This is a genomic window from Ruoffia sp. FAM 26254, from assembly GCF_045528545.1.
GTDB lineage: Bacteria > Bacillota > Bacilli > Lactobacillales > Aerococcaceae > Ruoffia > Ruoffia halotolerans.
Genome location: NZ_JBGQQY010000002.1, coordinates 1 through 57,671, shown reverse-complemented (window position 1 = coordinate 57,671; position 57,671 = coordinate 1). Strand labels below are relative to the sequence as shown.

The window sequence follows — 57,671 nt, the reverse complement described above, 5'->3', positions numbered from 1 at the left end:
TGATTAGTCACTTTAAGTATTTAGCGAATATGGATGTAGGTGAGAAGCGAAGACCGCAATCTGGCTCCACCGCCATTGAACTTGATGCTGAATCGGTAGAATTAAGGTTTTCAACCATTACAAATGTCTTATTACTTGAGTCAATGGTTATTCGAGTTTTACAAACTCAGAAGTTTGATCATGATCAAGTTGTGACTTACTTTCCACAAGACATTGATGAGCTTCGGAAACTCACAAAAAGAAAGAGTGGGATGATTTTATTCTCAGGACCGGTGGGTTCGGGTAAGACGACGACTATTTATCAATTACTGCGTGAGCTGATTCAACATGAGGCTTTACAAATTATAACGATGGAAGACCCAGTGGAGATATTTGAAGAGCGATTCTTGCAAACGGAAGTGAATGAAAAAGCCGGAATAACTTACGATTTGCTAATCAAATCTTCTCTAAGACACCATCCTGATGTCTTGATGATAGGAGAAATTCGTGATCAAGAGACTGCGCGCATGTCGATCCGAGGAGCGTTAACGGGGCATTTAATGATTGCGACCATCCATGCTAAGAATGCCCGAGGAGTTATCGCAAGACTACAGGAGTTAAGTATTAGCGATGAACAACTCAGACAAACCTTAATTGGTGTTATTTCTCAAAGACTTGTGCCGTCCGCAATACAAAAGGATACGCACTATTCACGAGCAGCAATCTTTGAGATATTGGCTAAAGAAGCATTAAACGGCGTATTACATAATAATCATACATTAAGTCAGCACGATACGTTGAATAATAAATTACGAAAGGCTTGGGCGTATGGTTACATTGATGAAGCAACGTATACAAAATTCGAAATTATCTAAGGATATAAAAATACCTAAGAACTTGCAAGCCTACTTATTGCAAACTTTAAGTGAGTTATTGTTAGAAGGCTTCTCTATTCATCAAAGTTTAGTTTTTATGCGTGTTCTGATGAGGAAACAAACAACGGCGATTGACTATATCATTAGGCAGTTGGAGTCGGGTATTTCCTTTGAAATGTCTTTACGTGCTTTAGGTTATTCAAATTCACTCATTGCTCAATTATTCTACGCCCAACGTCAAGGAAGATTTACTGAGTCATTAGCTGATGCGAGTAAGCAATTAAAAGAGGCCCATCATTATAAGCAGAAACTTGTAAAAACCTTAGTCTACCCATTATTTTTAGCGGTGGGATTAGTTGGGATGTTATTTGCTATGAGACAATTTCTTCTACCGCAAGTCGCTAGCTTTATTTCGCAAGAAGTGTATGATGAGCAGTATTTGGTACGAGTTTTAGTTTATTTCTTTACTTATTTGCCACAGATTTTTGGAATATTACTAGCCTTCGTGATAATTATCTATGGCGGCGTTGACATGTATTTGCTGAAACAAAGTGAAATGAGACGCTACCAAATATTAACTCGAATTCCATTAGTCGAAAAATGGGTAAGAAGTTACAGTTCCTATAAAGTATCAAAAGAAATTGGGCATTTCTTTTCTGGAGGGTATTCCATTCAACAAACGCTGACAGTAATCGTCGATTATCCGATTGATTCATTCTTAAGTGAACTAGCCATTGAAATACAAGAAAGAATGTTAAAGGGTGAAGACTTAGCTGTCATTCTAGATGAGTTAGATATCTTTACAAAGGAATTACCATTAGTAATTTACCAAGGTGAGTTAACGAGTCAAACAGCACAAAAATGTTATTTGTATTCAAGGAAAGTCTATTCAGATTTGATGAACGATATTCAAGCGAAACTTACTTTAGTCCAGCCAATATTGTTCGTCCTAATCGGAATTTTAGTCATGTCGATGTATTTATTGATGATGTTACCGATGTTAACGATGCAAGGTATATGAAAGGATATGAAACATTATGAAAAAATTCAAAAAATTAAATAAAAAGGCGTTTACTTTAATCGAAATGCTTATTGTGTTGGTCGTAGTAAGTCTGCTTATGGCAATTATTATTCCAAACGTCGCAGGACAAAGAGAGCGTATTAATGAACAGGCACGTACAAATATCGAAGAAGTAATTGAAACACAGTCAAGTACGTATCAAATGGTGAATGGGTCTGAGGCACCAGATTTACAAACATTATTTGATGAAGGATACATTACTGAACGACAACTCCAAGAAGCTCAAAATTTATTAACGAATGATACTGGTAACTAATATGTATGAGTAAAAAAGGCTATACGCTCATGGAGTCCCTGGTAGTACTCGTCCTACTTTCAGCCATGAGTTTGCTACTAATGTTTCGTCCCAATATCAACTTAAGTAAGCAAATTGAAAGTCGAATCTTCTTTGATGAAGTCATGAGTCACTTAAAGCAAGCTCAACAAATAGCAATCTTACAAAAGCGACTAATTTCAGTTGAGTTTCACGCCAGTTTAAATCAGTTAAGAATTAGAGATGCTTATAGTCAAGAAAGGATTGCGACGTTGGACGCTCCTGAACATATACAGTTTCAAACACCTTATATGTTTATGTATTTGCAAGGTGGGGGTGTGGATCAATTTAGAACGATTAGTTTTTATGACTATGATCGTAATCAACGAATTTATTTAGTCTTTCAGTTAGGGAATGGTCAATTTGAATTACAAACATAAAGCCGGATTTTCAATGATAGAAACGGTGATTGGTTTTTTCTTATTTAGTTCGATGATGCTCCTCTACTTGCCGGCTTATTATAATGAATTGAGGCGGATAGAGGATGCGGCACAGACGAGTCAAGTCTGGCGCTTATTCTCTGAATTAGTGGATGTCGAATTGGATGAGCAGATAGAAGATGAGGCGAAAGCACTTGTAAGCGAACAATTAATTCTAAATTGGGAAGCGTTAAATGAAGATAACGTGAGTGAATTCGCATGTGATTTAAATTATTGTTACATATCGTTAGAAGGCGGGAGTGAATTGTATGTCGAAATTCAAGACCTCAACTTTTAAAAAAGGATTTACTTTGTTAGAAGTAATAATCAGTCTATTCGTATTGAGTTTATTCATGCATTCTCTTATGACAATCTACAATAGTTACAACACAATTGAAACAGAAATTCGCACAGATCGCAGTGCGGATTTCTTACACTTTATGACGCTGCTTGAATTAGAATTGGAAAAATATACGGTGACTGGGGTCGATTCTAACATTATTCGCATTGAAAGTACTGAAACAAAGAGAAGTAGTCGCATCATCAACCAGAACAATAAAATTTATATCGCACCCGGTCATCAACCTTTATTGTACGACGTATATTCCTGGCAAGTATTTCAAGTTGCTAACAAAGTAACTGTGACGGTAACCTTTAATAATGGACAAGTCTTTTCAGGCTTCATTTCAGTGAAACTTAATAGCTAGTTAGAGGAGTATAATGATGCGAAATAACAAACAAGGAATGGTAATGGTTTACGTTATTGTCTTTTTACTCGTTAGCCAACTCATCTATTGGGGCTTACTGAGACTGAATCAAATCAACTTAAGTCGGTATTTGAATTTTAATGATTATTACACAGCAAATATTCAAGAAGAACTTGTGATGAATTTATTGCCACTGATTGAACAGATGGACGCACAAAACTTAGAAGAAGCCATTAAGATGCGCTTTAATGAGCAGGCTATAGCTTATATGCCGAAACAAGTCTTAGATCACATTGATTCACACAAGCAATTTGGTGTCTTACAATTAACAGCTAACCAACAATACGAGCAACTATATGTCTATACTCAAGAGGTATTTCTGCAAGATGCAGCACTAGACTATTGTGATGCATTCAATGCCATCGTTTGTAGTGGCGTGATTACACGACCAGGTCAAGTTGAAGGAACCAATCCAGAACTTGAAGCTTTATGGAAGGCGACAGAGGCATCTATATTAGACCAAGGTTTCCGTTTGAGTAAAGTTGATGACTTCCTACGAACATATGATTGGACTCCAGATGATATTAGACAGTTACAAATACAAACTAATCATGGTATCACAAGCTACTCCCGAACAAATGGGGTTGAAATGCGGTCAACGGAATTAATGCCACGGAAATTTAGTCGACGAGAACAAAGTGAACAAATGCGATATAACTACTCTGTTCGTTGGAGGGGCTACCTTTTTGAGAGAGAGTTCACTGAAGATATTTAAGCCATCCCTTCATTTAAATTAATAACAGCAACAAGTTTAACATCTATGTTTTATTTGATATAATACAACTATTGATTTAGAAAGAGGGCAAAGTATGAATAATAGAATAACTGAATTAAGATTAGAAATGAAAAAACAAAACTTAGACGCATTTTTAGTAACAGCGCCTAAAAATGTACGCTACTTATCAAGCTTCACAGGATCAGCGGGATTAATAGTCATTACACCTGAACATGAATACTTTATTACAGACTTCCGATATACTGACCAAGCCAAAGAGCAAGCGAAAGGGTTTGATGTCATTATCCATCAAGGAAAAATATATGAAGAAATTAGCGAACTTCTTAACGCAGAAGACGTTAGAGCTATGGGAATTGAAGCTGATGATATGAATGTATCAACTTATTCTCGTTTAAGTGACTTATTCGAACCAATGTTAGTTCAAACATCTGGCGTCATTGAAACGATTCGTGAAGTTAAAAGCGAAGACGAAATTGAAACGATTCGCGAAGCTTGTGACATTACTGACCAAGCCTTTGAACATATCTTAACGTTTATCAAACCAGGTGTTACCGAAATTGAAGTGGCGAATGAATTAGACCGCTTCTTAAAAGGTAAAGGGGCATCAGGCATGTCGTTTGATACAATTGTTGCCAGTGGCGTAAGATCATCAATGCCTCACGGTGTTGCCAGTGATAAAGTAATTGAACACGGTGATTTAGTAACACTTGACTTTGGTTGCTACTACAAAGGTTATACTTCAGATATGACTCGTACAATTGCTGTAGGTGAAGTAGATCCGAAATTAGAAGAGATTTACAATATCGTCCTAGAAGCACATAACCGTGTAATTGCTGGAACTAAAGCAGGGATGACTGGTAAAGAAGTCGATGCCCTTGCACGTGATTACATTACCGAGAAAGGTTATGGACCAAACTTTGGTCATACAACAGGTCATGGGATTGGTTTAGATGTTCATGAAGGACCAGCGGTTGCTAGCCGAAATGAAAAACCATTAGTTGAAAACAATATCATTACCAATGAACCTGGTATTTATGTCTCTGGTTTAGGTGGCGTTCGTATTGAAGATGACTTAATTGTTAAAACAGACGGGGTAGAAAGTTTAAACCGTAGTCCTAAAAAATTAATAATTGTATAGCACTTTCTTAGAAATTCCGCTACAATAAGGAAAATGCGAACATAGATGAGTAAAGTATATAAAGGAGGGCTATTATGGCTAAAATAACCGAAGTACCATTTGAAACTCAAGCGAAAGAAAATTTAGGTGAAATTAAAATTACCACAGGTGTCCTAGAATCAATTGCCGCTCAAGCAGCAAGCGAAATCGAAGGTGTTGCCTCTAAAGTAACAGGCTTCCAAAAAGAAGTAGGAAACTTCTTAGGGATGGACCGTGACCGTATTAATACAAAAATCAAAACTGAAAACAATTCAATCGTTGTCGACGTTGAAATCCGTGTTCTTTATGGTTACTCAGTACCTGAAATTGCTATCGCAATCCAAGATAAAGTGAAAGAACAAATTCTATTCATGACTGACTTAGCAGTGACAGAAGTGAATGTTCACGTTATAGCAGTTGAAACTGAAGCTTCAGAATCAGACGCAAGTATTGTTGAAGAAGCTGTTGAAACAATTGGTGAAGCTTTTGAGTAAGAAAGTAGTGAAACGACGTGAAGTGCGTCAAGTTGTTGTCCAAACACTTTATCAGATGATTTCAGCTCACAAAGATTTAGATATCAATGAAGCTGTGGCTTATGCATTGGAAGCAGGCGTATTTCCTGAAGAAGGCTATGAAGGTATCGATAATGAATACTTTTATGAGCTCATCGAAGGGGTTCGTTCAAAAGAAACCGAAATTGATAAACTCATTGAACCTTATTTAACAGGTTGGAGTTTAGATCGAATCGCACGCATTGATTTAATTATTTTACGCGTTGCATTCTATGAAATCTTTTTCGTCTCAAAAGAAGAAGTTCCAAATAATGTAGCAGCTGACGAAGCGATTGAATTAAGTAAATTCTTTAGTGACGACAAATCACGTCAATTCGTGAGTGGTGTTGTTGCAAAAGTTTTAGATGATACAAAAGCCGAAGCAGATAACGAATAAGCACAAAACGCGATCCATTCAGTTGGATGGCGTTTTTTGCTATCTAATACTAAATATTATTCACATTTACGAAAAATGTATGAATAATATTTGCAGAAATGTCTCAAAGTAAAATAAAGAAATGTTCTGTGATATAATAAGGGTACATAAAAATTATAAATGGGGTATATAAATGAAAAAGAGATTACTATTATCAGCAATGATTGCCTTAGTCGGTGCACCATTAGCTCAACCAGTATTAAACTTTAATACAGATGGTATTCAACACGTTCAAGCACAAGAATTACAATTAGTTGCCTTAGGTGGATCATTAGATCAAAACCAAGCACAAAAAACATTACAATTGTTAGGTGCAAACGCTGTTGATTCAAGCAACATTATCTATGTTGATGGAACGATGATTAACCAATACTTACAAGACGGTTCAGGTCCAGGAACAGTAGTATACTCAAGTGCATACATCCAAGGTATGAACGAAGGCTACGGTGTTCAAGTTCAAATCGTCACACCGCAAAACATTACTGGCGTATCAGCAACAACTTACCAAAATGCTGCAATTACTGCCGGTGCACGTAACGCTCAAATCCGTATCGCAACAGTATCTCCTGTAACAGGTGAAGGAGCTTTAGCGGGTGTTTATGCGTTACTAGAGCAACAAGGTGTTGCATTAAATCCTGAAGATGTTCAAGTAGCTCAAAATGAAATTTCGTTAGTAAATGAAATTATTGATAGCGAAGGAGCAACGATTTCTGATTCACAAGTCAACCAAATGATTTCAGAAATCAAACAAGAAATTGTAAATACTAATATTAATGCTGAAAACTCAGACGTCAATGTTGATAACAGTGAAGAAACTAACACAAATATCAATAATATCGTCAACAACATTACAAACAATTACGGCGTATCTGATGAAGAATTACAACTTGCTTTAGAACAATTCGCACAAGAGTTTGCTAAAACTGAAGCGGCACAATCTGAAGATACAATTGGCCAACTTGAACAAAGTATCCAAGAAGATTGGACAGATGTGTTAGCTGGCTTAGAAGGTTCAGTTCCAGCTGAGGAATTATTAGCTGCTGAACGTGTGGACTTCTCGGACACTGAAACTTATCACCCAATCTTACAAGCATTCTCGGATGAACTATATCGAGTGATTGAAGCTGGTGAAGTTGTTGACCGTGTTTATAGCGATACATTTATCTTTGAAGCAATGTCTCCAGATTTAACATCTGAAGAAAAATCTGCTTTAAACCACTTAAGAACAGTAATGTATCAATACGCTGCGAACCAAGATGAATTTATTGCATCTGGTGAGTATCAACCTGGTTTTACAAGCATTAAAGAAAACTGGACAAACAAATTAAACGCTTTTGAAGGCTTAAAAGCATCAGATCCAGTTCAAGCAGAAATTATTTCACGCTTAGCGATTGCTACTGGTCGCGCACCGCAAGTGTATAACTATGTGAATCCAACTCAAGAAGGAACTGTTATTTCATTAGAAAACATGTGGGATAATCCAGCGGGCAACCAAGCTGATTTCACAATATATTCATTTGACGTTGCGACCGACGAGATGAGTGAATTAGATGTTGTAACGAATGAGATGGTTCCATTACAAGCTGCTTACGACTTTAACGCTATCTACGGAGTTTCTGTAGAGAACTTATACCAATCACAAGTTGAAATTCCAACAGACTACACTCTTCCTGGTTATGTTCCAGAAGAATCAGAAGTAGAAGAAACAAGTTCAGAAGAAGAGACAAGTGAAGATGAAGTTTCATCTGAAGAGTCACTTCCAGAAGACGTTCCTTCTGAGGAAGTTCCAGTTGAAGAAGAGCCAGGTGAAGACTTATCAGAAAGTGAAGCAACTGAAACGGAAGAACAATCTGTAGAGGAATTAACTGATACTGTTGAATAATCAACCAGTTAGATTCTCAATCACAATTCAATAAATAAGCATCGAACTTTAAATATTATTAACTCAGCTAATTTGCTGAATATAATATTTAAAGTTCATTTTTGTGATTAAAACGTATGTCCTAAACAATTCGAACGATATGGGCAGTTACTTACTTTAAATGTCGACTAAGATTGTTAGATTTTACGAATTCAGTTATACTGAGTCTACGAATTAAAGTGACCGATGGGTTTTATAGATATCGGTTAATCTAGAATTTAAATTGCAGAAAGAAGGCGATACAATGTCTAAAACTCTAGTCTTAGATGGAAAGCAATTATCGTTACAACTACGTGAAGAATATAAACATGCGGTAGAAAAGCTGAAGGGAAAGCATATCATCCCGAAATTAGTCGTAATTACTGTTGGTGAAGATCCAGCAAGTAAAATTTATGTTGGGCAAAAAGAAAAAACGGCTCAATATATTGGCTTTGATTTTGAGTGGCTCACTTTAGAAGATTCGATTACTCAAGCTGAATTACATGAAACGATTGAAGGGTTAAATGATGACCCAACAGTCACTGGGATGATTGTTCAATTCCCACTACCAAAACATTTAAGTCAAGTGGCAGTCACAGAAGTTATTCGACCAGATAAAGACGTTGATGGCTTTCATCCTTATAATATGGGGAAAATTGTCGAAGGCACTGGCGATTTATATCCTTGTACACCAAGAGGAATTTTACGTTTACTTGACCGTTACAATATCGATATTAAAGGGAAAGACGTTACTGTTGTAGGTTACAGCCAAATTGTTGGAAAACCATTGTCGATTTTATTAGCTAATAAAGGCAGTACTGTCACAATTACACATCTCTTAACGCGAGAATTGCATCAACATTTAATTCATGCCGATGTTGTCATGGTCGCTGCCGGTTCACCGCATCTGGTGAAAGAAGAGGATTTAAAAGAGGGCGCGATTGTCATTGACGTTGGGATTAATCGTTTAGATGATGGGAAACTCGTCGGGGATGTTGAATATGAAGGGGTATTTGATAAAGTGAGTGCCATTACTCCAGTACCTGGTGGCGTTGGTCCAATGACGGTAGCGATGTTAATGGAACAAACGATTCTATGTGCCTGCATTCAACATGGATTAAATAGCGAGGACTATATAGACGGAGTTAGTTTATGAGTGAAAAAAACCAAGAGTACTTAACAGTACAGGCGTTAACCAAATATATTAAAAGAAAATTTGATGTCGATCCACATTTACAACGAGTGTTTGTTGTAGGAGAGGTTTCAAATTTTCGCTTGAGACCCAATTCTCATCAATATTTTAGCTTGAAAGATGAAGGAGCAAGAATTAGTGCAGTGATGTATCGTTCGGCTTTTCAACGCGTCAAGTTTAATATTGAAGAAGGAATGAAAGTATTCGTTACCGGAAAGATTACTTTATATGAACCCTCTGGCGCATATCAAATCGTGATTGATAGTATTCAACCAGATGGTATTGGTGCTTTATATCAACAACTTGAACAATTAAAAGAAAAATTCAACAAAGCCGGTCTATTTGATCGATCTAAATTACCAATTCCACGCTTTCCTAAGAAAATTGCAGTTATAACGAGTCCAAGTGGAGCAGTAATTAGAGACATTATTACGACCATCAATCGTCGCTATCCCATCGTTGAAATCACTGTCATTCCAACCAGAGTACAAGGGAAAGAAGCCGCTGGAGAAATCGTGACAGCCTTCAATAAAGTGAAAGATAGACAAGACGAATTTGACACAGTCATTGTTGCACGTGGTGGAGGTTCTATTGAGGACCTTTGGTGCTTTAATGACGAGCAAGTCGCGATGGCTATTCTAAATTGCCCGATTCCAGTAATATCTTCAATTGGTCACGAAACAGATACAACCTTGTCTGATCTTGTGGCTGACATTCGAGTTGCAACCCCAACTGCTGCGGCTGAAATTGCTGTACCAGTCTTACAAGAAGTATTAACTTACTTAACTCAGATAGATGAGCGCGTATTTTATTCAATGAATCAACGCATTCAATATTTGCGAAAGTATTATGAGCGCTTTGCCCAATCTTATGTTATGACTCAACCTGAGAGATTATATCAACCATACATGCAACAGCTAGACTTAGCGGTCGAAAGATTGAATAATAACAAAGATATTTACTTTACAGAGCAAAAAAATCAAGTAAATGTGTTGAAACAACGACTGTCCTTACAACAACCGCAAGGGCTTATTAATCAATATCAAAAAGATTTAACGGCTTTTACGAAACAATTAAATCGTAATATGGAACAATTTCAATACAATAAGAAAGTTGTCTTTGGCAATCTCATGCAATTGCTTGATGCATATAGCCCATTAAAGAGCGTTCAAAGGGGTTATGCTGTCGTGACATCAAAAGATAACATTGTAAAACATATCACTGAAGTTGAAAAAGATGATATGATTAAGGTGAATTTAAGTGATGGACAAATCGAAGCGCAAGTAACAAAAACATCCACAGACAATATATTTCAACAGCTTTCTGATACAGAGAAGGAGTAAACAATGGCAAAAACAAAACAACCAGAAAATTTCGAAGAAGCATTACAAGAATTAGAACAAATTGTATCTCAACTTGAAAAAGGCGATTTACCTTTAGAAAAAGCGTTAGAATCTTTCCAACGCGGTGTAGAATTAAGCCAATATTGCCAAAAATCTTTAACTGATGCAGAAAGCACAGTCGCTAAGATGATGACAGACAAAGGCGATGTTGAATTAGATAGAGAGGTTATGAATGATTAAGCAAGATTTAAACGATTTAAGAAATGTATTTGAAACTGAATTAGACAAACATATTCGCCTTCTTCAAACTCCGATTGAAATGTTAAAACCAATGATTTATTCATTAAAAGGTGGCGGCAAACGACTACGTCCGTTACTATTACTGGCTATCTTAAACGCAGAATCAGAGAAACATATGAAAAAAGGAGCAACTACAGCGGTTGCTTTAGAATTTATTCATACGTATTCTTTAATTCATGATGATTTACCAGCGATGGACAATGATGACTTGAGACGGGGTCAACCAACCGCTCATATTAAATTTGATGAAGCGACAGCTATCCTAGCAGGGGATGCATTATTAACGGATGCATTCAGTTTAATTAGCGACGATTCAAAATTAAAGAGCAAGCAAAAAGTAAAAATTATTTCTTTACTGAGTTCTTCCGCAGGTTCACACGGGATGGTCGCAGGTCAACTAGGGGACATGCAAGCGGAGAATAAAGAAATTACGTTAGAAGAATTAAATCAAATTCATGAATTTAAAACGGGGAAATTATTTACCTTTGCGACACAAGCCGCAGCCATTATTGGAGAATTCAGTCCTGAAGTTGAAGAGTTATTAGTAAACTTTGGTGAAACTTTTGGCGTTTTATACCAAATTCACAATGATTTACTTGACGTGATTGATGACAGTACGTTATCTGGAAAAGGACATTCAAGTGATGAATTTAACAAGAAATCAACCTATCCAAACTTACTTGGTTTAGAAGAATCAAAAGAAGTTTTAGGTCAAGAACGCGAAAAAGCTGAAAAAATTATTGAAAAAATTACTAAGTTGAGTGGAACGGATTACAGTATTTTAAATAAATTTCTCTCATTTACAGATATAGACTAAGGAGTCATATGAAAAAAGAACGATTAGATAAATTAGTGGTTCAATCTGGACTAACAGACACACGTGAGCAAGCGAAACGCTTGATTATGGCAGGGCAAATTTATGATGCGAATAACCAGCGCTATGATAAACCAGGTGAGAAGATTGATATTACAAAAGAGTTGCATATTAAAGGAAAGACCATCCCATATGTGAGTCGCGGAGGCTTAAAATTAGAAAAAGCGATTAAACATTTTGGTATCGATATGACTGATCATATCTTACTTGATATAGGTTCTTCTACCGGTGGTTTTACGGATGCAGCCTTACAAAACGGTGCAAAGTTAAGTTATGCCTTGGATGTAGGCTATAATCAATTAGCTTATAAATTACGTCAAGATGAACGAGTGGTAGTGATGGAGCGTCAAAACTTCCGTCATTCAGTGCCTGAGGATTTCACGGAAGGAACGCCAACAATCGCGAGTATTGATGTCTCGTTTATTTCACTCGGATTAATTTTACCACCACTTATTCCAATCTTAGAACAAGACGGATCGGTATTAGTGCTTATTAAACCACAATTTGAAGCAGGACCAGAGCGTGTCGGTAAAAAAGGGATTATTAAGGATATGACTGTTCATAAAGATGTCTTACATGAAGTCATCGATATGATGTGCCGTATCGGCTATACCATCGAGAATTTAACTTATTCACCAATTACTGGTGGCGAAGGAAACATTGAATTTCTCGCCCATATTAAAAACTCAAAAGAATTGAACAATGATAGTAAAGCAAACATAAATATTGAAGAGATAGTGCAAACAGCACACGATAATTTATAAAAACCAATGGGGTGAAGTTATGCTACAAAGTTTAACAATTGAGAATTTTGCGATTATTGAAGCAGTGAATATTGATTTTACCGAAGGGATGACGGTTCTTTCAGGTGAGACAGGAGCCGGGAAATCAATTATTATTGATGCCCTAGGTATTCTTTGTGGTGGTCGTGGGTCAAGTGGTTATATTCGACACGGAGACGATAAATTATTAATTGAAGGCTTATTTACTTTTGAGCAAATACCTGAAGACTTAGAAGATGTCCTAGTCGAATTTGGATTAGAGGTTAATATAGCCATGGATGGTTTGATTATTCGACGAGAAATTAATAAATCAGGGAAAAATACCATTCGAATTAATGGTCAATTAGCTAACGTCACCTTACTCAAAGAAATAGGGAACTATCTCGTAGATATTCATGGACAAAATGAACATCAAGAATTGTTAGACCGTACAAAGCATTTATCTTTATTGGATAATTATGGCAATAAAAGAATTAAAAAAGAGTTGGAGAACTATCAGAAAGCTTATATGACTTATAGCCAACTTCGTAAAGAGTGGCTAGATGCTCAGCAATCTGATACGAATGACCGCCAACGAGTAAACTTCCTTGAATTTCAAATTAATGAGATCGAAGAAGCGCAAATAGTTATTGGTGAAGATGAGGAACTCGAAGAGATGAGTAAACAATTGCAACACGCTCAACAAATTAATCAAAATATGAGCACTATTAATAGTTTACTTAGCGAATCAGATCAAAGTGTCATCACGCAATTAGATCAAATCTTGTTACTATTAGAAGAGATTAAAGATTATCAACCCCAACTCTCAAACATCCATGACAGACTCTCGTCATCTAAATATGATTTAGAAGAATACAGTCATCAATTGGCCGCACTTGATAATGACTTCGATGAAGAAAATCAAACCATTGATCAAGTTGAAGACCGATTAGGCGAATTAAGTCGCTTAAAGCGAAAGTATGGGATGGAATTAAGTGAGATATTAGATTATTTCAACCAAATATCTGAAGAAGTTTATCAAATTATTCATCGGGAAAGTTATCTTGCTGAACTTGAAGCTCAATTGAGTGAAGCTTATCAAAGTGCGTTAGATAAAGCTAAACAACTTAATGACAAAAGACAATCCATTGCCCAAGATTTAATTTCAGCTATTGAAGCAGAATTAAAAGACTTGTATATGGAGAATAGCCGCTTTACAGTTCGATTTAGTGAACCTAGTATTGATACTGCTTTAAGCATGGTTAACATCGATGAAAATGTGAGATTAACACCAGCTGGATTTAATAGTGTGGAGTTTTATGTCGCAACTAACCTGGGAGAAGATCAAAAACCATTAGTTCAAGTCGCTAGTGGGGGAGAGTTATCGCGTTTTATGTTGGCATTGAAGACCGTATTTAGTCGCGAAACATCACCCAAAGTGATGGTATTCGATGAGATAGATACTGGAGTCTCTGGCCGAGTTGGACAAGCCATCGCTGAAAAGATTCGCGAAGTATCCCAATACCATCAAGTATTTTGTATTACACATCTCCCACAAGTAGCAGCGATTTCGAATAAACAATTGTATATCTTTAAGCAAGTCGAAGATCAAAAGACAGTCACAAATGTGAAGCAATTATCACCGAATGAACGCATTGAAGCCATAGCACTCATGCTCTCAGGAAGAGATATGACTCAAACATCACTTCGTATGGCTAAAGAATTATTAAAAGAATATCACCCAATGAAAAAGTAAGTATAAAGGATAATGTACATGGATTTAAAATCAATATCGATACTCGTCATAGCAGGACCTACAGGTGTAGGAAAGACGCAACTGAGTATTAATTTAGCGAAAGAATTTAATGGTGAGATTATCAATGGCGATAGTCTGCAAGTGTATAAGCACTTAGATATCGGAACAGGAAAAATTACGCCTTCTGAAATGGACAGCGTTCCCCATCATATGCTTGATATTCTTGAAGTTTCAGAACCTTATAACGCAAGTGAATTTAAACATGAAGCTACAAAATTAATCAAAGAAATTCATCAAAGAGGGAAACTACCAATAATTGTCGGTGGAACAGGACTCTATTTAGAAGGCTTGTTATACGACTTAGAATTTGGGAGAGACGATAGCCAAGATGAGGTAGTTCGAAAAGAGTTAGAAGAACAAGCGTCAGAATTAGGTGATTTAGCCATGTGGAACCGATTGAACGAACTCGATCCAGAAGCAGCCAGGAAAATCCCATACCAAAACGTTCGTAGAACCATTCGCGCGCTTGAGGTTATTCAAGTAACGGGAAGGTCTTTTTCCAGTCAAACAGGACACGACACAAAAGAATCGGTATTTAATGAATGCTTATTAGTATTAAATCGCGAACGAGAAGCATTATATGATAGAATAAATTTAAGAGTGCATGAAATGGTCAAAGCCGGCTTAGAAAACGAGGCAAAATGGTTATATGATCAGGCAGAAGGTGCCGATTGGCAAAGTGTGAAAGGTATCGGCTATAAAGAATGGTGGCCTTACTTCAATAATCAAATGGATAAAGAAGAAGTCATTGAAACAATTCAACAAAACTCCAGACGTTATGCCAAACGACAATTAACGTGGTTTAGAAACCGTATGAAGCACCCACAATGGATCGATATGACGAATGAAGAACGCGCAATAAACGAAGCTTCACGTATAGTGAAAGAACATATAGAGAATAATTGAAAGGTTGATAAAAAAATATGATAGAGACTGAAAATCACCCCGAGAGGGTACTTATAGTCGGAGTACAAACAGAAAACATTTCAGATTTAAAATTTGAAACGATCATGAAAGAAATGAAGGCACTAACTGAGACAGCTAATGGTCTACCGGTTGGAGAAATCACTCAAAAATTAAGACGCATCGATCAGAAATCCGTCGTAGGTAGTGGAAAACTAATGGATGTTCGTGATTTTGTCATTAACTCTGATATTGATTTAGTTATCTTTTTAAATAGATTATCACCAAACACAAATATGTATTTAGAAGAACAACTTGACGTAAAAGTCATTGACCGTGTACAATTGATTCTTGATATATTTGCTCAAAGAGCGCGAAGCCAAGCAGGGAAACTTCAAGTTGAACTAGCTCAATACCAATATTTACTTCCAAGAGTCATCGGACAAGGGACATCATTATCTCGACTAGCCGGTGGGATTGGAACTAGAGGACCCGGTGAGACTAAACTAGAACAAGATCGTCGTGTCATTCGAGGTCGCATTCATACGATTGAGAAAGACTTGAAACAATTGGAAGAACACCGTGAAAGAACGCGTATTAGAAGACAGTCAGGGCGAGAATTTAATATTGGTCTAGCAGGTTATACAAACGCAGGGAAATCAACCTTGTTACGCGAATTAACTGAAAGTGAGACGTATGTTCAAGACCAATTATTCGCAACCTTAGACCCTTTAACGCGTAAGTTAGAAATTAACGGTCATGATGCCTTCACTATTACAGATACGGTAGGTTTTATTGATGAACTACCTACAGAATTAATTCATGCATTTAATTCAACATTGGAAGAGATTCGCTTTGTGGATTTATTAATCCACGTCGTAGATGCCTCTCATCCAGCAAGCAATATGCATGAAGATACCGTCGTAGAGTTGTTAAAAGAGTTAGATATGTATCATATCCCAGTCTTAACTGTCTACAACAAGATAGATAAAGCAGATTCAGGTTTCGAACCGACATTGCAACCAAACGTAACTATCTCTGCACTGGACAAAAAAGGTATTGAAACTTTAAAACAAGCGATTTGGGATATCTGTATATCGAATGCAGAAGAATTCCAAGTAGAAATTCAACCTGAAGAAGCAGAATTATTAGCGCTATACCGACAAAAAACTTTAATAAAAGACATTGAATTTAATGAAGAATATCAGTATTATATACTATCGGGATATCGACGACGTCTAACTGATATAAGAAATGAGGAATAATATGATAACAATGAAAGATTTTGTTCCTGAAAAAGAACCAATCTTAAGAGAAAAAGCTAAGCCAGTAGAGTTTCCAATCAATGAAGAATTGAAAGAGACAGCTGTGGCTATGAGACAATTCTTAATAAACAGCCAAGATTCAGAAACGGCTGAAAAATATAACTTGCGTCCAGGCGTAGGAGTAGCAGCACCACAAATTGGTATCGACCAACAAATATTTGCTGTATATCTAATGGATTATGATGAAGAGGGAAATGAAACTGAACCTCTGATTGATGAAATCTTTGTTAATCCAAAAATCATAAGCCATGCGGTTCAAAAAGTAGCGTTGAAAGAGGGCGAAGGCTGTCTCTCAGTTCCTCGCGAAGTACCAGGAATCGTTCCAAGACCTAAACGTGTAACGGTTAAATATAATGATTTAGAAGGTAACGAAAAGAAAATTCGTTTAAGAGATTATGAAGCGGTGGTTGTACAGCACGAAATTGATCACATAAAAGGAATCTTATTCTACGATCATATTGACGAAAAAACACCTTGGGAACCAGATGAAGATACAACATTGATTTAGTGAAAAATATCGACAACTCTTTTAATATTGTTATTGACAATTCAGTCAATCATGGGCTATACTATAAGAGTTGTCAGTATTGATTTGGTCTAGTAGCTCAGCTGGATAGAGCATTCGCCTTCTAAGCGAACGGTCGCAGGTTCGAATCCTGCCTAGATCGTACAGAAACATTGATATGACGCGCATTGTATCATGACGTTCTAACTGGGGGTAAGTTGTTTTATGAAACCCCCCCTAAAAGTCGGCTATTATAAGCTTGTCGTATCATGCTGAAATAGGATTATATTGTTGACTGAATAAACCTCTTACTTACTAAAGTAGGAGGTTTTTTTGCTTTTAAAAAATTTTAGATAGAACATCTATCTGAGAATAGTAACATTTTCCCGAAAGGTGTATAGTAGTAATTATCAAAAAAGGTAGGTGATCGGCATGGAATATAAACTCATAACTAAAGACGAAGAAGCAGCATTGAATTTACCGAATGAGCCGGTTGAATTATATGGCAAGTTAGTTGTTTCATTAAATAAGAAACAATGGACTTATAAAGAAGAATTGTTCGAGCAAGATGAAGAACAAACTTTTCCTGAAGAGAACTATATATATGAAGAGATTGTTGTAAAAGGATTTGCGATTGGAGCTTTTCAAGATTCAAAATGTGTCGGCTTAGCTGTCTTTGAACATCAATGGAATAAGTATATGTACTTAGCTGATTTAAAAGTAACAAAAGAATATCGCCGATTTGGACATGGTCAAGAGTTAATTAAACAGGGCTTCATAGAAGCTCAAAGTCTAGGTTATAAAGGCTTATTCACTATTGGACAAGATAATAATTTAGGCGCTTGTAAATTTTATTTAAATCAAGGTTTTGAGATAGGTGGCTTTAATAATCGCGATTATGATTTTACTCAGCAAGAGGGAAAATCAGATATATATTTCTATTTAAATGAGATGAGAAATTAGAGACCTTTATTAAAATATTTTCATAAAAGACAAAGCTGTGTTATAATGACTTATACGAAAAGAGGAGTGACACATAATGACAAATAATTATATGACGCGTGTTTATGACAAATTATCAAAAACTTTTGAGCATGAAACAGAATTTTTACAAGCTGTGAAAGATTTTCTTGATGCAATTGAACCAGTGATTGAAAAACATCCTGAATATGAAGATTTGGCAATACTTGAACGAATCACTGTGCCAGAAAGAATTATATCTTTCCGTGTTCCTTGGGTAGATGACCGAGGGAAAGTTCAAGTGAATCGTGGTTACCGTGTGCAATTTAATTCCTTAAATGGACCTTATAAAGGTGGTATTCGCTTCCATCCATCAGTAAACCAAAGTATCATGAAGTTTCTTGCTTTTGAGCAAATCTTCAAAAATTATTTAACAGGTCTACCAATCGGTGGAGGTAAAGGTGGTGCTGATTTTGATCCTAAAGGGAAATCAGACAATGAAGTGATGAACTTTACTCAAAGTTTTATGACTGAATTACAAAAATACATTGGTGCTGACGAAGATGTGCCTGCCGGTGATATTGGTGTAGGTGCACGAGAAATTGGGTACATGTTTGGACAATACAAACGCTTAAACGCTAAGACTCCGGGTGTATTAACTGGGAAACCTATTCCAGCTGGAGGGAGTCAAGGACGTGCTGAAGCAACGGGTTACGGATTAATTTACTTCTTATTAGAAATGTTGACTGAAGTGAATGAAACACTAGAAGGTAAACGAGTGATTATTTCTGGTTCTGGGAATGTTGCTTATTATGCTGCGAAGAAAGCCATGGAACTTGGTGGTGTAGTTGTTTCTTTTAGTGATTCAGATGGGGCAATTTATGCTGAAAATGGTATCGATTTAGATACGGTAAAACAAATTAAAATTGATAACCGTGGAAGAATTAAAGAATATATTGATGCTCATTCAGATGCTGAGTATTTTGAAGGTTCACTTTGGGATCATGATATTAAAGCAGATATTGCCTTACCATGTGCAACTCAAAATGAAATTAACGAAGAACAAGCCCAACGTTTAGTTGATAATGGAATTAAATTTGTCGCTGAAGGGGCAAATATGCCAAGCCATACAAATGCAGTAAAAGTATATAAAGAAAACAAATTATACTATGGGCCTGGTAAAGCCGCTAACGCTGGTGGGGTTGCGGTATCTGCGCTTGAGATGAGTCAAAACTCACAACGACTAAGATGGACAACGGAAGAAGTTGACGAGAAACTTAAAGTCATCATGAAAGATATCTTCAAACAAGCATTAGATGCAAGTAATGCTTATGACTTAGATCATGATTATGCTGCCGGAGCAGATATTGCATCATTTGAAAGTATTGCTAAATTAATGATTATGAATGGTGTCGTATAAGACACACGAAATAATAAGCTATTGGGTGAATTTTTCATCTGATAGCTTATTTTATTTTCAAAAATCTCAGGGACATTTTTCATATTTCCACACTTTAAATACGACCCAACACATATCTTCAACAAAATAAAGCTATAATAATACTTAAAACGATTACACAATATAACAATAATGATTTGAATAATCGCCATTCCTAATAGTTTCTATCGGCTTAAAAAAACTTTAAACTTTTATAGTTTGACAACCAAACTAATTTCATTTATTATTTGACTATCAAATAGTTTGAATATCAAACGAAGTTGATGAGAGGTGATAATGAGTGGATAATGGGACCGTTACAAAAATTAACGATTATTTGGTCCAAATATTTAATGAAGTACTATTAATTGAAGAAAATTCGCTTAGACAAAGTGAGTTTTCAGATCTAACTATTAAAGAGATGCATACTATTGAAGCAATTGGTCTTAAAGGAAATTTAAGTTCATCACAAGTAGCAGAGAAATTATCTGTCACTAAAGGTACTTTGTCTGTGTCCATACAAAATCTTGTGACAAAAGGCTATGTTGAACGGGTGCGTTTAGAAGAAGATCGTCGAGTTGTTAGACTTAAGTTGTCTAAAAAAGGAAAACTACTCTTTCGCTTGCACCGCAAATTCCATCTAGATATGGTAAGAGATACAATCGCAGGTCTAGATAAAGAAGAAGCGGAAATGTTAATTAAGGGATTAGGTAATCTACATAATTTCTTAAATGACATTAAAGAGAAATTGTAGAAAAGGAAGATGATATGAGTCGTATTATTGCTACAGGAGCGTATTTACCGGAGAAAGCTGTATCAAACACAGAATTAATCGAAGTAAATCAGTTAGACTCATCCACAGAATGGATTGAGCAACGAACTGGTATAAAACAACGTTTTTTTGCAAATGATGAAGAGACAGTGGCGAGTATTGCGACAAATGCCGTAGACGATTTACTTAGTAAACTGGATGAAGATATTCGACATGACATTAAGTTGATTATAGTTGCAACAATGTCTCAAAGAGAATATACACCATCGACAGCCAATAAAGTGCAGTTAAATCTGAATTGTCACAATGCCATTAGTTTTGATATTAATGCCGCATGTAGTGGATTTGTCTATGCATTGGATATTGCTGAGAAAATGTCAAAATCATTTTCATCTGGCTACACATTAGTGATTGGTGCTGAGAAGATGAGTCAGATTTTAGATTTCAATAATCGGGCTACGTCTATCTTATTTGGTGATGGCGCTGGGGCATTGTTAATTGCCAATGACGGCGAAGGTTTACCTGAATATGATAGTTGTTTGAATTCTCGTGGCGATGAAAATCTATCCATCGCAGTAGCTCCTAATGAAGAAGGAGATATTACTTTGACGATGAATGGACGCGAAGTGTTCAATTTCGTTCAAAGAACGGTTCTTCCGTCATTAGATCAATTTGTAAACAAACAAGAAACTTTAGATTATATCGTTAGTCATCAAGCGAATTTCCGCTTTATAAAGATGATGTCCAAAAAACTAAAGATGGATTTATCAAAAATACCATCGAACATAGACCGTGTTGGGAATGTATCTGCTGGAAGTATTCCAATTTTATTAAATGAAATGGTTGAAGCAAAACAAATCAGACTAGATGGCACTCAAAGTGTTGTTATGATTGGTTTTGGTGCAGGCTTAACATGGGGCGAAGTACACACAAAATTATAAAAATTATTGGAGGAAAATATTATGTTTGAAAAAATTAAAGAAATTATCGTGGATCAATTAGGTGTAGAAGAGAATGAAGTAACCTTAAAAACTAGCTTTGAAAACGACTTAGAAGCGGATAGCTTAGATATCTTCCAAGTAATCAATGAAATCGAAGACGAATTCGATATTACAATTGATACTGACCAAGACTTAAAAACAGTTGGAGATTTAGTTAGTTACGTTGAAGGATTAGACAAATAATTTTTCTCGTTAGATAAAGGAAGGTATATATGAAGACAGCCATTACAGAATTACTAAACATTGAATATCCTATTGTTCAAGGTGCAATGGCATGGGTTGCTGATGCAGATTTAGCGAGCGCAGTATCCAATGCTGGTGGATTAGGCGTTATAGGAACAGGACATGACCCTGTTGAATTAGTTCGAGAAAAAGTTGAATTAATGAAGTCAAAAACTGACAAACCATTTGCAGTGAATGTCATGCTTTTAAACGCAAATACCCAAGAGGTTGTTGATTACTTAATCGAATCTGGAATAAAAATCATCACAACAGGTGCAGGAAACCCTGCGAAATACATGCAAAGATTTCACGATGCAGGTATTAAAGTGATTCCAGTTGTAGCTTCAGTCGCTCTTGCGCGACGTATGGAGAAAATTGGAGCTGCCGCTGTTGTTGTTGAAGGGATGGAAGCTGGGGGACATATCGGTAAATTAACGAGTTTAGCCCTTTTAGCTCAAGTCACAGAAGTTGTAACGATTCCTGTCATTGCTGCAGGAGGATTCGGAGATGGTCGTGCTTTAGCAGCAGCTTTAATGCTAAGTGCTGACGGTATCCAAGTGGGTACACGTTTCGTTGTTGCAGATGAATCAAATGCTCATGATAACTTTAAGGACGCGATCCTTAAAGCAAGTGACATTGATACTGTTGTAACAGGTCAGATTACAGGACATCCAGTCCGAGTTCTGAGAAACCGACTAACAAAAGAATATTTACAAGTCGAGAAAGAAATCACAAGTCTTCCAGGTCAAGACTTTTCACGGTTGGAGCAAATGGCTCAAGGCGCTTTAAGAAAGGCCGTTGTGGAAGGCGATACAGTAGGTGGATCAATGATGGCTGGCCAGATTGCCGGTTTAATTAAAGAAAGACAAACTGTTAAAGAAATTATCGAAGATTATATTCAAGTAGCGAAAGAAACATATAAGGAAAAAGCAAATTATTTTGAAGCTTAATTGAAAGGGTGATTTTATGAAATTGGCTATTATATTTAATGGTCAAGGTGCACATTATGAAGGTATGGGAATGGGTTTTGTCGAAGCATTTCAAGAAGCAAAAGAAATCTTCACTCAAGCAGAAGACATCACTCAATTACCGATTCAAACGTGGATCAATTCTGATATCAATCAATTGGCTTTAACAAAAAATGCTCAACCTGCAATCGTTACAACAAGCTTAGCTATTTATGAATCGATTAAAACTAAACTCCCAGCCATACAATATATGGCTGGGTTAAGTTTAGGTGAGTATAGTTCTTTAATTGCCAGTAACATATTAGAACTTGACGAAGGATTAAATTTAATCAAAAAGCGTGGAGATATTATGTCCGCGTACTGTGAACACATCGAAAAGGATGCAAGTTACCTTATGGCAGCAGTAATTAATATGCCCATCGATGAAATTAAGACACTTGTTGAAAGTATTCATACTGAAGAGACGCCTATATATATTGCTAATTACAACTCGCCGACTCAAATTGTCGTCGCAGGCATAAAAGAAGCAGTCACTGCTTTTAGAAAAGAAGCAAAAAGTTTAGGTTATCGTAAGGTCATACCTTTAAAAGTAGAAGGACCTTTCCATACTCCGATTATGAAAGGGATGCAAGCAGACTTCGAAAAAGTACTTGCCGACACAAACTTTCAAGTAGGAACAGTTCCAGTAATTAGTAATGTAACTGTTGAGAATCATTCAACAGATCAGATTCGTACTTTATTAAGCGACCATTTGGTTAAACCAGTGAAATGGTTCCCAACGGTTCATCGCTTAAAAGAAGAGGGAATTACACATGTTATCCAAATTGGACCAGGAAATACCTTAGCTAAATTAATGGCGAAGGATGAATTGGCTCCAGAAGTTTTTGTAGTGGATAAAGTTGAAGATGTTGAAGAATTAATACAATGGTTAAGTAGTGGAGGGAAATAATGATATTAACATGTTTAATCAGCGGTAGCTCAAGAGGAATTGGTCTTGGCATCGCTAAACATTTAGCAGAAGCTGGGCATCAAGTAATTTTAAATAGTCGTAAACCAATTGCTGAGGAAGTACTTCAAGAATTTGCTGACTATGAATTGGAAGTAGGTCAAGCCATCGGAGATATAAGTAACTTTGATGGAGCGAAACAACTTGTTGAAGAAGTACGCGAAACCTATGGCAGAATCGACGTTTTAATTAATAATGCGGGTATTACAAGCGATGGATTATTCCTTCGTATGACAGAAGAAGATTTTGATAACGTGATCAATACAAACTTAAAAGGAACATTTAACTTAACAAGATTTGTATCACCGATTATGTTAAAACAAAAATCTGGGACAATTATTAATATGTCTAGTGTTGTAGGTGTAACAGGAAATCCAGGGCAAGCAAATTATGCTGCCAGTAAAGCAGGCGTAATCGGTTTAACTAAGTCTTTAGCGAAAGAGCTAGGAAGTCGATCAATCACTGTCAATGCGATAGCGCCAGGTTATATTGAAACAGATATGACTGACGCTTTGAGTGATAAAGTTAAGAAAACTATGTTAAGTCACATTCCATTAAAACGCTTTGGTCAAGTTGAAGAGATTAGTTCTGTCGTTGATTTCTTGATTACTAACCGATATATTACCGGTCAAGTCATCGAAGTTAACGGTGGATTACATATTTAAGGAGGATTCTATGAGAAGAGTCGTAATAACAGGTCTAGGAACTGTATCACCTATTGGTAATAGTGTCGATGCATTCTGGGATAGTGTATTAACAAATAAATCAGGTATTGCACCAATAGAAGGTTTTGATGCTTCTGAAACAGGCGTGACTGTTGCTGGCGAAGTCAAAGGTTTTGATGCAAGAGAAGAATTAGGAAGAAAAGATAGCCAGAGAATGGACAAATTCTCACAATTTGGTGTCGCAGCAAGTAAAGAAGCTGTTGAGATGAGTGGTTATGATATTTCAAGTAATCCATTTAATGTTGGGGTAATGGTGAGTTCAGGAATTGGTGGACTACATGCTATTCAAAACGGTATTTTAAAGATGAAAGATAAAGGCCCTAAAAGAGTTCCACCATTATTTGTTCCATTAACAATTGGGAACATGGCCGCTGGGAATATTTCAATGCAGTTTGGTGCACGTGGAATCAGTTTAGATATTGTAACAGCTTGTGCAAGTGCCACAAATGCGATTGGTGAAGCGTTTATTAAGATTCAAAACGGTTTATTAGACGCCTGTATCGCGGGTGGGGCTGAGTCAACGATTAACGAAATCGGAATCTCAGGTTTCGCGGCTTTAACTGCTTTATCTACAAATGAAGATCCAGCAAAAGCATCTCGTCCCTTTGATAAAGACCGTGACGGTTTTGTTATGGGAGAGGGAGCAGGGATTGTATTCTTAGAATCATTAGAATCAGCTCAAGCACGTAATGCAACAATTTATGGTGAAATTGTTGGTTATGGTTCAAACTCAGACGCTTATCACATGACTGCTCCATTACCTAACGGAAGTGGTGCTGGAGAAGCGATGAAAACTGCAATCAAAATGGCAGGAATTGAAGCCGAAGATGTTGATTATATCAATGCTCACGGCACAAGTACACCAACAAATGATTCAGGTGAAACGACAGCGATTAAATATGCTTTAGGAGATCACGCACATAAAGTACCAATTTCAAGTTCTAAAGGACACTTTGGACACTTATTAGGAGCAGCCGGTGGTGTGGAATCAATTATGGTGATTAAATCATTGCAAGAAGGCTTTATCCCACCAACTTTAGGTCTAGAGACACCGGACGAAGAATGCAATCTTGATTATGTACCTGGTGAAGGACGGAAACAAGATATTCAATATGCTTTATCAAATTCTCTGGGTTTTGGTGGTCATAATGCCGTCCTTTGCTTTAAACGTTGGGATGGTGCGTAATTTTGAATCAAGAACAATTATTATCATTAATCGATAAATTAGATCAATCATCACTCGCTTTCTTAAATTATGAAACAGACGATGTAAAACTCGTTCTTTCAAAAGAAATGCCTAATGAAGCACCGGCTTTCTACGGACACCAAGAAGAAAGTAAACTAGCACAAACAACGACAGTAGAGCAAGAAACAGCTCCAACCCAGATCGATGAAGCGAAACCAGTAACAAACGACATCGACGTTGAGGAAGGTGAATTCATTACATCACCAATGGTTGGGGTAGTATATTTACAACCTAACCCAGATAGCGAAGCATTCGTTAAGGTTGGTGACACTGTGTCAGAGGGAGATACAGTCGTAATTATTGAAGCAATGAAATTAATGAATGAAATTCAAGCGAACCATTCAGGAACAGTTGTAGAAATTCTTGTTGAGAATGAAACTGTTGTTGAATTTGGTCAACCAATTATGAGAATTAACTAGGAGGAAAACAATGACACTATTAACAGCAACTCAAGTAATGGAAATTATTCCAAATCGTTACCCAATTTTCTTTATCGATGCAGTGGATGAATTAATTCCGGGTGAAAAAGTTGTCGCACGTAAAAACGTGACAATTAACGAAGAAGTATTCCAAGGACACTTCCCTGGAGAACCTGTATTCCCAGGTGTTCTAATTGTAGAATCATTAGCACAAGCAGGCTCAATTCCATTATTATCATTAGAAGGATTTGACGGAAAGACAGCTTACTTAGGTGGTTTAAATAAAGTTAAATTCCGTAAAAAAGTTGTTCCTGGAGATGTATTACGTCTTGAAGTTAATATTAAAAAACTAAAAAGTAATGCAGGTATCGGAATTGGTAAAGCATACGTTGGAGATAAAGTTGTATGTGAATGTGAAATGACATTCATTATAGGGGCGAAATAAGATGTTTAAAAAAGTTCTCGTGGCAAACCGCGGAGAAATCGCGGTTAGAATTATACGTGCGCTCCGCGAGATGGATATTACTTCAGTGGCTATCTTCAGTGAAGCAGATCGGAATGCCTTACATACTGAATTAGCGGACGAAGCCATTTGTATTGGTCCAGCAAAATCTTTGGATTCATATGCAAATCCAGTCGCTGTCATCAGTGCTGCTTTAGCAACAGGAGTGGATGCAATCCACCCTGGTTACGGTTTTCTATCAGAACGAAGTGATTTTGTGACTTTATGTGAAGATGTAGGTATTGAATTCATTGGACCGAATAGTCATATTATTGATGTTATGGGACATAAACAACATGCCAGAGATACAATGCGTAAGTCTGGTATTCCAATTACTCCTGGTAGTGCTGGGTTAATTTATTCAATTGAAGAAGCCCGTGATATTGCACTTGATATTGGATACCCTTTGATGATTAAAGCCGCAGATGGTGGTGGTGGTAAAGGGATGCGCCGTGTAGAAGACGCTTCACAATTAGATGCATTGTTTAGTCAAGCACAGAATGAGACGGAAGCAATTTATGGAAATAAAGACCTATATATTGAACGTATTATTGCTCCTGCAAAACATATTGAAGTTCAATTGTTAGGAGATAAATACGGTAACGTTATTCATCTAGGAGAAAGAGATTGCTCATTCCAACGTAACAATCAAAAGGTTCTAGAAATCTCTCCAGCGGTCAGTCTGCCCCTAGAGGTCAGAAAAAACATATGTGAAACAGCTGTAAAAGCAGCGGAAGCCATAGGCTATCAGAACGCGGGAACCATTGAGTTTTTAGTTGATAAAGACAATAACTTCTTCTTCATGGAGATGAATACACGTTTACAAGTTGAGCATCCCGTAACTGAAATGGTTACAGGTGTGGATATAGTAAAAGAACAAATCCGTGTAGCCATGGGTGAGCCATTAACTTATAAGCAAGAGGATATTCAAGTAAAAGGCTTTGCGGTTGAAGTACGTTTGAATGCAGAGAATCCAAGAGATAATTTTAGACCTTCCGCTGGTCACATTAATCAATTAATGTTTCCTGCAGGCGGTCTAGGTTTACGAATTGAATCTGCTCTTTATCCTCATTACACATTACCACCATTCTATGATTCAATGGTGGCGAAAGTAATTACGCATTCAAATACTTTAGAAGATGCTTTGAAGATAATGGAGCGCGCTTTATATGAAGTGACTGTTGAAGGTGTTGAAACAAATATCGACTTACTCGAAGCACTTGTAAGTGATGAATATATTAATTGGGACAGAGTGCATACGAAGTGGTTAGAAACCCACTATATGCCAAAATGGTTAGAAAAAGAAGAAAATACTGAAGAATAAGAGGTGATGTTTTGGCTTTATTTAGGCGAAAAAAAACAATAAGAATTAATCCAATTAGTCCCGCTGAAGTAGCCACACAAAGATCATCTATTCCAGATAATATTGCAGAAAAATGTCCACATTGTGATCGAATTATATTACAAAATCAAATTACAGAAGATTACTGTTGCCCACATTGCAGTGAACATCTACATTTTCCAGCTTATGAACGTATTCAATGGTTAGTAGATGAAGGGTCATTTAAGGAATGGGATAGCGATCTAAACGCGAAGAACCCACTAAATTTTCCAGGCTATAGTGCCAAGTTAGAAAAAGCGCAAGATAATACACAATTGAAAGAAGCAGTCGTCGCAGGTGAAGCAGAACTTGATGGTAGAGCAATAGCAATTGGTGTGATGGATAAACGATTCGTCATGGCAAGTATGGGGACAATTGTCGGTGAGAAAATTACACGGCTGTTCGAGCATGCGACGGAGCATAAACTACCTGTTATTCTCTACATTGCTTCTGGTGGAGCTAGGATGCAAGAAGGGATCTTATCCTTAATGCAAATGGCGAAAATCTCGCAAGTGGTTGCGAAACATCAAGACGCAGGTTTATTTTATTGTAGTGTGTTGACAAATCCGACCACCGGTGGTGTCACAGCGAGTTTTGCGATGCAAGGGGACGTAACACTAGCAGAACCTCGGGCAGTCGTAGGTTTTGCAGGGAAACGTGTGATTGAACAAACAATTAAAAGTAAATTAACGAAAGACTTTCAACAAGCTGAATGGGTATTTGATAATGGTTTTATCGATTCAATTGTACCAAGATTAAACCAGAAACAAATCATCAACCAATTAATCCAAGCTCATTCATATGAAGGTGGTGTGTAATTATGAGCAAAGCCTATGAAAAAGTCTTAAAAGCGAGAGATTTAAAAAGAATCTCAACCATTGATATCATTGAGAATTTAACTGATTGGTTTATTGAATTACATGGAGACCGTCATATGGAAGATGATAAATCCATTATTGGAGGTATCGGCATGTATGACGGGCAACCTATAACGATTATCGGTATTCAAAAAGGCCGTACAACCCGTGAGAACATAGAACGAAACTTTGGGTCAGTCGGCCCAGGCGGTTACCGAAAAGCAATTCGTCTTGTCGAACAAGCGAATAAATTTAATCGTCCAATATTAACCTTAATTAATACAGCTGGAGCACATGCCTCACCAGAATCAGAAGAGACAGGTATAGGGGAAGCAATCGCTCAATCACTATTAACTTTTGCGAAAGTTGAAGTTCCTACCTTATCGATAATTCTCGGAGAAGGTGGAAGCGGGGGAGCGCTAGCTTTGGCATTAACAGATGAAGTGTGGATGCTTGAGAATAGCGTTTACTCTATTCTATCTCCAGAAGGCTTTGCATCTATATTATGGAAGGATGCGAAACTGGCTTCAAAAGCAGCGGATGTCATGAAACTTACGGCAGAAGATTTACACGAATTAAAAGTCGTAGAAAAAATCATTTCAGAGATAAATCATGGAGTTCCTTTAAACCGAGATGTCATCTTAAAACGGACTATAAATGATATTAAAGCGAAGTTTAAGGAATTAAATCAGCTGGATGTAGAAACACGATTAGCCAATCGAAATAAACGATTTAGATCTTTTTAAGCGATAAAATAAATAAGTGTTAGTGAAATAGTTCACTGACACTTATTTTTTTGTGACAAAATAATTCGATTAGGTGAAATATAGGCGAAATGAATAAAAATATCTTATTAATTGCTAAAATAATAATTACTTTAGTATATTAAAAATAAACAGTTAACAATGTAGATGCAGCAAGTATTTATATGAAATTTTATGCAATAGATGACTCAAAACATTAAATAGAAACAATTTATAAAAAGAACTATAAAAAAACATTATAACAAACAAATTGGAATCATCTCATTTGATTATAATAAATGTTACAGGCGAATTTTGTACTACAACAGAATTTCCTTATTGAAACACATTTTCAATGAAAATATAACAACAAATAAAATTTTAAATTTCAATCGACATATTGTGAAGATTTTCTCAACAAGCTTAAAATCAGGTTTTGTAATCGTTTTATAATTTTTATAATACTTGCAATTATTTAATGAGCGTGATAAATTAGAAATAACTGAATAGTACAGTTTATTGTGCTTTGTATTATTCTATATTATTTTAAGAGAGGAATGTGTAATAGCATGGCAAATAAAAAAGTTCCTGCAAAAATGGAAGATCTGCTAAGAGCAGACAACTTTGATTTTAGCACAGTTCAAATATTAGATAATGACGGAAAGGTAGTTAATGAGGAATTAATGCCTGAACTTTCAGACGAAGAATTAGTAACATTTATGGAAGATATGGTTTTCTACCGCGAGTGGTATAACCGTACTCAAGCATTAAGTCGTCAAGGACGTTTAGGATTCGTAGCTCCAACAACTGGACAAGAAGCTTCTCAATTAGGAACAATTGCGGCAACAACTGAAGATGACATTATCTTCCCAGGATACCGCGATATACCTCAATTAATGCAACATGGATTACCTAGTTACAAAGCATACTTATGGTCTAAAGGACATGTAGAAGGAAGTACTTACCCTGAAGATTTCCGAGCTTATCCACCACAAATTATTATTGGTGCTCAGTATGTTCAAACTGCTGGTGCAGCTTTGGGTATCAAGAAAAATGGTCGTAAAGCCGTAGCAATGACTTGGACGGGTGACGGTGGTTCATCTCAAGGTGATGTGTATGAAGGAATGAACTTTGCCGGAGCTTATAAAGCACCAGCAATCTTCGTAATTCAAAACAACGGTTGGGCTATCTCAACTCCACGTGAATTCCAAACTGCAGCACCAACATTAGCTCAAAAAGCTGTAGCAGCTGGTATCCCAGGTGTTCAAGTTGATGGTATGGATATTTTAGCGGTTTATGCTGTAACGAAAGCTGCGCGTGAATATGCGATTGCAGGAAACGGACCAGTATTAATCGAAACATTATGTTACCGTTTCGGACCTCACTCACTATCAGGTGATGATCCAAAACGTTACCAACCAGAAGGTGCTCAAGACGAATGGCGTCAACGTGACCCATTAAACCGTTACCGTAAATTCTTAACTGAAAAAGGATTATGGACAGAAGAAAAAGAAAACGAAGTAGTTGAAAACACTAAAGAAGCTGCTAAAGAAGCAATTAAACAAGCAGAATCTACTCCTAAACAAAAAGTTTCGGACTTCTTGAAAAATATGTTTGAAACTCCTGACTATGTAACACAAGAACAAATTGAATACTACGAAGCAAAGGAGAATAAATAATCATGGCTCAAATGACATTGATTCAAGCGATCACAAACGCTTTAGAAATTGAATTAGGCAACGATGACCGTACTTTAGTCTTCGGTGAAGACGTAGGAGCTAACGGTGGGGTATTCCGTGCCACAGAAGGTTTACAAGAAAAATTCGGAGAGGACCGTGTATTTAATACACCTTTAGCAGAATCTGGTATCGGTGGTTTAGCCGTTGGTTTAACATTTGAAAACTTCCGTCCAATTATGGAAATCCAATTCTTCGGATTTGTTTTCGAAGTTATGGACTCAATTGTAGGACAAGCAGCGCGTACTCGTTACCGTACAGGTGGATCACGCACTATGCCAATTACAATCCGTTCACCATTTGGTGGGGGAGTTGCGACACCAGAAATGCACGCGGACTCATTAGAAGGTCTAATTGCACAATCTCCTGGTATTAAAGTAGTTATCCCATCTAACCCATATGATGCAAAAGGATTATTAATCTCTGCAATTCGTGATAATGACCCTGTTGTTTACTTAGAACATATGAAACTTTACCGTTCATTCCGTGAGGAAGTTCCAGAAGAAGAATATACAGTTCCTTTAGGAAAAGCAAACGTTGTTAAAGAAGGTACTGACGTATCTATCATTACTTATGGTGCAATGGTTCGTGAAGCTATCTCAGCAGCGGAAGCGCTTGAAAAAGACGGCGTTTCAGCTGAAATCGTTGACTTACGTACTGTTCATCCTTTAGATATCGAAACAATTGTTGCTTCAGCTGAAAAGACTGGACGTGTTGTCGTTGTTCAAGAAGCACAACGTCAAGCAGGTGTTGGTGAGAAAGTAATTTCTGAAATTTCACAACGCGCCATTCTTTCATTAAAAGCTCCAATTGGATTTGTAGCAGCTCCTAATACTGTCTTCTCATTCGGTATGGCAGAAAAAGACTGGTTACCAAATGCTGATGATATCGTAGCAAAAGTAAAAGAAGCTACTGATTTCTAATTATAAATACTTAGGGTAGTTCTGCTACCCTTTGGTTATTTGTTAAACATATCTGAAAACGAGAAAGGATGTAAACACCCAATGGCATTTAAATTTAAATTACCTGAATTAGGCGAAGGTATCGTTGAAGGTGAAGTTGTATCTTGGTTAGTTGCTGAAGGCGACCAAGTTCAAGAAGACGATATTTTAGTAGAAATTCAAAATGATAAAGCAGTAGAAGAATTACCTTCTCCAGTAAGTGGAACAGTTTCAAAAATCGTTGCACAAGAAGGTGAAGTAACAACAGTTGGTCAAGTACTACTAGAAATTGACGCACCTGGTTACGAAGATGAAGCTGAAGAAGTGGCTCCAGCGGCTCCAGCTCAAGAAGCACCAGCGGCTAAACCAGCAGCAGGTGGATCTAACTTCATGTTCCGTTTACCTGAATTAGGTGAAGGAATTATTGAAGGTGAAGTTGTATCTTGGTTAGTAGCTGAAGGCGATACAATTGAAGAAGATCAAATTCTAGTAGAAATCCAAAACGATAAAGCAGTAGAAGAACTACCTTCACCATATGCTGGTAAAGTGGTTAAAATCCATGCATCAGAAGGAACAGTTGCAGTCGTTGATGATATCTTAGTTGAAATTGATGCACCGGACTACGAAGGTTCAGGTGATGATACTCAATCAACACCCGCATCACCTACTGCTGAAGCAGGCGAAGATCCAGCACAACAACCTGCTGATTCTAACGCTCAACCAGCAGCATCTACAGGTACTGCAGGCGTAAACAGCGCAACAGGACGCGTTCTAGCAATGCCTTCTGTACGTAAATTAGCACGTGACAAAGGAATTGATATCACATCAGTAACACCATCTGGTAAAGGTGGACGTGTTACAGCTGATGACGTGAATAACTTTGATCCAAATCAAACAACAGCTCAAGCTCCAGTGGCAGTAGCAGCACAAACTGAAACAGCTTCTGAAGTGAAAGCAGCTCCAGCTAAAGAAGCACCAGCTAAAGCAGCAGAACCAGCTTCTGTACCAGTTTCAGAACGTCAAACTCGCGAACCTATGTCAGGTATGCGTAAAGCAATTGCTCGTGCAATGGTTAACTCTAAACATACAGCACCTCATGTTACATTACATGACGAAATTGAAGTTTCTAAATTATGGGATCACCGTAAGAAATTCAAAAATGTTGCTGCAGAACGCGATACTAAATTAACATTTTTACCATATGTTGTTAAAGCTTTAGTAGCAGCTGTTAAGAAATACCCAGTATTAAACGCATCGATTGATGACTCAACTAACGAAATAGTTTACAAAAACTACTTCAATATCGGAATTGCAACAGATACAGATCGTGGATTATACGTACCAAATATTAAAGATGCTAACGCATTAAGCATGTTTGATATTGCTGACGCAATCACTGATTTATCAGGTAAAGCTCACGAAGGTAAATTATCTGCTTCTGAAATGGGAGATGGAACTGTTACAATCTCAAATATCGGTTCTGCAGGTGGTAAATGGTTCACACCAGTTATCAATTATCCAGAAGTAGCTATCTTAGGTTTCGGTTCAATTGTACAACAACCTGTTGTTAATGACGAAGGTGAATTAGCAGTTGGACGTGTTGTTAAATTGTCATTAAGTTTTGACCACCGTATCGTTGACGGTGCTACAGCACAACACGCTATGAACGAAATCAAACGTTACTTAGCAGATCCAGAATTATTGTTAATGGAAGGATAAGGTGAATAAATAAATGGTAGTTGGAGATTTCGCAGTTGAATTAGATACAGTTGTTATCGGTTCAGGCCCTGGTGGATATGTTGCAGCGATTCGTGCAGCACAACTAGGCCAAAAAGTTGCCATCATTGAACGTGAACATATTGGTGGAGTTTGTTTAAACGTAGGATGTATTCCTTCTAAAGCACTTATTAGTGCTGGACATGCATACCACAATGCACAAAACAGTGAAGTATTTGGTGTAACAACTAACGAAGTTAAATTAGACTTCAAACGCACACAAGAATGGAAAGACAATGAAGTTGTTTCAAAATTAACTGGTGGCGTTGGAATGTTACTTAAAAAGAATAAAGTTGAAATCATTAAGGGAGAAGCTTTCTTCCAAGATGATCATCATTTACGTGTTATTCATGAAGATGGAGCAGAAAGTTATTCATACAAAAATGCAATCATCGCAACAGGTTCTCGCCCAATTGAAATCCCAGGATTCAAATTTGGTGGACGTGTTATCGATTCAACTGGTGCTTTAAACTTAACTGAAGTACCTAAAAAATTAGTTGTTATCGGTGGTGGAGTGATTGGTTCAGAATTAGGTATGGCTTATGCTAACTTAGGTTCTGAAGTAACTATCCTTGAAGGTTCACCTCAATTATTACCATCGTTTGAAAAAGACATGGTAAGAGTTGTTGAGAAAGAAATGAAAAACCGTAATATGACTGTTCATACAGGCGCAATGGCTAAAGAAGCAGTTGATAACGGAGATTCAGTTACTGTTAAATTTGAAGTTAACGGTAAAGAAGAAGAAGTAAATGCTGATTACGTATTAGTATCAGTAGGACGTCGTCCAAACACTGACGAAATGGGCTTAGATTTAGCAGGCGTTAAGATGACTGATCGTGGTTTAATCGAAGTTGATAACCAAGGTCGTACTAACTTACCTAACATCTATGCAATTGGTGATATCGTTGCTGGTGCGGCATTAGCACATAAAGCTTCATACGAAGGTAAAGTTGCAGCAGCTGCAATCAGCGGTGAAGCTGACACTGTAGACTACGTTGCAATGCCAGCAGTAGCATTTACAGATCCAGAATTAGCTTCTGTAGGTCATACTGCAAAAACAGCTAAAGATGCTGGATTATCAGTTAAAGCATCTAAATTCCCATTCGGTGGTAACGGTCGTGCAATTTCATTAGACCAAACTGAAGGATTCGTTCGTTTAGTTACAACAACAGAAGATAATATTCTAGTCGGTGCTCAAGTAGTAGGTCCGAACGCATCCGAGGTATTAACTGAATTAATCCTTGCTGTAGAAGGTGGCTTAAATGCAGAAGATTTAGCATTAACTATTCACTCTCACCCATCATTAGGTGAAGTTGTAATGGATACTGCCGAACTAGTATTAGGTCAACCAATCCACATTTAATTTAATTTTTGAGAGAGTAAGTAAAAACTTACTCTCTTTTTTTTGCATATTTTATAAACTATAACAACATGTGGGTGTATATAAAGTACAAAGGAACACTAAAAAAAACTTGAAATATTAAAAATAAATTGTTTTTATTATTTTTGTAAACATTTGATTTAATCAAGGTGGTAGCGTAATCATTATGAAATATATAAAAATAATAGCCCGGAAAAATTAAAATAAAAAATAAAATATTTTTTGTTAGTAAACTTAATACAAAAAAATAAATACTATAATGTAAAATATATTCAAGGTCAATATAGTACTACACAAAAAAACGCTGTGGTTACTGACTAGTAAGTGTTTGTGTTAATGTAATTTCCATGGTAAAATAAAAAATGTTGAATAAATATTTAATAGCTTTTTATTTGACGTGATATAAACTATAAAAAGTTTGTGCACAATATTTTTAAAGAAAGAGGGGTCGCTTTTGAGTGAGACAAAATTAGTTAATCTATTCGGTATTAATGTCGGGTTTAATACATTAGTTGCAATGATTGCTACTTTGATTATTGTATTTCTTCTATCTTTATTTTTCACACGTAAACTGAAGGTTGAGAATCCTGGAAAGACACAAACTGTCTTTGAGTATTTAATATCATTTATTAATGGGATAGTTGAGGAATCATTTGGTAGTCAAAGTCAACCTGTCTACGTCATGTTAGCTTTGACGCTATTTTTATTCGTTTTTGTATCAAATGTGCTTGGTTTACCATTTTTAGTAGAAGCTCATGAGATTTCGTATTGGAAAAGTCCGACAGCGGATCCAATCGTCTGTATTGCATTAGCTCTTACTATGAATTTCATTTCGCATATTCTAGGGATCAAAAAATTTGGTTTTGGTGGATATTTCAAAAAGAATTATGCTACACCTAATGTAGCCGTACTCCCGATTAAAGCTGCAGATGAAATTATTTCAATTGCTACTTTGTCATTACGTTTATTTGGGAATATCTTTGCAGGTGAGATACTACTCGCATTAATCGCTCAATTAGGTAACAGTTTCGGTTTAGTTACTTGGTTAGCTGGGATACCATTACAAATGGTATGGCAAGGATTTTCATTATTCATTGGGGCATTACAAGCATATATCTTTGTAACGTTATCCATGGTTTATTTATCACATAAAGTTGTTACTGAACATTAAAATTTTAAAATATAAAGGAGACATATAATTATGAACGGAATTGGTGCTGCAATAGCGATTGCTTTCGCTGCTTTAGGGTCTGCGATCGGGAACGGTTTGGTTATTTCAAAAGCAATTGAGTCGATGGCTCGACAACCAGAAATGGAAAGTAAAATTAGAGGGACAATGTTTATCGGTGTAGGTATGATTGAGGCTATCCCAATTATGGCTGCCGTTATTGCTTTTATGTTACTATTCATGTAAGAATTAACTACGGAAAATGGAGGGAATTAAATGCTTGAATCAATACTTCAAACAGGAGTAGGTCATTTCTTAATGACAATTATATCCTTCGCTATTCTTTTATTTATCGTTTCTAAATTTGCTTGGGATCCCATATCAAAGATTCTACAAGAACGTGAAGAAATAATTGATAGTAATATTAACGATGCTAAAGTAGCGAAAAAAAATGCTGAAGCAACGGAAGATGAAGCAAGAGAAATGCTAACTAACGCGAGAACTGAAGCCAATAAATTAGTACAAGATACAAAATGGCAAGTTTCAAAGATGAAAGCTGATCAAATTGAACGAGCAAAAGAAGAGATAGAAGAAATGCGCACACAAGCAGAACTATCTATTCAACGGGAACGTAGACAAATGCTGGAATCAATGGAAGATCAAATTGGTAAATTATCTATCGAAATTGCTGAACAAGTATTAAGACGTGAAGTAAATTCGGAAGACCACCAACAATTGATATCAGAATTAGTATTAGAAATGGATGCGAGTATAAATGAAAGTAGATAATATAAATAATTCACTTAATGAAGAACAATTACTACAACAACTTGCTTCATTTTCTATCAATAAAAAACGAATCAGAGAAGCAAGTGAGCAAGATGATTATCGTTCGAATGAAAAAGTGAGAATAACAAGTGCACAACAATTAACTGATGAAGAAAGAAAAAAAGTTATTGATGCGGTGAATCATGTCATTCCTTTCGACAATGATAAAGTCGATTTTCGTGTAGATCCATCCATGATAGCTGGAATCAGAGTACAAAGTACAACTTACTTTTACGATAACAGTTTAAAACGTAAATTAAATGATTTAAATGGTTATCTACACAAACAAATCAATATGAAATAGAGGTGAAATAATTGGAAACTGAAAAATTAACTACGCGGTTACGTCAACAGATCCAACAATTTGATGCATCGCATCACCTTGAAGAAATCGGAATCATTTCTTTCATTGGGGATGGTATTGCCCGAGTAAATGGTTTAGATAATGCCATGAACGGTGAGATGATTGAATTCGCTAATGGTACTATTGGCATGGTGCAAAACTTAGAAAAAGATGATATCGGTGTGATTATCCTTGGAGAATATGTTGATATTGACGAAGGAGATTTAGTTCGTCGGACGAATCGAGTGATGCAGGTTCCAGTAGGAGAAGCCCTATTAGGAAGAGTTGTCAATCCACTTGGAGAACCATTAGATGGGAATGGACAAATTATCAATAAGAAAAATCGTCCGATTGAAGCAGAAGCACCAGCAATTATGGATAGAGAAAGTGTTGCTGAGCCAATGCAAACAGGGATTAAATCCATTGATACATTAGTTCCAATTGGACGAGGACAACGTGAATTAATTATCGGAGACAGAAAGACTGGTAAGACAACTTTAGCCGTAGATACGATCATTAATCAAAAAGATGAAGATGTTATTTGTATTTATGTAGCAATTGGTCAAAAAGAATCTACTGTTAAAAACTTAGTGACAACATTGGAACATCACGGAGCAATGGATCATACGATTGTTGTTTCTGCGAGTGCATCATCAATGTCGAGTCTATTATATTTAGCTCCATATGCGGCTACAGCTATGGGTGAAGAATTTATGTATAACGGACGCCACGTATTAATTATTTATGATGATTTATCAAAACAAGCAGCAGCTTATCGTGAGATGAGTTTATTACTTAAAAGACCTCCTGGACGAGAAGCATATCCCGGTGACGTATTCTACTTACATTCACGCTTATTAGAACGTTCAGCTAAATTGAATAAAGAAATGGGTGGCGGTTCAATGACAGCTTTACCGATTGTAGAAACACTTGCTGGAGATATATCTGCATATATTCCGACAAACGTTATTTCGATTACAGATGGACAGATCTTCTTGGATCAAAATCTATTCTTCTCTGGAGTAAGACCTGCCATTGATGCTGGGTTATCAGTATCTCGTGTCGGGGGATCAGCACAATTGAAGGCAATGAAGAAAGTTGCCGGGACACTTCGCTTAAACTTAGCAAGTTACCGAGAACTCGAGGCATTCTCTCAATTCGGAGCAGACTTAGATGAGTCCACTCAAAGAAGATTAGATCAAGGTAAATTAACGGTTGAAGTATTAAAACAATCGTCTCATTCACCAATACCCGTAACGAATCAAGTAATTATGTTATTTGCTTTAACTCACGGGTATTTAGAAAATATCCCTGTTGATCAAGTGAAATACTATGAAGAGCAATTATACGATTATATCGAGACAACTCATTCAGATGTCTTGAAAGAAATTGTAGATACGGGTGATTTGCCGGATCAAGAAAGCTTAGACAATTTATTAAGTAACTTTGGAGAAATGTTCCGAACAATGCAAACAGTAGATTAATCGAGGTGAAATATATTGGCATTAGAAGAAATTAGAAGACAAATTGATTCAATCAATAAGACATCTCAAATTACTAAAGCAATGAGTTTAGTTTCTACGACAAAGTATAACCGAATTGTTAATATATCAAGTAATTATGAAATATATGCAACGAAAATTAAACAAACGGTTGCAAACTTAATGCGTCAAGTTGGTGATATAAGTAATGCTGGTTATGTAACGAATAGTGACTTAACGAGTATCGTCGATTTTCATGATTTACTAATTAATCGACCCGTTAAGAAATCAGGTTACTTAGTGATTACATCAGATAAAGGATTGGCTGGTGGTTACAACTCAACAATATTGAAAGAATTTAAAGCATTATTGGACGAAAGAAATCAAGGTGCAGAAGATATCGTTGTGATGGCCGTCGGTGAACCTATTATGAAATTATGTCGAAAAGAAAATTTTAATGTTGCACACGAGTTGCATCATTTATCTGACTTTCCGACATTTACACAAGTTCAAAGTTTAATCCAAAAATGTGTTGAGTTATTTAAAAACGAGACTTTCGATGAATTATATCTAGTTTATAATCATTCAATAAATGCTTTGCAAAATGAATTTCGTTGTGAGCAATTATTACCTCTGACAAATCTTCCAACTGAAGAAAAAACAGATGTTGATTATGCCATAGAACCTGATGTTCCAGATGTGTTAGATATACTGCTTTCTCAATATGCAGAAAGTATGATTTATGGAACAATCTTAGATGCAAAAACCGCAGAACAAGCAAGTCGCATGCAAGCAATGACTCAAGCAACTGATAATGCAACTGATTTAATTAAGAATTTACAATATGTCTATAATCAACAAAGACAAAAACGCGTAACGAATGAAATCATCGAGATTACGAGTGGTGCGAATGCACAAAATTAAAGGAAAGAAGGCAAGATAACATGAGAATTGGAAAAGTAGAACAAGTTATCGGCCCAGTCGTCGATGTTCGGTTTCCTAAAGACGATGGCGTCCCTCATATTCAGAATGCTTTAGTGATCATTCCAAATGAAACGGAAGAGACAGTTACTGAAGAGGATTTAAATCGTGATGATGTAACAGTCGTCGAAGTATCATTGGACTTAGGTGAAGGGGCTGTTAGAACTATTGCTATGAATGCGACTGAAGGTTTAAGTCGTGATATGGTAGTGGTTGATACAGGTTCAACTATCCAAGTTCCTGTTGGAAAAGAAGTTTTAGGACGAGTATTTAATGTGCTCGGTCAGACAATCGATCGCCGTGGTCCATTAGAAACTGGCTATGAATTGAAAAGTATCTATAATGATGCTCCAAAGTATGAAGACTTAGAAAGTAACTTTGAAGTATTGGAAACTGGAATTAAAGTTATTGACCTATTGGCACCTTATTTAAGAGGTGGGAAAGTCGGGCTCTTCGGTGGTGCTGGAGTTGGTAAGACAGTACTCATTCAAGAATTAATCCACAATATCGCACAAGAACGGGATGGGATTTCCGTCTTTGCTGGTGTTGGAGAACGTTCTCGTGAAGGGAATGACTTAATTCAGGAGATGGCTGAGAGTGGTGTTGATAAGAATACTGCCTTGGTGTTTGGTCAAATGAACGAGCCACCTGGAGCGAGAATGAGAACTGTATTAACTGGTTTAACTATGGCAGAATATTTCAGAGATACAATGAAACAAGACGTACTACTATTCGTTGATAATATCTATCGTTTCACTCAAGCAGGATCTGAGGTATCAGCACTATTAGGACGTATGCCGTCTGCTGTTGGTTACCAACCGACATTAGCAAGTGAAATGGGCGCCATGCAAGAACGTATCGCTTCTACGGTTGATGGTGCGATTACTTCGATTCAAGCTGTATATGTTCCAGCAGATGACTATACTGACCCGGCGCCAGCGACAACGTTTGCCCATCTGGATTCAACAACAAACTTAGACCGTAAGTTAACGTCACAAGGTATTTATCCAGCAGTGAACCCGCTAGAATCAACATCGATTGCTTTATCTGAAGATATTGTTGGGAATAGACATTATCAAATTGCAACACAAGTTCAACAAACATTGCAAAGATATAATGAATTGCAAGATATTATCGCAATTCTTGGTATTGAAGAATTAAGTGATGAAGAGAAAGTGACAGTGACACGTGCACGTCGTATTCAATTATTCTTATCACAAAACTTCCATGTAGCTGAACAGTTTACTGGCGTTCCAGGTTCGTTTGTAACCGTTGAAGAAACATTAGATGGCTTTGAAGGTATCTTAGAAGGTAAATACGACACTCTACCTGAAGAAGCGTTTAGAAACGTGGGTGCGATTGATCAAGTGATTGACAAAGCTGAAGAATTAGGTATTGATGTTTCCCAATATAAATAAATAATTCGATTCAGGAAGTGAGGTAAGTAACATTGGCTAAAAAACATGAACTATTACAAGTGAATATTTATGCTCCTGAAGGATTAATTTATACTCACTACTCACGAGGTGTTGTAGTGAAGACAACAGACGGAGAGATGACGATACTTCCCAATCATATTCCAGTGATCACCTCGTTAACGGTTGGTTCAATTAAAGTGAGCCGACGTGAGAAATCGATGGCGGATAACTATATTGCGATAAATGGTGGTATTCTCGAAATGCATGATAATGTTGTAGAAATTACTGCGACGTATGCGATTCGTTCAAGAGATATTGACGAAGGGAAAGCACTTATTGAGAAACAACAGGCTGAGGCAGAATTAGAAACCGCCTTATCAAATAATGATACGGTTGCTCACCGTCGTGCTCGTATTGCTTTGAATCGAGCAATTAATAAGATTAACGTTAGGGCAAAAAATATTTAAAAATATCCAGAACCTACTTACTAAAGTCAGGTCTGGATATTTTTTTATATTTATTTAATTAATTTGTAAAGAGGTTTATAAATCTGATTAAGTGTTTGATATAAATCAGAATCTTCTGTTTCCTTCGAAAGAATCCGTGAAAGATTTTGAATTGTCGTGATGTATTTTGAGGCTAAAGTAGAAATTGATGCTTTATCAGTGCCTTTAAGCTGTTGAGCTTCTTATATAATAACATTCTTTAAAAGCGATAAATTACGACGTGTTTCTGCTCTTTTCTTATCATCAAGTAAAGTCATGCCATCATCAGCTAAACGACTTAAATCGCGAATATGTTGCGTTAAATCCGTATCATTAGAGTCTTGGAGTAAAGCTTCTCTTGTCATTTCATTCATATCCATTGTATCTTGCTCCTTTTCTTCATTGATACATTCATTGTAACAAGATATACTAAAAAGAATGATGATTCTAACTTGAAAAGGAGTAAATTATGCAGAAAAAACAAACTTGGATTGATTATTATAATATGGAAGCCCATCCTGAGGGTGGCTATTTTCATCAAGTTTTAAAGTCAGACGAAACGTTTGAAAGAGAAAATCAATCTCCAACGGCACTTTATACGAGTATATACTTTCTGTTAACTGATTCAAATCCGTCCAGATTTCATCGTTTAACTTCTGATGAGATTTGGTACTATCATTATGGGAATCCATTAACAGTTCATATGATTACTCCTGAAGGGGAGTATCAAAAAGTTTATTTAGGGACGGACATCGAAAAAGGCCAAGTGCTTCAAGCGGTCGTACCTAAAAATACGATTTTTGGATCGACGGTTGAAGAGAAAGACGGTTATTCGCTTGTAGGTTGTATGGTGAGTCCTGGCTTTAAATTTGAAGACTTTGAATTATTTGAACGACAAGTACTGCTGGAACAATATCCCGAACATACAGAAATTATTACTCGCTTAACTACAGAAAAAAAATAATTAAAAAAATAAGCCACACTAGATTTAATTTTCTAGTGTGGCCTTTATCATGTGATTATTTTAAATCTTTTAAGCGAGCATTTTTAACGTCAGTGATTGTTTGTGTTCCTGCAAGTTGCATGACACGTTTTAAATCGTTTTCGAAGTATTCGAATACGCTCTTAACGCCTTTCCATCCACCTAAAGCTAAACTGAATAATACTGGACGACCGACAGCAACGATGTCAGCACCACTTGCTAGCGCTTTGAAGATGTGCTCTCCACGACGGATTCCACTGTCGAATACGATTGGCACACGACCAGCAACTACTTCAGCAATTTCTTCTAATACTTCGAATGAAGCAGGAGCGCCATCTAGTTGACGTCCACCATGGTTTGAAACCCAAATTCCGTCAACACCAACAGCAATGGCTGCCATAGCATCTTCAGGAGTTTGAACACCCTTTAAGAATACTGGAAGGCCAGAGTAATGTTTAATGAATTGAATATCTTTTAAATCAATTTTTTGTTTAGATTGTCCGTAAATATTGTTTAGAGACATGTTTTCCCCTGAACCAGTCAAATAACGTGAAACAATTGGCATACCGAATGGGTATACAAATTTATTTCGTGTATCACGGTCACGGTTACCACTTACTGTGGCATCAGCAGTTAGGATGATTGCTGATGCACCGTCTGCTTTTGCTTCGTCTAAGATGTTTTTGTTTAATTCATCATCTTTACTCATGTAAATTTGGAACCAACGTGGGTTACCTGCTAGACCTTCTTCAATCTCTTCGAATGAAGCACCTGAATAAGCACTAATTGACATAATTGTTCCGCCAAATTCGCTAATTCCTTTCGCTGTTCCGGCTTCTTTAGACTCGTGGGCTAAACCGTGAGCAGCGATTGGAGCCATAATGAATGGTACTTTTAAATCATGCCCAAAGATTTTTGTTTGTGTATCAGGGAATTCAACGTCAGCTGCCATACGAGGTAAGATTCCTTTTTGGTTAAATGCTGAAACGTTACGACGCAATGTAAACTCATCACCAGATCCACCAGCCATGTAATCAAACCCGCCATGAGGAACGATTTCTTTAGCAAAGTCCTCTAATTCGATCGTATTAATAATATTTAAATCTTTTACCTCTTGAGGTGCATTATATTTGTTTTCCTCAGTCATATTAATCTTCTCCTTTTTTAATTAAAATAATAATTGTAATATTTGAGCACCGATAGGTGCGAACACAACAATAACAATACCAGTGACAACAATCGCTAAACCAGACATTGCTCCTTGAACTTCTCCAACTTCAATCGCTTTTGAAGTTCCCATAGCATGAGCACTTGAACCAAAAGCAATTCCTTGAGCTACCGGATTAGTAATATTAGCTACTCTGAATAGAGTAGGTCCAATTAAAGCCCCCACAACACCAGTGAATACCACGACGGCAACAGTTAAAGGTACTAAGCCGCCAACAGATTCAGATATACCAATTGCAATCGCAGTCGTTACCGATTTAGGTAAGAATGTCGCTGCTAATGGGTAGTCGAATCTAAACAACAGGCTAAACAGAATGATCAATACAGTATGGAATGCCACACCGGATACAATCCCTATTAATATTGCTGGGTAATTCTCTTTTAAGTACTTGAAGTTTTTCTCTAGCTTGATTGCTAAGGCAACCGTAGCTGGAGTAACCCAGATACTTTTATATCTTCCTCCCTCATTATAGGTTTCATATGACACATTCGTTAGAAGTAACATAATTATGATACATATGATAGCGAATACTAAAGGATTAAAAAGTGGAAATTTAATCCGCTTATAAAGAATACTTCCAAGTAAATAAAAGCCAATAGAAACCATAAAACCAAAAAAAGGTGTTTCGACTAAATTGCTTATCATTTTTTAGCCCCCTTGTTCTGTCGGTTCTCGATCAGTTTTTGAACAACTGTACCTACACACCACATCATTAATGCAGTTGTTACAAATAAAATTATAAGTAGCTGCCACCAAACGTTCCCACCCAGTACTTCGAACTGAGTCATTAATCCCACCCCAGCTGGGATAAATAAGAAAGCCATGTTATCAGTCAGCCAAGTTCCTACGTCCTCTACTTTTTCAATCGGTAAAATATTGAAATGTAGAGCTAAGAACAATACGACCATTCCGATAACACTACCAGGAATTGCAACAAACGGCGAAATGACTAGCGACGATATTTCTCCAATATAAGAGAATAAGAGTAGCCAAAATAACTGTTTTAACTTATCCATGTATGTCATCCTTTTCAATTATGATATAATCAATATGGAGCAAAATCCATAAGATATGAAAGCGTTTCATAGGAATATAATACCATATTGATATAAAAAGAAATAATACAAATTTATTATTAACTATAAATATAATTTATGAAGTGAGGAATAATATATGAATATTAGAGATTTAAAATACTTTATTCATTTAGCAGAAAGTTTGAGCTTTACTAAGACTGCCGAAGCATTCTATGTATCGCAACCATCTATCTCTATAGCGTTAAAGAGATTGGAGGAGAATTTTGAAACAACACTCATCCAACGTAACCGCGCCGTTCAAAATGTTCAATTAACTGAATCCGGAGAAATCTTATACAGATCTGCCCATGAGATATTACAAACACTAGACCGCACGAAGCAAGAAATAATTAATTCGCAAGCAGAGACAGTATCGTTTGGCTTCCTACCGACGATCGGTGGTTATTATTTACCAAAGATTCTTCCAGATTTAGCTGAGTATAGTATGTTATTGAATTTTATTGAGGAAGAAAGTTCTGAAGTGATGTTTGAAATGATTCGAAACAATCAAGTTTCATCAGCTATTATTTCAAGTGAAAGACCTATTTTTGAGGAAAAATGGTTAACTCAAGTTCCTATGGAAGAACATGAGTTTGCGATTTATGTAAATAAAAATCATAAAATAGCAGACCGTAAGAATCTTTCAGTAGAGGAACTTGAAGAGTTAGACTTCATTACGTTAGGTAATGGGTATACGCATAATACAATTATGAATCATTGGGTAAATGATAATAGTCTAAAGCTAAAGAAAGTTCGTTATTCGAATGAAATTCAAACAATTAATTCAATGATTGATTCAGGAATTTATGCTGGTTTCATGACAGATATTATTATCAGAAATCAAGACCACTTAATTAGGATTCCTATCGAAGATGCACCAAAAGTGTATACTAGCTTAATTATCAATAACGAAACCCCTGTGACAGCAATTCAAAAGAAATTTAATGATGAAGTGTTAGAGATTGTAACAGAACTATATTCAGATAATTAAAGCCGATTTTATAGCAATTTAATAAAGTAAGGAGATTCTATTTGAAAAACTATCAATATCCGATCGACCCAGATTGGTCGAATGAAGACATCATACAGGTCATCACTTTTCTTAATGCAGTTGAATCAACGTATGAACAAGGTATCCACTATGAGAAATTCCAAAAAGCTTATAAGCAATTTAAAGAAGTGGTTCCAAGTAAGAGTCAAGAGAAACAAATGGGAAAAAAATTCGAAGAGTTAAGTGGATATTCAATATACAGAGCGGTTCAACTGATGGGAACTAAAGTAAAAGAAGTGAATTTAAATAAAAAAGCACAAATTATGAATTTAACTACTGAACAAAGGAGAAAATAAGTGGACTATCAATTACATCATCGTATTTTAGTTTGGATGGAGCAAGCTGCAGAAACGTTAAAATATTCTTTGGAACGTGAATTACAAGTAAAAGAGAAGAAAAGTCCGAGTGATTTAGTCACTGAGATGGATAAAGCAACGGAACGATTTTTTATTAATAAAATCCGTGAATATTATCCAACACACCAAATTATTGGTGAAGAAGGACAAGGGGATATTGTTGATGATACGAAAGGCACTGTTTGGGTTATTGATCCCATTGACGGTACTTTAAATTTTGTTAAAGCTAAAAATCATTTTGGAATTATGATTGGTATTTTTGAAGATGGTTTACCAGTTGCTGGTTATATTTATGATGTAATGAATAGTGATTTATACTATGGTATCGTGGGTGAAGACGTTTACTTAAATAATCATCCGCTCGAACCAATAAAAATATCTCAATTAAATGAATCTTTAGTGCTCGGAAATGTAGAATCTTTCTCCAACAACGTGTATAATATGAAAGCCTTACTAAATGTTTCACTCGGCGCAAGATCCTATGGATCAGCTGCGATAGAAATCATTGGCTTAATTAGAGGAGAGGCAGCACTGTATTTCTCAGCAGGTTTACGACCATGGGATTTTGCTGCTGGCTATGCTATATGCGAGTCAATGGGATATAAAGTAACGACAATAGATGGAAGTCGACCGGATATATTAACTCGGTCACCAATATTATTTGCACATCCGAATGTGCATCAAGAGGCATTAGAATTGCTAAGTCATAAATAGATAAGGATTGAATAAAATAATGGAATTACGTAATGATATAAGAAACATCGCAATAATCGCTCACGTTGACCACGGTAAAACATCGTTGGTTAATGAATTGTTAATACAATCGGACACTTTAGATGGACATACACAACTTGACGATCGTGCGATGGACAACAATGATATTGAAAGAGAACGTGGAATTACAATCTTAGCTAAAAATACGGCAGTGGATTATAAAGGGACTCGCATAAATATCATGGATACACCAGGACACGCGGACTTCGGTGGTGAAGTAGAGCGTATTATGAAAATGGTCGACGGTGTAGTATTAGTTGTCGATGCCTATGAAGGAACAATGCCACAAACTCGTTTTGTATTAAAACGTGCTTTGGATGAAGGGTTAGTTCCAGTTGTCGTTGTGAACAAAATAGATAAACCATCTGCACGACCTGAAGAAGTTGTAGATGAAGTCTTAGAATTATTCATCGAACTTGGTGCCGATGACGATCAAATTGAATTCCCAGTTGTATATGCGTCAGCATTAAACGGAACTTCAAGTACGTCAAGTGATCCAGCAGATCAAGAAGATAATATGGATGCCATCTTTGATGAAGTATTGGAACATGTACCTGCGCCTGTGGACAACCGTGACGAACCCCTACAATTCCAAGTATCTATGTTAGATTATAGTGATTACGTTGGACGTATCGGTATTGGGCGCGTGTTCCAAGGAACAATCAAAGTTGGAGATAGCGTGACATTAATGAAGACAGATGGAAGCACTAAAAACTTCCGTGTATCAAAAATGTTCGGTTTCTTCGGTTTAAACAGAGTTGAAATTAACGAAGCCATTGGTGGAGACTTAATTGCTCTATCAGGTATGGATGATATCTTTGTTGGGGAAACAGTATCAAGTAGTACTGACCCAATTGCACTGCCATTACTACACGTGGATGAGCCGACATTACAAATGAAGTTCTTAACGAATAACTCGCCGTTTGCAGGTAGAGAAGGTAAATACGTTACAGCTCGTAATCTTGAAGATAGATTAGCACGTGAATTACAAACTGACGTTTCTTTAAACGTAGAACCGACAGATTCACCTGATGCCTTTACTGTATCAGGACGTGGGGAATTACACTTATCAATCTTAATTGAGAACATGAGACGTGAAGGATACGAATTCCAAGTATCAAGACCAGAAGTAATCATTCGTGAGATTGACGGTGTCGCAAGTGAACCGTTTGAAAGATTACAAATTGATACTCCAGAAGAATATATGGGATCAATCATTGAAGCTTTAGGTACAAGAAAAGCTGAAATGGCTGATATGATTAACCCAGGTAACGGACAAGTGCGTCTAATCTTCTTAGTTCCAGCGCGTGGATTAATAGGCTTCGCAACAGAATTTATGTCATTAACACGTGGTTACGGAATTATGAACCATACTTTTGATGAGTATAGACCAGCTGTAGGCGGATCAATCGGCCGTCGTCGTAACGGTGCTCTAGTTTCACTAGACTCTGGTCAAGCGACAACTTATAGTATTATGAACATCGAAGAACGTGGACAAATTTATATCACGCCCGGTACTGAAGTTTATGGTGGTATGATTATTGGGGAACATAACCGTGAAAATGATTTAACAGTAAATATCACAAAAGCTAAACAACAAACTAACGTACGTTCAGCGAATAAAGACCAAACTAATGTGATTAAACAACCTAAGATTTTAACATTAGAAGAATCATTACAATTCATGGACGAAGATGAGTACTGTGAAGTAACACCAGAAAGTATTCGTTTACGTAAACAAATCTTAGATAAAAGTGCTCGTGAAAAAGCATCTAAAAAAGAGAAGAAATAATATTTTGTAAAACGCTCACATTTAGTGAGCGTTTTATTTTGTGATTACATTCCTAGATGGTAATATGAATATATTATGTGAAATATATAGGAGGAATTTAATTATGGCTTTTACTTTACCAAATTCACCATATGCAAGTGATGCTTTAGAACCAGTTATCGATAAGGAAACAATGGAAATTCATCATGGCAAACACCACAGCGGATATGTAACAAAATTAAATGATGCATTAGAAGGAACAGAGTTTGCTGATAAAGCAATCGAAGATGTTGTTGCAAACTTAAACGATATTCCAGAAGAAAAACGTACAGCTGTACGTAACAATGGTGGGGGACACTTAAACCATTCATTATTCTGGGAATCTTTACAAGCACCTTCAGATAATAATGAAGTTCCTGCTGAATTAGCTGAAAAATTAGAAGATGCATTCGGATCAGTAGATTCATTTAAAGAGAAATTTGAAGCAGCAGGTGCAGGTCAGTTTGGATCTGGTTGGGCATGGCTTGTTGATAACAACGGAACATTAGAAGTTGTTGGAACTCCAAACCAAGATAACCCACTTACAGATGGTAAAAAACCACTATTAGGTGTAGACGTATGGGAACATGCTTACTACTTAAACTACCAAAACCGTCGTCCAGAATACTTATCAGCTTTCTGGAAAGTTGTTAACTGGTCGAAAGTTGTAGAACGTTTAAACGCGTAAACTAAAGTTTGAATTGATAGTGTCATTGAGAGAAATCTCAGTGGCACTATTTTTTTGCTTGTAAATTTGATTATTGTAGTTAGTGCATTTGAGGATTCAATAAATTGTCATTTTTAATTAAGCGATACATGTTATAATAGCTTATATGAAAAATCATACACTTTTCAATACACTTTTTGAAGTGGTATACTGAGTGTAATTATCTATCCATGAGGAGGCGTTTGATGGCAAACAATGAGGAACATCATGATGCTTCAAAAAGTATGAGGCTTAAAAAGTTATTCAAAGAATCATTCTCAAAAAAAGAGATCGCAAAGAATTTCAGGTTGATTGACAAATCCATCGTTTTAATTACAACTTTATTGGTGGTCATTGGGTTGATTTCAGTCTTTAGTGCGACAATGTATGATAACCCAATGAGGGCGATCACGACACAAGGTCTTTCAGTTGTTATTGGTGTCATCATCATCGGTATAATGGTTGTTGTACCTTTTGAATTATTTAAAAATATCAGGCTCATTCTATTTATGATGGTCATATTAATTGTCTTACTGATATATACTTTGACCACTCAAGAAAGCGTCTGGGGGGCAACCAGTTGGTTTGTCGTATTTGGAGTTAGTTTTCAACCAAGTGAGTTCGTTAAAGTCATTGGAATTCTAGTGATTAGTTGGTTAATCAAGTATTATGATAGGGAGGTCATTCTGACTAATCAGAAACTTCCTTCCTGGTTTAATGTGAATAATGTAGCTATTGCAACATTAGTAGTTTCTTGTGGGCTAATTTTCCTACAACCCGATCTAGGAATGTTGATTATTTTATCAGCGACTCTGGGACTTATTTATCTGTTGACGAAAGGGTCTTTAAAGTGGAACATTATAGCCTATAGTGTTTTATTTGTTGGTTATTTATTATTAACAATCATTGGTCGGCAATTTGGAGATTGGCTAGTTTCAAAAGATTTCCATATGTTTGAACGGATTGCATCATTCATTGATCCATTCAGATATTCATCCGATTCAGGTTACCAAATCATCCAAGGCTTAATGGCATTTAGTCGGGGTGGTTGGTTTGGAATGGGATTAGGCGAAGGTGTATCGAAGCAAGGAGCTTTACCGGTCATTGAATCCGATTATATATTGGCAAATATCGCTGAAGAACTTGGCTTAATTGGTGTGTTAGTTGTGGTAGGTTTATTATTTAGCCTCATCGTAATTATTTACCAACGTGCGGCAGCAAGTACAGAGTTATACCGTAAATCAGTTCTAATAGGTGTTGCTTCTTTACTACTCGTTCAATCCGTGATTAATATCGGAGGTGTCGTGAGTATTCTGCCATTAACTGGGGTCACTTTACCATTTATTAGTTATGGAGGAACAAGTATGATGGCAATGCTAAGTGCGATTGGACTGGCTTTAAGAATGATAATTGAAGAAGGTAAAGAACCAAACATTAACTTAGTTTATTCTAAGCAGAAAGGGGAGTAATATGGAATTTAATATGATTGAAAGACAAGCGCTGGTTATTTGGCTATATTCAACAAAGCAGATTAAAGAATTAAGAAAGCATGGCTATATTCATTACTATAGTCGTAGAATGAAGTATGCGATTATGTATGTGAATAAAAAAGATGCAAAAAAAGTTGAGAAAGTAGTGAATGACTATTATTTTGTCAGAGAAGTCGAGTATTCATACCGAGATGACATTGACATGACGTTTGCAAATGCGATTGAACCTTCAACAGACAATTCTTTATCGGGTCCTTTTTCTGTAGAGGATGAAGAAGAGTCATTAATCGAGTCAATTGCAGAAACACTTCGCAACAAAAAAATGAATAATGGATAATTGGTGGTAATATATGCGAGTAATATCAGGAAATTATGGAAGTAGACGTCTAAAAGCCGTCCCAGGTCAAAATACACGGCCGACAACAGATAAAATTAAAGAAAGTATGTTTAATTTAATTGGTGGGTACTTTGATGGTGGTATTTGTTTAGATTTATATGCTGGAAGCGGTGCTTTAGCCATTGAGGCTGTTTCTAGAGGGATGGATTCTGCCGTTCTGTGTGAGAAACACAGACCAGCCATCGAGACAATCAACGAAAACTTAAAGATGACTAAAGAGGAAGAGCGCTTCACTTTATTAAAAGGTGATAATCATAAGAGTTTACGAAACTATGTAACTAGTCAATTGGCTGAGCCATTTAAACTACTCTTTCTAGATCCGCCATATCACAAACAACAAATTGAAAAAGATATACAATGGCTTTGGGATTTAAAAGTCATTAATAACCAAACGACCATTGTCTGTGAAACAGATTCAGATGTAACCCTTCCAGATAGGATTGAAGGTCATGGGTTAATTAAAGTAAAAGATTATGGTGCAACCCGCATCCATATCTTTGAAGGTGAGGAAAATAGTGTTGAGTAATAAACCAAAGATTGGTATTTTTGCTGGAACGTTTGATCCCTTAACTAAAGGGCATTTAAATTTAATTGAACGAAGTAGTAAACTGTTTGATGAAGTCATTGTCGTAATCGCAATCAATACAAATAAGAAAACATTGTTTACGGTTGATGAGCGAATTAAATTAGTTGTTGACAGCGTGAAACATATTGGTAACGTAACAGTGGATACTTTAAAGGATGGGCTGATTGCTCATTATTACGAAGAAAAACAAGCGACTGCGCTTATCAGAGGCTTACGTAATACAACGGATGTAGATTACGAGTACGCCATCGCTTCTGCGAATGCTCGACAAGTAGATGGGTTAGAGACGATGATATTATATGCTGCCGATCAGTATCGCTACTTAAGTTCGACGATTATTAAAGAAATTGCCTTTTTCGATGGGGATATCAGTGATATGGTACCACCAAATGTTGAAGAAGCCATGCACGAAAAAATTAATTCTAAGTAAATATTCAAATAAATTAAGTCATAAAAAAATAATTTGGTCGATTTTCATTTTAAAAAATGAAAATCGGCTTTTTTTTTGTATATATATATAGACAAATATTTAGGAGGAATAATATGAATTTTCAAAATGTGACCTTTAAGACAATCGTGACTCACATTCAACAGAATATTTTTAAGTTATTAGTATTGACGGTGTTGGTTATCGTCTTATTATCGGCTATCTTACCTAGCCAACAATCGTCAACCGATTATGTCAAACTGTTCGAAAGTAACTCAACTCATTCGGCGGAATCAACCCAAGAAACCGAAGTTAATACGGATTTAGCAGCAATATCCGGGCTAAAGCAACAGACGGAAGAGCGAACAGAAGATAATGAACAGCAAGTGTTTTATGTCGATATTAAAGGAGCAGTTGCCAAACCAGATATGTATGCTTTGCCTATCGGAAGTAGAGTTTATGATGCGATAGAAATGGCAGGGGGACTAACTGAAGAAGCCGCCACAGAAACATTAAACCAGGCGAAAATACTTGAAGATCAGATGTTGTTATACATTTATAGCTATTCAGAATTGGAACAAGCAGAGACGATACCGGAAACAAGGTCAGTTGAAACGGCTTATATTGAAGGATCAAATTCAATTAATGACATTATACCTGGCCTAGTAAATATAAATTCCGCCACCGTAGATGAGTTGATGACTCTCCCGAATATTGGACCCAAAAAGGCAGCCGCAATTATTCAATTTAGAGAAGAGAATGGAAGCTTTGCTGCCATTGAAGATATTATGGCTGTTTCTGGGATAGGTGAGAAGACATTCGAGAACCTAACTGACCTTATTACGGTTTCGCCATGATAAAATATTTACAACACATACGATATGAATGGCCCTTTATTTTTCTGCTTATGTATGTCTTGTTACAGGCCTTTTATAACTTTAGTTTTTGGCTAATGTTACCTATTATCTTTATAGCCTTAAGAATAATTAGTTTGGGTAATCTGAAGACAATCATAACCGTTACTGTCATATCTATTTTAGTTCTTGGGTATGCATTCTTTCAAACATTTCAGTTTCAAAAACTCGAGGAATTACCCATTGCCTCGCAAGAAATGCGAGCAATTTTATATACGAATCCTTTTGATGTACAAAGTGATGAGGACTCAGTCCGTGGTGACGGGAAAGTTCAAATCGTTCATCAATCTGAGAAAATCGATTTAAGAGTAAATTTTGTTCAGTGGTTAGAAGGTGACGAACCTGAAATTCAAAGCATACTTGAAGAATCAACTGTTTGGTTCGTTGAAGGTAAGTTTGAAAAGCCGGATGAGGCTAGAAATTTTGATGTATTTGATTATAAAGCTTACTTAGCTACCCAAAATATCGCCTGGGAATTTGAAATTACTAACATATATCAGCTTAAATCGGACCCATCATTGGTTGGTAAATTAGATACATTCAGATATAAGATATTGGAGACCTTTATTAAACTAAACCATCATGAGTGGATTGCGATTTATAATAAGCTGCTTTTCAATATTGACTCCGACACTTATAGGCACTACAAAGAAAACTTTACTGCTTTAGGAGTTGCACACTTCTTTGCAATCTCTGGTTTTCATATTTATTTTATTAGACGCTTGTTAAATAATGTACTGCTCAGATTAGGCATACCAATTGAATATGCGAAGATTTTAATGACAGTTTTGCTATGGCTTTACACGTGGTTAGTCGGTTGGCCCATTGGGGTCATTCGTGTCTTATCTACAAGTGCCTTAAATTCTTTAAAAACAAAGTATCGTTTACCCATCGCTTCTTTAGATAGCCTTGCCATCGTGGGGATTTTATTCATTTGTTTTAACCCTTTAAATGTCTTATCGTTAGGATATACATTAAGTTTTATGATGACTTTTGTTGTGATGAGTTATAACCAAGCCACCCCAAATAAACATTCTGCCATTCAAAGTATTGAAATGACTTTTGCCTGCTTGTTATTGTCCTGGCCAATTATAATGCAGACGTCATTTGAATGGAATGTAATTCAAATAGTGATAGTTATTTTGTTTACAGTCGTTTTTAATTATCTGATTATGCCGCTCGTCTTTTTTACGACTTTATGGATTGTATTTTCTCTCCCAGGTTTAGAAACAGTGAGTGCATTGTTTGATAGAGGTGTTGTCTTCCTTAATGAACTGTTAAGCCAATCTGACGCCTTTCATTCCTTTAATCTGATAGTCGGGAAGCAGACGACAGTAATTTTTTATTTACTTATACTTGTCGCTGTGTTTTTTATTGCGTTCATCCATGTTCGCTCATTTTTAAGTTATGGTGTATTCTTGCTGATGTATTTAATTATTTTGTTTGGGGTACCCTATTTGGATCCGACGGTTAAATTAACGATAATTGATGTGGGGCAGGGAGATGCGATGTTGTTTCAATTAGGTCATCAACAGGGGAATTGGTTGATTGATACCGGCGGTAAGCGACTTTGGGAACCAGTGGAAGGATCGAATATCGACCATAGTTTTGCTGAGAGGAATTTAATCCCCGCTTTAAAAGCCCTAGGTGTGAATCAATTAGATGGTGTCATTATTACCCATCCCGATATTGATCACATTGGGAATTTACAAGCTTTGTCTCACGCGATCAAAATTCAGGAGTTATGGGTCAGTGATTATACTTTGAAGAGTAATATTTGGGAAGAGATTTCAGCTAAAGTTAAAGTTAATACCGTTGTGAGTCTAGACATGGGTGAAAGCTATAAACATCCAACTATTCCGCTGACATTGTATAGCCCAGCACTCTCTGATATTAAATATTCGCAAAGTGAATCCAATGATTCGTCATTGATTACTCAAATCGATATAGAAGGGCTCGCGGTATTATCTTTAGGCGACGTGACTAAGCGAATTGAAACAAAAATCTTAGCGACCTATCCAGAAATCCGAGCGGATATTCTAAAAGTAGCTCATCACGGGAGTGATACGAGTACTTCTGAAGAATTACTGACGCATACTCAACCGTTCTTCGCCTTCATTTCAGCTGGTGTTAATAATCAGTACGGTCATCCCCATGCCGAAGTGTTAGATTTATTAAACCAACACAGTGTTCCTTATTTAAGTACTGAAATGGTCGGCGCTGTTCAACTCACATATCACCCATTAAAGGGGTATAGAATACGGACAGTTATTGAGAAATAAGGTGGAATGTTAATGCGAATAAAGACCGTTATATCAACGTTTTGTAAGAGCTTGAAACTTTACATAAACTTTACAATAAAAGTGACAAAAAGTGATTGCTTATTTCAAATAATTAGCTATAATTATTTTGTTTTAAAAAAGTATACAAGGAGGTTTATATGAAATTTCAGTCACAACAATTAATGATTCGTCCCGCACAGGTTGAGAATGCGAAGCAAATACAACAAATTTATACACCCTATATATTAAATACTGTCTTTAACTTGGAGGAAACAGTAGGGACCCTTTCGTATTATGAACAATTGATTATCGAAGCTCAAAGTCATTTGCCTTTTTTAGTAGCAGAATACGAAGGAGTCATCGTTGGTTTTGTTTATGTGAGTGAAATTTCATTTATGTTGAATCTAGTTAATACGTGTGCTTTGAGTATTTATGTAGCTGAAGATACACCTGTACGAGGTGTCGGCCAATCACTATTCACAGCTTTAGAAAGAACATTAACTGCTTTAGGTATGACACAAATAATTGCGAACATTGTAGCAACGAACGAAAGAAGCATTCGCTTCCATGAAAAGAATGGCTTTCAATTGCTCAGCACATTCCCTCAGGCAGGCTACAAATTCGGCCAATGGCACGATGTTAAATGGTTTGGTAAAAAACTAGTCGCAGAGCCGGAGCAATCTGAAGTATTGCCAACAGAGAGTTTATCTTTCTCTATTTATTAAAATTACCTGGATTGTTTATAATATCTGCTTTTAAACTTATTAAAGTTATTGTAAAATTGGATTATATGACATAAATATCGTTGATATTACGTTTATAAAATAACTATACAATTAACAGGAGGAAGTAAGTCGATGCAGAAGATCTTTTTGAAGGTACTTTTAGGTACAGTATTGCTTGGTAATATGCCAATTCATTCTTGGGTACAGGCTGAAGAGATACCCGAAGATATACCACAAATCCAGATTACAGAAGAAGCGGTGGCAACGGAGAATAATATTGTCAAAACTGATAATGTCCGTGCAGCTTGGACTGATTATGGAAACTACGCTCAACCGAATGAAGAAGGATATGCCTACTACATGCATGCAGATCCAGATATTTCTTCAGAAATCATCCCGTTAGATGAAAATTCTTCTGAAGATGTCTTATTATTTACTTTTGATGATGCGCCACAAGAACCAGATAGCTATGCGCTCGAGATGGCTCAAGTTATGAAAGAAAAAGATGTTAATGCTATTTTCCTAGTTAACGGTATGTATCTAGAGTGATAAAGCCCATATAATTGTGTAAAAGTAAAAAACCATAATAATCTCTTTGGTACAATGTAGTTGACAGACAAACATTGAAAGGAAGATTATTATGGCTCAATTAAATATTACCTTAAATTTAGAAGAATTAACAGAGGCAGTCATGAATAGCGATATGAATGCGATGATGAAATCATTAGCTGTCACTGTCTTTAACGCTTATATGGAAGTTGAACGTGATCGCTACATTAAAGCAGAGAACTATGAACGGACTTCGGAACGAAAAGATCAGCGGAATGGCTATTACGAACGGGACCTCATGCTAAATA

At 36.5% G+C, this 57,671-nt stretch carries 65 protein-coding genes, 1 tRNA gene and 1 pseudogene (1 of these 67 running past the window's edge); 63 read left to right on the top strand and 4 right to left on the bottom strand.

Going from position 1 to position 57,671, the window contains the following annotated elements:
* The 48 genes and pseudogenes from comGA to atpC form a co-directional block, all read left to right on the top strand.
* On the top strand, positions 1-854 hold the 3' portion of the coding sequence (gene comGA, locus ACEN3Z_RS01050) for a competence type IV pilus ATPase ComGA (RefSeq protein WP_407089214.1). The gene continues 163 nt to the left of window position 1, outside the view; only the last 854 of its 1,017 coding nucleotides appear in the window; its start codon lies off the left edge, out of view; it ends in the stop codon at positions 852-854.
* A complete protein-coding gene (gene comGB / locus ACEN3Z_RS01045) occupies positions 820-1,875 on the top strand; it encodes a competence type IV pilus assembly protein ComGB (protein ID WP_407089213.1) in 1,056 nt (351 codons plus the stop codon). The genes comGA and comGB overlap by 35 nt, the downstream gene beginning before the upstream one ends.
* Positions 1,876-1,891: 16 nt before the next feature.
* On the top strand, positions 1,892-2,191 hold the full coding sequence (comGC, locus tag ACEN3Z_RS01040; protein ID WP_407089212.1) for a competence type IV pilus major pilin ComGC: 300 nt from the start codon (positions 1,892-1,894) through the stop codon (positions 2,189-2,191).
* 5 nt (positions 2,192-2,196) lie between these two features.
* A complete protein-coding gene (gene comGD, locus ACEN3Z_RS01035; protein ID WP_138404086.1) occupies positions 2,197-2,628 on the top strand; it encodes a competence type IV pilus minor pilin ComGD in 432 nt (143 codons plus the stop codon).
* Complete coding sequence (locus ACEN3Z_RS01030; RefSeq protein ID WP_407089211.1) at positions 2,612-2,965, top strand: hypothetical protein; 354 nt, start codon at positions 2,612-2,614, stop codon at positions 2,963-2,965. The genes comGD and ACEN3Z_RS01030 overlap by 17 nt, the downstream gene beginning before the upstream one ends.
* A pseudogene (locus ACEN3Z_RS01025) lies at positions 2,937-3,023 on the top strand (type II secretion system protein); the annotation flags it as partial. The gene ACEN3Z_RS01030 and the pseudogene ACEN3Z_RS01025, both read left to right, overlap by 29 nt.
* A 9-nt stretch (positions 3,024-3,032) precedes the next feature.
* Positions 3,033-3,374, top strand: a complete 342-nt coding sequence (locus tag ACEN3Z_RS01020) for a competence type IV pilus minor pilin ComGF (protein WP_407089270.1) — start codon at positions 3,033-3,035, stop codon at positions 3,372-3,374.
* Positions 3,375-3,387: 13 nt separating this feature from the next.
* Positions 3,388-4,149: a hypothetical protein gene (locus tag ACEN3Z_RS01015; protein WP_407089210.1), complete on the top strand. Its 762-nt coding sequence runs from the start codon at positions 3,388-3,390 to the stop codon at positions 4,147-4,149.
* Between the two features lie 94 nt (positions 4,150-4,243).
* Positions 4,244-5,308, top strand: coding sequence for a M24 family metallopeptidase (locus ACEN3Z_RS01010; RefSeq protein ID WP_407089209.1), 1,065 nt, complete (start codon positions 4,244-4,246; stop codon positions 5,306-5,308).
* Between the two features lie 74 nt (positions 5,309-5,382).
* Complete coding sequence (locus ACEN3Z_RS01005; RefSeq protein WP_407089208.1) at positions 5,383-5,820, top strand: Asp23/Gls24 family envelope stress response protein; 438 nt, start codon at positions 5,383-5,385, stop codon at positions 5,818-5,820.
* Entirely contained in the window at positions 5,804-6,274 is a 471-nt protein-coding gene (nusB, locus tag ACEN3Z_RS01000) for a transcription antitermination factor NusB (protein WP_407089269.1), read from the top strand. The genes ACEN3Z_RS01005 and nusB overlap by 17 nt, the downstream gene beginning before the upstream one ends.
* A 172-nt stretch (positions 6,275-6,446) precedes the next feature.
* Positions 6,447-8,195 carry a DUF1002 domain-containing protein gene (locus ACEN3Z_RS00995; protein WP_407089207.1) on the top strand — a complete coding sequence of 583 codons (1,749 nt, stop codon included), beginning with the start codon at positions 6,447-6,449 and terminating at the stop codon, positions 8,193-8,195.
* A 283-nt stretch (positions 8,196-8,478) separates the two neighbouring features.
* Positions 8,479-9,369, top strand: a complete 891-nt coding sequence (locus tag ACEN3Z_RS00990) for a bifunctional 5,10-methylenetetrahydrofolate dehydrogenase/5,10-methenyltetrahydrofolate cyclohydrolase (protein WP_407089206.1) — start codon at positions 8,479-8,481, stop codon at positions 9,367-9,369.
* Entirely contained in the window at positions 9,366-10,748 is a 1,383-nt protein-coding gene (gene xseA, locus ACEN3Z_RS00985; protein ID WP_407089205.1) for an exodeoxyribonuclease VII large subunit, read from the top strand. The genes ACEN3Z_RS00990 and xseA overlap by 4 nt, the downstream gene beginning before the upstream one ends.
* 3 nt (positions 10,749-10,751) lie before the next feature.
* On the top strand, positions 10,752-10,988 hold the full coding sequence (locus ACEN3Z_RS00980) for an exodeoxyribonuclease VII small subunit (RefSeq protein WP_138404076.1): 237 nt from the start codon (positions 10,752-10,754) through the stop codon (positions 10,986-10,988).
* Entirely contained in the window at positions 10,981-11,865 is an 885-nt protein-coding gene (locus ACEN3Z_RS00975) for a polyprenyl synthetase family protein (protein ID WP_407089204.1), read from the top strand. The genes ACEN3Z_RS00980 and ACEN3Z_RS00975 overlap by 8 nt, the downstream gene beginning before the upstream one ends.
* An 8-nt stretch (positions 11,866-11,873) precedes the next feature.
* Positions 11,874-12,686 carry a TlyA family RNA methyltransferase gene (locus ACEN3Z_RS00970; protein WP_407089203.1) on the top strand — a complete coding sequence of 271 codons (813 nt, stop codon included), beginning with the start codon at positions 11,874-11,876 and terminating at the stop codon, positions 12,684-12,686.
* Positions 12,687-12,705: 19 nt separating this feature from the next.
* Entirely contained in the window at positions 12,706-14,439 is a 1,734-nt protein-coding gene (recN, locus tag ACEN3Z_RS00965) for a DNA repair protein RecN (protein WP_407089202.1), read from the top strand.
* An 18-nt stretch (positions 14,440-14,457) separates the two neighbouring features.
* Complete coding sequence (gene miaA, locus ACEN3Z_RS00960) at positions 14,458-15,405, top strand: tRNA (adenosine(37)-N6)-dimethylallyltransferase MiaA (RefSeq protein ID WP_407089201.1); 948 nt, start codon at positions 14,458-14,460, stop codon at positions 15,403-15,405.
* 17 nt (positions 15,406-15,422) lie between these two features.
* A complete protein-coding gene (hflX, locus tag ACEN3Z_RS00955; protein WP_407089200.1) occupies positions 15,423-16,667 on the top strand; it encodes a GTPase HflX in 1,245 nt (414 codons plus the stop codon).
* Position 16,668: 1 nt separating this feature from the next.
* Positions 16,669-17,235 (top strand): peptide deformylase, encoded by a 567-nt coding sequence (gene def, locus ACEN3Z_RS00950; protein WP_407089199.1) that lies wholly within the window; start codon positions 16,669-16,671, stop codon positions 17,233-17,235.
* Positions 17,236-17,321: 86 nt separating this feature from the next.
* A tRNA-Arg gene (locus ACEN3Z_RS00945) sits at positions 17,322-17,395 on the top strand.
* 269 nt (positions 17,396-17,664) lie between these two features.
* A complete protein-coding gene (locus tag ACEN3Z_RS00940) occupies positions 17,665-18,195 on the top strand; it encodes a GNAT family N-acetyltransferase (protein ID WP_407089198.1) in 531 nt (176 codons plus the stop codon).
* 91 nt (positions 18,196-18,286) lie between these two features.
* On the top strand, positions 18,287-19,612 hold the full coding sequence (gene gdhA, locus ACEN3Z_RS00935) for an NADP-specific glutamate dehydrogenase (protein ID WP_407089268.1): 1,326 nt from the start codon (positions 18,287-18,289) through the stop codon (positions 19,610-19,612).
* Between the two features lie 319 nt (positions 19,613-19,931).
* Positions 19,932-20,384 carry a MarR family winged helix-turn-helix transcriptional regulator gene (locus ACEN3Z_RS00930; protein WP_407089197.1) on the top strand — a complete coding sequence of 151 codons (453 nt, stop codon included), beginning with the start codon at positions 19,932-19,934 and terminating at the stop codon, positions 20,382-20,384.
* Positions 20,385-20,398: 14 nt separating this feature from the next.
* Positions 20,399-21,343, top strand: coding sequence for a beta-ketoacyl-ACP synthase 3 (locus ACEN3Z_RS00925; protein ID WP_407089196.1), 945 nt, complete (start codon positions 20,399-20,401; stop codon positions 21,341-21,343).
* Positions 21,344-21,364: 21 nt separating this feature from the next.
* Positions 21,365-21,586, top strand: a complete 222-nt coding sequence (locus tag ACEN3Z_RS00920; protein WP_407089195.1) for an acyl carrier protein — start codon at positions 21,365-21,367, stop codon at positions 21,584-21,586.
* Positions 21,587-21,615: 29 nt separating this feature from the next.
* Positions 21,616-22,575 carry a nitronate monooxygenase gene (locus tag ACEN3Z_RS00915; protein ID WP_407089194.1) on the top strand — a complete coding sequence of 320 codons (960 nt, stop codon included), beginning with the start codon at positions 21,616-21,618 and terminating at the stop codon, positions 22,573-22,575.
* A 16-nt stretch (positions 22,576-22,591) separates the two neighbouring features.
* Complete coding sequence (locus ACEN3Z_RS00910) at positions 22,592-23,542, top strand: ACP S-malonyltransferase (RefSeq protein ID WP_407089193.1); 951 nt, start codon at positions 22,592-22,594, stop codon at positions 23,540-23,542.
* Entirely contained in the window at positions 23,542-24,264 is a 723-nt protein-coding gene (fabG, locus tag ACEN3Z_RS00905; protein WP_407089192.1) for a 3-oxoacyl-[acyl-carrier-protein] reductase, read from the top strand. The genes ACEN3Z_RS00910 and fabG overlap by 1 nt, the downstream gene beginning before the upstream one ends.
* A 10-nt stretch (positions 24,265-24,274) precedes the next feature.
* A complete protein-coding gene (gene fabF / locus ACEN3Z_RS00900; protein ID WP_407089191.1) occupies positions 24,275-25,510 on the top strand; it encodes a beta-ketoacyl-ACP synthase II in 1,236 nt (411 codons plus the stop codon).
* Between the two features lie 2 nt (positions 25,511-25,512).
* Entirely contained in the window at positions 25,513-25,989 is a 477-nt protein-coding gene (accB, locus tag ACEN3Z_RS00895; RefSeq protein WP_407089190.1) for an acetyl-CoA carboxylase biotin carboxyl carrier protein, read from the top strand.
* 10 nt (positions 25,990-25,999) lie between these two features.
* The gene (fabZ, locus tag ACEN3Z_RS00890) at positions 26,000-26,434 is read left to right on the top strand and encodes a 3-hydroxyacyl-ACP dehydratase FabZ (RefSeq protein WP_138404059.1); all 435 of its coding nucleotides are present in this window, start codon (positions 26,000-26,002) and stop codon (positions 26,432-26,434) included.
* A 1-nt stretch (position 26,435) separates the two neighbouring features.
* On the top strand, positions 26,436-27,815 hold the full coding sequence (locus ACEN3Z_RS00885; protein WP_407089189.1) for an acetyl/propionyl/methylcrotonyl-CoA carboxylase subunit alpha: 1,380 nt from the start codon (positions 26,436-26,438) through the stop codon (positions 27,813-27,815).
* An 11-nt stretch (positions 27,816-27,826) separates the two neighbouring features.
* Positions 27,827-28,690: an acetyl-CoA carboxylase, carboxyltransferase subunit beta gene (accD, locus tag ACEN3Z_RS00880; RefSeq protein ID WP_407089188.1), complete on the top strand. Its 864-nt coding sequence runs from the start codon at positions 27,827-27,829 to the stop codon at positions 28,688-28,690.
* Positions 28,691-28,692: 2 nt separating this feature from the next.
* Positions 28,693-29,475: a carboxyltransferase subunit alpha gene (gene accA / locus ACEN3Z_RS00875; protein WP_407089186.1), complete on the top strand. Its 783-nt coding sequence runs from the start codon at positions 28,693-28,695 to the stop codon at positions 29,473-29,475.
* 566 nt (positions 29,476-30,041) lie between these two features.
* Entirely contained in the window at positions 30,042-31,151 is a 1,110-nt protein-coding gene (gene pdhA, locus ACEN3Z_RS00870; RefSeq protein WP_407089185.1) for a pyruvate dehydrogenase (acetyl-transferring) E1 component subunit alpha, read from the top strand.
* 2 nt (positions 31,152-31,153) lie between these two features.
* Complete coding sequence (locus tag ACEN3Z_RS00865) at positions 31,154-32,131, top strand: alpha-ketoacid dehydrogenase subunit beta (RefSeq protein WP_197104787.1); 978 nt, start codon at positions 31,154-31,156, stop codon at positions 32,129-32,131.
* A gap of 81 nt (positions 32,132-32,212) precedes the next feature.
* The gene (locus ACEN3Z_RS00860) at positions 32,213-33,868 is read left to right on the top strand and encodes a 2-oxo acid dehydrogenase subunit E2 (RefSeq protein WP_407089184.1); all 1,656 of its coding nucleotides are present in this window, start codon (positions 32,213-32,215) and stop codon (positions 33,866-33,868) included.
* Between the two features lie 13 nt (positions 33,869-33,881).
* Positions 33,882-35,288, top strand: a complete 1,407-nt coding sequence (gene lpdA / locus ACEN3Z_RS00855; RefSeq protein ID WP_407089183.1) for a dihydrolipoyl dehydrogenase — start codon at positions 33,882-33,884, stop codon at positions 35,286-35,288.
* Between the two features lie 472 nt (positions 35,289-35,760).
* Positions 35,761-36,477, top strand: a complete 717-nt coding sequence (atpB, locus tag ACEN3Z_RS00850; RefSeq protein WP_407089182.1) for a F0F1 ATP synthase subunit A — start codon at positions 35,761-35,763, stop codon at positions 36,475-36,477.
* A gap of 30 nt (positions 36,478-36,507) precedes the next feature.
* Positions 36,508-36,720: a F0F1 ATP synthase subunit C gene (atpE, locus tag ACEN3Z_RS00845; protein WP_407089180.1), complete on the top strand. Its 213-nt coding sequence runs from the start codon at positions 36,508-36,510 to the stop codon at positions 36,718-36,720.
* A 30-nt stretch (positions 36,721-36,750) separates the two neighbouring features.
* Positions 36,751-37,263: a F0F1 ATP synthase subunit B gene (atpF, locus tag ACEN3Z_RS00840; protein WP_407089179.1), complete on the top strand. Its 513-nt coding sequence runs from the start codon at positions 36,751-36,753 to the stop codon at positions 37,261-37,263.
* On the top strand, positions 37,250-37,606 hold the full coding sequence (locus ACEN3Z_RS00835) for a F0F1 ATP synthase subunit delta (protein ID WP_407089178.1): 357 nt from the start codon (positions 37,250-37,252) through the stop codon (positions 37,604-37,606). The genes atpF and ACEN3Z_RS00835 overlap by 14 nt, the downstream gene beginning before the upstream one ends.
* Before the next feature lie 11 nt (positions 37,607-37,617).
* Positions 37,618-39,129, top strand: a complete 1,512-nt coding sequence (gene atpA, locus ACEN3Z_RS00830) for a F0F1 ATP synthase subunit alpha (RefSeq protein ID WP_407089177.1) — start codon at positions 37,618-37,620, stop codon at positions 39,127-39,129.
* Positions 39,130-39,144: 15 nt separating this feature from the next.
* A complete protein-coding gene (atpG, locus tag ACEN3Z_RS00825; RefSeq protein WP_407089176.1) occupies positions 39,145-40,050 on the top strand; it encodes an ATP synthase F1 subunit gamma in 906 nt (301 codons plus the stop codon).
* A gap of 20 nt (positions 40,051-40,070) precedes the next feature.
* Complete coding sequence (gene atpD, locus ACEN3Z_RS00820) at positions 40,071-41,525, top strand: F0F1 ATP synthase subunit beta (RefSeq protein WP_407089175.1); 1,455 nt, start codon at positions 40,071-40,073, stop codon at positions 41,523-41,525.
* A 32-nt stretch (positions 41,526-41,557) separates the two neighbouring features.
* Entirely contained in the window at positions 41,558-41,992 is a 435-nt protein-coding gene (gene atpC, locus ACEN3Z_RS00815; RefSeq protein ID WP_407089174.1) for an ATP synthase F1 subunit epsilon, read from the top strand.
* 221 nt (positions 41,993-42,213) lie between these two features.
* Here the strand turns inward: atpC and ACEN3Z_RS00810 are convergent, their stop codons facing one another.
* Complete coding sequence (locus ACEN3Z_RS00810) at positions 42,214-42,390, bottom strand: hypothetical protein (protein ID WP_407089173.1); 177 nt, start codon at positions 42,388-42,390, stop codon at positions 42,214-42,216.
* A gap of 89 nt (positions 42,391-42,479) precedes the next feature.
* Between ACEN3Z_RS00810 and ACEN3Z_RS00805 the strand changes: the two genes are divergently transcribed.
* Positions 42,480-42,974, top strand: a complete 495-nt coding sequence (locus ACEN3Z_RS00805; protein WP_407089172.1) for a cupin domain-containing protein — start codon at positions 42,480-42,482, stop codon at positions 42,972-42,974.
* A gap of 55 nt (positions 42,975-43,029) precedes the next feature.
* On the opposite strand, the gene ACEN3Z_RS00800 is transcribed toward ACEN3Z_RS00805, so the two are convergent.
* Genes ACEN3Z_RS00800 through ACEN3Z_RS00790 form a run of 3 tightly spaced genes read right to left on the bottom strand, consistent with a single transcriptional unit; the run spans position 43,030 to position 45,236 of the window.
* A complete protein-coding gene (locus ACEN3Z_RS00800) occupies positions 43,030-44,139 on the bottom strand; it encodes an alpha-hydroxy-acid oxidizing protein (protein ID WP_407089171.1) in 1,110 nt (369 codons plus the stop codon).
* Between the two features lie 21 nt (positions 44,140-44,160).
* Positions 44,161-44,865: an LrgB family protein gene (locus ACEN3Z_RS00795; RefSeq protein ID WP_407089170.1), complete on the bottom strand. Its 705-nt coding sequence runs from the start codon at positions 44,863-44,865 to the stop codon at positions 44,161-44,163.
* A complete protein-coding gene (locus ACEN3Z_RS00790; RefSeq protein WP_407089169.1) occupies positions 44,862-45,236 on the bottom strand; it encodes a CidA/LrgA family protein in 375 nt (124 codons plus the stop codon). Before ACEN3Z_RS00790 ends, ACEN3Z_RS00795 begins: the two co-directional genes overlap by 4 nt.
* A gap of 157 nt (positions 45,237-45,393) precedes the next feature.
* Here ACEN3Z_RS00790 and ACEN3Z_RS00785 point away from each other — a divergent pair, with 157 nt between their 5' ends.
* From ACEN3Z_RS00785 to ACEN3Z_RS00720, 14 genes are all read left to right on the top strand, one after another.
* The gene (locus ACEN3Z_RS00785) at positions 45,394-46,287 is read left to right on the top strand and encodes a LysR family transcriptional regulator (RefSeq protein ID WP_407089168.1); all 894 of its coding nucleotides are present in this window, start codon (positions 45,394-45,396) and stop codon (positions 46,285-46,287) included.
* Positions 46,288-46,328: 41 nt separating this feature from the next.
* Positions 46,329-46,643, top strand: coding sequence for a UPF0223 family protein (locus ACEN3Z_RS00780; protein WP_407089167.1), 315 nt, complete (start codon positions 46,329-46,331; stop codon positions 46,641-46,643).
* A complete protein-coding gene (locus ACEN3Z_RS00775) occupies positions 46,644-47,417 on the top strand; it encodes an inositol monophosphatase family protein (RefSeq protein ID WP_407089166.1) in 774 nt (257 codons plus the stop codon). It begins immediately after the preceding gene.
* Between the two features lie 19 nt (positions 47,418-47,436).
* Entirely contained in the window at positions 47,437-49,269 is a 1,833-nt protein-coding gene (gene typA / locus ACEN3Z_RS00770) for a translational GTPase TypA (protein WP_407089266.1), read from the top strand.
* Positions 49,270-49,372: 103 nt separating this feature from the next.
* Entirely contained in the window at positions 49,373-49,975 is a 603-nt protein-coding gene (locus ACEN3Z_RS00765; protein ID WP_407089165.1) for a superoxide dismutase, read from the top strand.
* Between the two features lie 224 nt (positions 49,976-50,199).
* On the top strand, positions 50,200-51,462 hold the full coding sequence (locus ACEN3Z_RS00760; protein WP_407089164.1) for an FtsW/RodA/SpoVE family cell cycle protein: 1,263 nt from the start codon (positions 50,200-50,202) through the stop codon (positions 51,460-51,462).
* A gap of 1 nt (position 51,463) precedes the next feature.
* Positions 51,464-51,820 (top strand): YlbG family protein, encoded by a 357-nt coding sequence (locus tag ACEN3Z_RS00755; protein WP_407089163.1) that lies wholly within the window; start codon positions 51,464-51,466, stop codon positions 51,818-51,820.
* A gap of 13 nt (positions 51,821-51,833) precedes the next feature.
* Complete coding sequence (rsmD, locus tag ACEN3Z_RS00750; protein ID WP_407089162.1) at positions 51,834-52,406, top strand: 16S rRNA (guanine(966)-N(2))-methyltransferase RsmD; 573 nt, start codon at positions 51,834-51,836, stop codon at positions 52,404-52,406.
* Entirely contained in the window at positions 52,399-52,896 is a 498-nt protein-coding gene (gene coaD / locus ACEN3Z_RS00745) for a pantetheine-phosphate adenylyltransferase (protein ID WP_407089161.1), read from the top strand. Before rsmD ends, coaD begins: the two co-directional genes overlap by 8 nt.
* 113 nt (positions 52,897-53,009) lie before the next feature.
* Positions 53,010-53,750 (top strand): helix-hairpin-helix domain-containing protein, encoded by a 741-nt coding sequence (locus tag ACEN3Z_RS00740; RefSeq protein WP_407089160.1) that lies wholly within the window; start codon positions 53,010-53,012, stop codon positions 53,748-53,750.
* Entirely contained in the window at positions 53,747-56,089 is a 2,343-nt protein-coding gene (locus ACEN3Z_RS00735) for a DNA internalization-related competence protein ComEC/Rec2 (RefSeq protein WP_407089159.1), read from the top strand. Before ACEN3Z_RS00740 ends, ACEN3Z_RS00735 begins: the two co-directional genes overlap by 4 nt.
* Positions 56,090-56,247: 158 nt before the next feature.
* Positions 56,248-56,814 (top strand): GNAT family N-acetyltransferase, encoded by a 567-nt coding sequence (locus ACEN3Z_RS00730; protein WP_407089158.1) that lies wholly within the window; start codon positions 56,248-56,250, stop codon positions 56,812-56,814.
* Positions 56,815-56,946: 132 nt separating this feature from the next.
* A complete protein-coding gene (locus tag ACEN3Z_RS00725) occupies positions 56,947-57,363 on the top strand; it encodes a hypothetical protein (RefSeq protein ID WP_407089157.1) in 417 nt (138 codons plus the stop codon).
* 91 nt (positions 57,364-57,454) lie between these two features.
* Positions 57,455-57,671, top strand: a 217-nt coding sequence (locus ACEN3Z_RS00720) for a transposase (protein ID WP_407089156.1), incomplete at its 3' end; no start/stop codon positions are given.

Excerpts from the sequence above, each read along its gene's own strand:
- comGB (WP_407089213.1), top strand. The coding sequence starts at position 820 with ATGAAGCAACGTATACAAAATTCGAAATTATCTAAGGATATAAAAATA.
- comGC (WP_407089212.1), top strand. The coding sequence starts at position 1,892 with ATGAAAAAATTCAAAAAATTAAATAAAAAGGCGTTTACTTTAATCGAA.
- comGD (WP_138404086.1), top strand. The coding sequence starts at position 2,197 with ATGAGTAAAAAAGGCTATACGCTCATGGAGTCCCTGGTAGTACTCGTC.
- ACEN3Z_RS01020 (WP_407089270.1), top strand. The coding sequence starts at position 3,033 with ATGACAATCTACAATAGTTACAACACAATTGAAACAGAAATTCGCACA.
- ACEN3Z_RS01015 (WP_407089210.1), top strand. The coding sequence starts at position 3,388 with ATGATGCGAAATAACAAACAAGGAATGGTAATGGTTTACGTTATTGTC.
- ACEN3Z_RS01010 (WP_407089209.1), top strand. The coding sequence starts at position 4,244 with ATGAATAATAGAATAACTGAATTAAGATTAGAAATGAAAAAACAAAAC.
- ACEN3Z_RS01005 (WP_407089208.1), top strand. The coding sequence starts at position 5,383 with ATGGCTAAAATAACCGAAGTACCATTTGAAACTCAAGCGAAAGAAAAT.
- ACEN3Z_RS00995 (WP_407089207.1), top strand. The coding sequence starts at position 6,447 with ATGAAAAAGAGATTACTATTATCAGCAATGATTGCCTTAGTCGGTGCA.
- ACEN3Z_RS00990 (WP_407089206.1), top strand. The coding sequence starts at position 8,479 with ATGTCTAAAACTCTAGTCTTAGATGGAAAGCAATTATCGTTACAACTA.
- xseA (WP_407089205.1), top strand. The coding sequence starts at position 9,366 with ATGAGTGAAAAAAACCAAGAGTACTTAACAGTACAGGCGTTAACCAAA.
- ACEN3Z_RS00980 (WP_138404076.1), top strand. The coding sequence starts at position 10,752 with ATGGCAAAAACAAAACAACCAGAAAATTTCGAAGAAGCATTACAAGAA.
- ACEN3Z_RS00975 (WP_407089204.1), top strand. The coding sequence starts at position 10,981 with ATGATTAAGCAAGATTTAAACGATTTAAGAAATGTATTTGAAACTGAA.
- ACEN3Z_RS00970 (WP_407089203.1), top strand. The coding sequence starts at position 11,874 with ATGAAAAAAGAACGATTAGATAAATTAGTGGTTCAATCTGGACTAACA.
- recN (WP_407089202.1), top strand. The coding sequence starts at position 12,706 with ATGCTACAAAGTTTAACAATTGAGAATTTTGCGATTATTGAAGCAGTG.
- miaA (WP_407089201.1), top strand. The coding sequence starts at position 14,458 with ATGGATTTAAAATCAATATCGATACTCGTCATAGCAGGACCTACAGGT.
- hflX (WP_407089200.1), top strand. The coding sequence starts at position 15,423 with ATGATAGAGACTGAAAATCACCCCGAGAGGGTACTTATAGTCGGAGTA.
- def (WP_407089199.1), top strand. The coding sequence starts at position 16,669 with ATGATAACAATGAAAGATTTTGTTCCTGAAAAAGAACCAATCTTAAGA.
- ACEN3Z_RS00940 (WP_407089198.1), top strand. The coding sequence starts at position 17,665 with ATGGAATATAAACTCATAACTAAAGACGAAGAAGCAGCATTGAATTTA.
- gdhA (WP_407089268.1), top strand. The coding sequence starts at position 18,287 with ATGACGCGTGTTTATGACAAATTATCAAAAACTTTTGAGCATGAAACA.
- ACEN3Z_RS00925 (WP_407089196.1), top strand. The coding sequence starts at position 20,399 with ATGAGTCGTATTATTGCTACAGGAGCGTATTTACCGGAGAAAGCTGTA.
- ACEN3Z_RS00920 (WP_407089195.1), top strand. The coding sequence starts at position 21,365 with ATGTTTGAAAAAATTAAAGAAATTATCGTGGATCAATTAGGTGTAGAA.
- ACEN3Z_RS00915 (WP_407089194.1), top strand. The coding sequence starts at position 21,616 with ATGAAGACAGCCATTACAGAATTACTAAACATTGAATATCCTATTGTT.
- ACEN3Z_RS00910 (WP_407089193.1), top strand. The coding sequence starts at position 22,592 with ATGAAATTGGCTATTATATTTAATGGTCAAGGTGCACATTATGAAGGT.
- fabG (WP_407089192.1), top strand. The coding sequence starts at position 23,542 with ATGATATTAACATGTTTAATCAGCGGTAGCTCAAGAGGAATTGGTCTT.
- fabF (WP_407089191.1), top strand. The coding sequence starts at position 24,275 with ATGAGAAGAGTCGTAATAACAGGTCTAGGAACTGTATCACCTATTGGT.
- fabZ (WP_138404059.1), top strand. The coding sequence starts at position 26,000 with ATGACACTATTAACAGCAACTCAAGTAATGGAAATTATTCCAAATCGT.
- ACEN3Z_RS00885 (WP_407089189.1), top strand. The coding sequence starts at position 26,436 with ATGTTTAAAAAAGTTCTCGTGGCAAACCGCGGAGAAATCGCGGTTAGA.
- accA (WP_407089186.1), top strand. The coding sequence starts at position 28,693 with ATGAGCAAAGCCTATGAAAAAGTCTTAAAAGCGAGAGATTTAAAAAGA.
- pdhA (WP_407089185.1), top strand. The coding sequence starts at position 30,042 with ATGGCAAATAAAAAAGTTCCTGCAAAAATGGAAGATCTGCTAAGAGCA.
- ACEN3Z_RS00865 (WP_197104787.1), top strand. The coding sequence starts at position 31,154 with ATGGCTCAAATGACATTGATTCAAGCGATCACAAACGCTTTAGAAATT.
- ACEN3Z_RS00860 (WP_407089184.1), top strand. The coding sequence starts at position 32,213 with ATGGCATTTAAATTTAAATTACCTGAATTAGGCGAAGGTATCGTTGAA.
- lpdA (WP_407089183.1), top strand. The coding sequence starts at position 33,882 with ATGGTAGTTGGAGATTTCGCAGTTGAATTAGATACAGTTGTTATCGGT.
- atpE (WP_407089180.1), top strand. The coding sequence starts at position 36,508 with ATGAACGGAATTGGTGCTGCAATAGCGATTGCTTTCGCTGCTTTAGGG.
- atpF (WP_407089179.1), top strand. The coding sequence starts at position 36,751 with ATGCTTGAATCAATACTTCAAACAGGAGTAGGTCATTTCTTAATGACA.
- ACEN3Z_RS00835 (WP_407089178.1), top strand. The coding sequence starts at position 37,250 with ATGAAAGTAGATAATATAAATAATTCACTTAATGAAGAACAATTACTA.
- atpD (WP_407089175.1), top strand. The coding sequence starts at position 40,071 with ATGAGAATTGGAAAAGTAGAACAAGTTATCGGCCCAGTCGTCGATGTT.
- ACEN3Z_RS00810 (WP_407089173.1), bottom strand. The coding sequence starts at position 42,390 with ATGGATATGAATGAAATGACAAGAGAAGCTTTACTCCAAGACTCTAAT.
- ACEN3Z_RS00805 (WP_407089172.1), top strand. The coding sequence starts at position 42,480 with ATGCAGAAAAAACAAACTTGGATTGATTATTATAATATGGAAGCCCAT.
- ACEN3Z_RS00800 (WP_407089171.1), bottom strand. The coding sequence starts at position 44,139 with ATGACTGAGGAAAACAAATATAATGCACCTCAAGAGGTAAAAGATTTA.
- ACEN3Z_RS00795 (WP_407089170.1), bottom strand. The coding sequence starts at position 44,865 with ATGATAAGCAATTTAGTCGAAACACCTTTTTTTGGTTTTATGGTTTCT.
- ACEN3Z_RS00790 (WP_407089169.1), bottom strand. The coding sequence starts at position 45,236 with ATGGATAAGTTAAAACAGTTATTTTGGCTACTCTTATTCTCTTATATT.
- ACEN3Z_RS00785 (WP_407089168.1), top strand. The coding sequence starts at position 45,394 with ATGAATATTAGAGATTTAAAATACTTTATTCATTTAGCAGAAAGTTTG.
- typA (WP_407089266.1), top strand. The coding sequence starts at position 47,437 with ATGGAATTACGTAATGATATAAGAAACATCGCAATAATCGCTCACGTT.
- ACEN3Z_RS00765 (WP_407089165.1), top strand. The coding sequence starts at position 49,373 with ATGGCTTTTACTTTACCAAATTCACCATATGCAAGTGATGCTTTAGAA.
- ACEN3Z_RS00760 (WP_407089164.1), top strand. The coding sequence starts at position 50,200 with ATGGCAAACAATGAGGAACATCATGATGCTTCAAAAAGTATGAGGCTT.
- ACEN3Z_RS00755 (WP_407089163.1), top strand. The coding sequence starts at position 51,464 with ATGGAATTTAATATGATTGAAAGACAAGCGCTGGTTATTTGGCTATAT.
- rsmD (WP_407089162.1), top strand. The coding sequence starts at position 51,834 with ATGCGAGTAATATCAGGAAATTATGGAAGTAGACGTCTAAAAGCCGTC.
- ACEN3Z_RS00740 (WP_407089160.1), top strand. The coding sequence starts at position 53,010 with ATGAATTTTCAAAATGTGACCTTTAAGACAATCGTGACTCACATTCAA.
- ACEN3Z_RS00735 (WP_407089159.1), top strand. The coding sequence starts at position 53,747 with ATGATAAAATATTTACAACACATACGATATGAATGGCCCTTTATTTTT.
- ACEN3Z_RS00730 (WP_407089158.1), top strand. The coding sequence starts at position 56,248 with ATGAAATTTCAGTCACAACAATTAATGATTCGTCCCGCACAGGTTGAG.
- ACEN3Z_RS00725 (WP_407089157.1), top strand. The coding sequence starts at position 56,947 with ATGCAGAAGATCTTTTTGAAGGTACTTTTAGGTACAGTATTGCTTGGT.